38 protein-coding genes (2 of these 38 cut by a window edge) are annotated in these 57,671 nt (G+C 63.8%); 14 read left to right on the forward strand and 24 right to left on the reverse strand.

The features are described from left to right. Together FIV42_RS05530 and FIV42_RS05535 are read left to right on the forward strand one after the other, a co-directional pair. Window positions 1-1,008: the 3' portion of an ATP-binding protein gene (locus FIV42_RS05530; RefSeq protein ID WP_141196704.1), read on the forward strand. It extends 885 nt beyond the left edge of the window; only the last 1,008 of its 1,893 coding nucleotides appear in the window; its start codon lies beyond the left edge, outside the window; its stop codon occupies window positions 1,006-1,008. Window positions 1,009-1,010: 2 nt separating this feature from the next. Beyond that, a complete protein-coding gene (locus FIV42_RS05535) occupies window positions 1,011-3,977 on the forward strand; it encodes a type I restriction endonuclease subunit R (RefSeq protein WP_222615388.1) in 2,967 nt (988 codons plus the stop codon). 34 nt (window positions 3,978-4,011) lie between these two features. Here the strand turns inward: FIV42_RS05535 and FIV42_RS05540 are convergent, their stop codons facing one another. The 3 genes from FIV42_RS05540 to FIV42_RS05550 all read right to left on the reverse strand — a co-directional run bounded on the left by FIV42_RS05540 (window position 4,012) and on the right by FIV42_RS05550 (window position 6,024). Next, window positions 4,012-5,163, reverse strand: a complete 1,152-nt coding sequence (locus FIV42_RS05540; protein ID WP_141196705.1) for a hypothetical protein — start codon at window positions 5,161-5,163, stop codon at window positions 4,012-4,014. Further along, window positions 5,160-5,657, reverse strand: a complete 498-nt coding sequence (locus FIV42_RS05545) for a DUF4365 domain-containing protein (protein ID WP_141196706.1) — start codon at window positions 5,655-5,657, stop codon at window positions 5,160-5,162. Before FIV42_RS05545 ends, FIV42_RS05540 begins: the two co-directional genes overlap by 4 nt. Window positions 5,658-5,763: 106 nt before the next feature. Further along, window positions 5,764-6,024, reverse strand: a complete 261-nt coding sequence (locus FIV42_RS05550; RefSeq protein ID WP_141196707.1) for a restriction endonuclease — start codon at window positions 6,022-6,024, stop codon at window positions 5,764-5,766. Window positions 6,025-6,478: 454 nt separating this feature from the next. Here FIV42_RS05550 and FIV42_RS05555 point away from each other — a divergent pair, with 454 nt between their 5' ends. Continuing rightward, window positions 6,479-7,321, forward strand: a complete 843-nt coding sequence (locus FIV42_RS05555) for an alpha/beta fold hydrolase (protein ID WP_141196708.1) — start codon at window positions 6,479-6,481, stop codon at window positions 7,319-7,321. Here the strand turns inward: FIV42_RS05555 and FIV42_RS05560 are convergent. The 3 genes from FIV42_RS05560 to FIV42_RS05570 form a co-directional block, all read right to left on the reverse strand. After that, a complete protein-coding gene (locus tag FIV42_RS05560) occupies window positions 7,318-8,340 on the reverse strand; it encodes an NAD(P)H-dependent flavin oxidoreductase (protein WP_313788406.1) in 1,023 nt (340 codons plus the stop codon). The two genes, FIV42_RS05555 and FIV42_RS05560, sit on opposite strands and share 4 nt — an antisense overlap. Before the next feature lie 56 nt (window positions 8,341-8,396). Next, on the reverse strand, window positions 8,397-12,053 hold the full coding sequence (locus FIV42_RS05565; RefSeq protein ID WP_141196710.1) for a serine/threonine-protein kinase: 3,657 nt from the start codon (window positions 12,051-12,053) through the stop codon (window positions 8,397-8,399). A 107-nt stretch (window positions 12,054-12,160) separates the two neighbouring features. Beyond that, the gene (locus tag FIV42_RS05570) at window positions 12,161-12,829 is read right to left on the reverse strand and encodes a hypothetical protein (protein ID WP_141196711.1); all 669 of its coding nucleotides are present in this window, start codon (window positions 12,827-12,829) and stop codon (window positions 12,161-12,163) included. Between the two features lie 192 nt (window positions 12,830-13,021). Between FIV42_RS05570 and FIV42_RS05575 the strand changes: the two genes are divergently transcribed. Next, window positions 13,022-15,895, forward strand: coding sequence for an AAA family ATPase (locus FIV42_RS05575; RefSeq protein ID WP_141196712.1), 2,874 nt, complete (start codon window positions 13,022-13,024; stop codon window positions 15,893-15,895). Between the two features lie 31 nt (window positions 15,896-15,926). Here the strand turns inward: FIV42_RS05575 and FIV42_RS05580 are convergent, their stop codons facing one another. The 7 genes from FIV42_RS05580 to FIV42_RS05610 all read right to left on the reverse strand — a co-directional run bounded on the left by FIV42_RS05580 (window position 15,927) and on the right by FIV42_RS05610 (window position 26,241). After that, window positions 15,927-16,952: a hypothetical protein gene (locus FIV42_RS05580; protein WP_141196713.1), complete on the reverse strand. Its 1,026-nt coding sequence runs from the start codon at window positions 16,950-16,952 to the stop codon at window positions 15,927-15,929. Window positions 16,953-17,160: 208 nt separating this feature from the next. Continuing rightward, complete coding sequence (locus FIV42_RS05585) at window positions 17,161-18,369, reverse strand: alpha/beta hydrolase (protein ID WP_141196714.1); 1,209 nt, start codon at window positions 18,367-18,369, stop codon at window positions 17,161-17,163. A 156-nt stretch (window positions 18,370-18,525) separates the two neighbouring features. Then, window positions 18,526-19,836 carry an acetyl-CoA C-acyltransferase gene (locus FIV42_RS05590; RefSeq protein WP_141196715.1) on the reverse strand — a complete coding sequence of 437 codons (1,311 nt, stop codon included), beginning with the start codon at window positions 19,834-19,836 and terminating at the stop codon, window positions 18,526-18,528. Window positions 19,837-20,122: 286 nt separating this feature from the next. After that, window positions 20,123-21,550 (reverse strand): 3-oxoacyl-ACP reductase, encoded by a 1,428-nt coding sequence (locus FIV42_RS05595; RefSeq protein WP_141196716.1) that lies wholly within the window; start codon window positions 21,548-21,550, stop codon window positions 20,123-20,125. 232 nt (window positions 21,551-21,782) lie between these two features. Beyond that, window positions 21,783-22,697, reverse strand: a complete 915-nt coding sequence (locus FIV42_RS05600; protein WP_141196717.1) for a MaoC/PaaZ C-terminal domain-containing protein — start codon at window positions 22,695-22,697, stop codon at window positions 21,783-21,785. Between the two features lie 282 nt (window positions 22,698-22,979). Further along, window positions 22,980-23,549 carry a hypothetical protein gene (locus FIV42_RS05605; RefSeq protein WP_141196718.1) on the reverse strand — a complete coding sequence of 190 codons (570 nt, stop codon included), beginning with the start codon at window positions 23,547-23,549 and terminating at the stop codon, window positions 22,980-22,982. A 214-nt stretch (window positions 23,550-23,763) separates the two neighbouring features. Continuing rightward, a complete protein-coding gene (locus FIV42_RS05610; protein ID WP_168210440.1) occupies window positions 23,764-26,241 on the reverse strand; it encodes an N-acetylmuramoyl-L-alanine amidase in 2,478 nt (825 codons plus the stop codon). Window positions 26,242-26,782: 541 nt separating this feature from the next. Between FIV42_RS05610 and FIV42_RS05615 the strand changes: the two genes are divergently transcribed. Both FIV42_RS05615 and FIV42_RS05620 read left to right on the forward strand, forming a co-directional pair. After that, window positions 26,783-28,354 carry a hypothetical protein gene (locus FIV42_RS05615; RefSeq protein WP_141196720.1) on the forward strand — a complete coding sequence of 524 codons (1,572 nt, stop codon included), beginning with the start codon at window positions 26,783-26,785 and terminating at the stop codon, window positions 28,352-28,354. 116 nt (window positions 28,355-28,470) lie between these two features. Continuing rightward, on the forward strand, window positions 28,471-28,776 hold the full coding sequence (locus FIV42_RS05620; protein ID WP_141196721.1) for an isoamylase early set domain-containing protein: 306 nt from the start codon (window positions 28,471-28,473) through the stop codon (window positions 28,774-28,776). Window positions 28,777-28,862: 86 nt separating this feature from the next. On the opposite strand, the gene FIV42_RS05625 is transcribed toward FIV42_RS05620, so the two are convergent. The 3 genes from FIV42_RS05625 to FIV42_RS05635 form a co-directional block, all read right to left on the reverse strand. Continuing rightward, window positions 28,863-29,873, reverse strand: coding sequence for a YbgA family protein (locus tag FIV42_RS05625; protein WP_141196722.1), 1,011 nt, complete (start codon window positions 29,871-29,873; stop codon window positions 28,863-28,865). A 260-nt stretch (window positions 29,874-30,133) separates the two neighbouring features. Then, window positions 30,134-31,120: a queuosine salvage family protein gene (locus FIV42_RS05630; RefSeq protein WP_141196723.1), complete on the reverse strand. Its 987-nt coding sequence runs from the start codon at window positions 31,118-31,120 to the stop codon at window positions 30,134-30,136. 7 nt (window positions 31,121-31,127) lie between these two features. Further along, window positions 31,128-31,715, reverse strand: coding sequence for a hypothetical protein (locus FIV42_RS05635; protein WP_141196724.1), 588 nt, complete (start codon window positions 31,713-31,715; stop codon window positions 31,128-31,130). A 181-nt stretch (window positions 31,716-31,896) separates the two neighbouring features. On the opposite strand from FIV42_RS05635, the gene mnmD reads away from it, so the two are divergent. Continuing rightward, window positions 31,897-32,643 (forward strand): tRNA (5-methylaminomethyl-2-thiouridine)(34)-methyltransferase MnmD, encoded by a 747-nt coding sequence (mnmD, locus tag FIV42_RS05640; protein ID WP_141196725.1) that lies wholly within the window; start codon window positions 31,897-31,899, stop codon window positions 32,641-32,643. Further along, on the forward strand, window positions 32,636-33,760 hold the full coding sequence (locus FIV42_RS05645; RefSeq protein WP_141196726.1) for an NAD(P)/FAD-dependent oxidoreductase: 1,125 nt from the start codon (window positions 32,636-32,638) through the stop codon (window positions 33,758-33,760). Before mnmD ends, FIV42_RS05645 begins: the two co-directional genes overlap by 8 nt. Before the next feature lie 130 nt (window positions 33,761-33,890). Here FIV42_RS05645 and FIV42_RS05650 read toward each other — a convergent pair whose 3' ends face one another. The 4 genes from FIV42_RS05650 to FIV42_RS05665 form a co-directional block, all read right to left on the reverse strand. Next, complete coding sequence (locus FIV42_RS05650; protein WP_141196727.1) at window positions 33,891-37,649, reverse strand: proprotein convertase P-domain-containing protein; 3,759 nt, start codon at window positions 37,647-37,649, stop codon at window positions 33,891-33,893. A gap of 133 nt (window positions 37,650-37,782) precedes the next feature. Beyond that, a complete protein-coding gene (locus FIV42_RS05655) occupies window positions 37,783-40,554 on the reverse strand; it encodes a proprotein convertase P-domain-containing protein (RefSeq protein WP_141196728.1) in 2,772 nt (923 codons plus the stop codon). 456 nt (window positions 40,555-41,010) lie between these two features. Further along, entirely contained in the window at window positions 41,011-44,388 is a 3,378-nt protein-coding gene (locus FIV42_RS05660) for a proprotein convertase P-domain-containing protein (RefSeq protein ID WP_141196729.1), read from the reverse strand. Between the two features lie 82 nt (window positions 44,389-44,470). Beyond that, window positions 44,471-46,852: a proprotein convertase P-domain-containing protein gene (locus FIV42_RS05665; protein WP_168210441.1), complete on the reverse strand. Its 2,382-nt coding sequence runs from the start codon at window positions 46,850-46,852 to the stop codon at window positions 44,471-44,473. Window positions 46,853-47,077: 225 nt separating this feature from the next. On the opposite strand from FIV42_RS05665, the gene FIV42_RS05670 reads away from it, so the two are divergent. Further along, window positions 47,078-49,531, forward strand: a complete 2,454-nt coding sequence (locus FIV42_RS05670) for a serine/threonine protein kinase (protein ID WP_141196731.1) — start codon at window positions 47,078-47,080, stop codon at window positions 49,529-49,531. Window positions 49,532-49,658: 127 nt separating this feature from the next. Next, window positions 49,659-50,333 (forward strand): hypothetical protein, encoded by a 675-nt coding sequence (locus FIV42_RS05675; RefSeq protein ID WP_141196732.1) that lies wholly within the window; start codon window positions 49,659-49,661, stop codon window positions 50,331-50,333. A gap of 21 nt (window positions 50,334-50,354) precedes the next feature. Here FIV42_RS05675 and FIV42_RS05680 read toward each other — a convergent pair whose 3' ends face one another. The 3 genes from FIV42_RS05680 to FIV42_RS05690 all read right to left on the reverse strand — a co-directional run bounded on the left by FIV42_RS05680 (window position 50,355) and on the right by FIV42_RS05690 (window position 52,864). Further along, the gene (locus FIV42_RS05680; protein ID WP_141196733.1) at window positions 50,355-51,200 is read right to left on the reverse strand and encodes a response regulator; all 846 of its coding nucleotides are present in this window, start codon (window positions 51,198-51,200) and stop codon (window positions 50,355-50,357) included. Between the two features lie 149 nt (window positions 51,201-51,349). Beyond that, window positions 51,350-52,045, reverse strand: coding sequence for a response regulator (locus tag FIV42_RS05685; protein ID WP_174769490.1), 696 nt, complete (start codon window positions 52,043-52,045; stop codon window positions 51,350-51,352). 15 nt (window positions 52,046-52,060) lie between these two features. Further along, window positions 52,061-52,864: a sensor histidine kinase gene (locus FIV42_RS05690; protein WP_141196735.1), complete on the reverse strand. Its 804-nt coding sequence runs from the start codon at window positions 52,862-52,864 to the stop codon at window positions 52,061-52,063. A 154-nt stretch (window positions 52,865-53,018) separates the two neighbouring features. Between FIV42_RS05690 and FIV42_RS05695 the strand changes: the two genes are divergently transcribed. The 3 genes from FIV42_RS05695 to FIV42_RS05705 all read left to right on the forward strand — a co-directional run bounded on the left by FIV42_RS05695 (window position 53,019) and on the right by FIV42_RS05705 (window position 55,996). Next, window positions 53,019-53,321: a hypothetical protein gene (locus tag FIV42_RS05695; RefSeq protein WP_141196736.1), complete on the forward strand. Its 303-nt coding sequence runs from the start codon at window positions 53,019-53,021 to the stop codon at window positions 53,319-53,321. Beyond that, entirely contained in the window at window positions 53,318-54,196 is an 879-nt protein-coding gene (locus FIV42_RS05700; protein WP_141196737.1) for an alpha/beta fold hydrolase, read from the forward strand. The genes FIV42_RS05695 and FIV42_RS05700 overlap by 4 nt, the downstream gene beginning before the upstream one ends. 96 nt (window positions 54,197-54,292) lie before the next feature. Further along, window positions 54,293-55,996 carry a hypothetical protein gene (locus tag FIV42_RS05705; RefSeq protein ID WP_141196738.1) on the forward strand — a complete coding sequence of 568 codons (1,704 nt, stop codon included), beginning with the start codon at window positions 54,293-54,295 and terminating at the stop codon, window positions 55,994-55,996. Here FIV42_RS05705 and FIV42_RS05710 read toward each other — a convergent pair. Further along, the gene (locus FIV42_RS05710; RefSeq protein WP_141196739.1) at window positions 55,972-56,994 is read right to left on the reverse strand and encodes a dipeptidase; all 1,023 of its coding nucleotides are present in this window, start codon (window positions 56,992-56,994) and stop codon (window positions 55,972-55,974) included. The genes FIV42_RS05705 and FIV42_RS05710 overlap by 25 nt on opposite strands. 82 nt (window positions 56,995-57,076) lie before the next feature. Between FIV42_RS05710 and FIV42_RS05715 the strand changes: the two genes are divergently transcribed. Continuing rightward, on the forward strand, window positions 57,077-57,671 hold the 5' portion of the coding sequence (locus tag FIV42_RS05715; RefSeq protein ID WP_141196740.1) for a hypothetical protein. The gene runs 137 nt beyond the window's last position; 595 of the gene's 732 nt are visible here — the first part of the coding sequence; the start codon lies at window positions 57,077-57,079; its stop codon lies off the right edge, out of view.

A 57,671-nucleotide genomic window follows, 5' to 3' on the forward strand; every position in this document is an offset into this window, starting at 1 on the left:
GTCGCTCACCGCGACTACGCGGCGCAGGGCCGCTGTACGGAAGTGTGGCTGTATGATGACCGCATGGAGGTGCGCAATCCGGGTGCGCTGATGGAGACCGTGTCGCTCGAAGGCCTGCGACGCCAGGAGCGGTTTCACGCCAGCCGAAATCCTCGCTTGGTTCGGGTGCTCGTCGACCTCGGGTATATGCGCGACCACGGGGAGGGCATCCCGCGGATGTTCTACGAGATGGAAGGGAGCTTTTTGCCCGAGCCGGAGCTCGACGAGACGACCCACTCCTTTGCAGTCACGCTGCGCAACACGCCGGAGTTGAGCGAGGCTGACCGCCGTTTTATCGCGCGAGTCGATAGCGACGAATTGTCGAAGGAGGAGTTTCGCGCTCTGTTGGAGGCACACCGGCATGGGCGGGTTGATAACGCGCGGATGCGACGCCTTGTCGGCTTAGATACGCTGAAGGCGAGCCAGCTGTTGAGGCGGCTTCGCGATCAGGGATTGCTCGAGCTTCATGCAGCCGGATCTGCAAGTTATTACACGCTCGGTGAGTCTCTTTCGGTCGAACGAGAGACTTCGGAGGCCGAACAGAAGACTTCGGAGGTCGAACGAGAGACTTCGGAGGTCGAACGAGAGACTTCGGAGGCTGAACAGAAGACTTCGGAGGCCGAACAGAAGACTTCGGAGGCCGAACAGAAGACTTCGGAGGCCGAACAGAAGACTTTGCTCCGCGAGCAACTCTTGCGCATGCTTCCAGAAGAGTTACGAGTTCAGGTCGAGTCTGTGCGGTCACGCGCCCCGGTTGAGCAGATGCAATCGCTGGTCAGAGATCTGTGTGAGTTGCGGGCGCTGCGTCCGTTGGAGCTCGCGGCCCTCCTAGATCGCGGCACGAGTCGGGTAACCTCCGCATATTTGAGGCCTCTCGTTGACGCCGGCAAACTCGAACGCACGCATCCGGAAACACCGCACCACCCTGATCAAGCTTATGTCGCTGTAAATGAGAACTCTGGGGGATAGAAGTGAGTAAGGCCCACCTCGAAAAGAACTTCGAAGACGAAATCGAAGCGCATCTGCTCGCCCACGGCTATCGGTCGGGCAGCGCGACCGACTACGACCGCGAGCGGGCATTGATGCCCGATGAGGTCATCGCGTTCGTCGAGGCGACGCAACCCAAGCGGTGGGCGAAGCTCGGCCGGATGCTCGGCGAGGGCAAGCGGCGGAAGGTCTTCCTCGATGGATTGACGCGGGCGATGTCGAAGAAGGGGAGCCTCGAGGTGTTGCGGCATGGTTGTCGGGTGCGGGGCGTGCCGTTCAAGCTCGCCTACTTTCGGCCGGCGCACGGGCTCAATCCGGAGGTGCTCGAGCTGTACGAGAAGAACCGGCTGACGGTGGTGCGCCAGCTCTACTACGACCCGAAGAACAAGAATAGCATCGACCTGGTGCTCTTCTTGAACGGCGTGCCGGTGGTGACGGCCGAGCTCAAGATGGAGACGGCCGGGCAGAACTACAAGAACGCGATTGGGCAGTACAAGCACGACCGTGACGCGAAGGCGCCCATCTTCCGGTTCAAGGAGCGCGCGCTGGTGCACTTCGCCATCGACTCCGACGAAGCCCACATGACCACCCGGCTCGCCGGGCAGAGCACCTACTTCCTTCCGTTCAACAAGGGGTTTCGCAAGGGCGCGGGCAATCCGCCCGTGGATGGCAAGCACCGTACGCATTACGTGTGGGAGGAGGTCTGGCAGCGAGACAGCCTGCTGCAGATCATCGGCCGGTTCATGAACCTGCAGGTCGACCCGGAGAGCGGCAAAGAGACGATGATTTTCCCGCGCTACCACCAGCTCGATTGTGTGCGGAAGCTCGTCGCGGCGACGAAAGGCAATGGGCCTGGCAAGAACTACCTGGTGCAGCACTCGACCGGGTCGGGCAAGTCGATGTCCATCGCCTGGCTCACCCACCAGTTGCAGTCGCTGCACGACGACGCCGATAACAAGGTATTCGACTCGGTGGTGGTCGTGACCGACCGGCTGGTCTTGGACAAGCAGCTCCAGGAGACGATCTACCAGCTCGAGCACAAGTCGGGCGTGGTCGAGCAAATAGACCAAGACTCTACGCAGCTCGCGGAGGCGCTGGAAGCCGGCGCGCCAATCATTATTACGACGCTGCACAAGTTTCCCTACGTGACCGAGAAGATCGGCGAACTCCCCGGCAATAACTACGCGGTCGTGGTCGACGAGGCGCACAGCTCTCAGTCAGGCGAGATGGCCGCGGAGATGAAGAAAATCCTGTCGGGGAAGATCGACGACGACGTGCTCCGGGAGTTCGAAGATATTGAAGGAGATGCGAGCAACGCCGATGTCTACGCGGCCGCCTTCAAGGCCGCGCTGTACCGCGGGCCGCGGCCGAACCTGAGCTTCTATGCGTTCACGGCTACGCCCAAGTACAAGACTCTCAAGATGTTCGACCACAAACGTGAAGGGGCGCCGGAGCCGTTTCACCTGTACTCGATGAAGCAGGCCATCGAGGAGGGCTTCATCCTCGACACGCTGGAGAAGTACGTCACATACAAGACCTACTTCGGGCTGGTGAAGAAGATCGAGGACGACAAGCGCCTCGACAAACGGAAGGGCTCGAAGGCGTTGGCGCGCTTCTTGAGCCTGCACCCGCACAACGTCTCGCAGAAGACCGAGATCATCGTCGAGCACTTCCAGCGAAACACGCGCAAGAAGATCGACGGCCGCGCCAAGGCGATGGTCGTCTGCGGCTCGCGTCTGCACGCCGTACGCTACAAGCTCGCCTTCGACGCCTACATCAAAGAGCACGGCTACAAGGACCTGGGCGTGCTCGTCGCCTTCTCCGGCACCGTCGAAGACCCCGACACGGGTCAAAGCTACACCGAAGAGGGGATGAACGGCGGTATCAAAGAGGGCGAGCTCCCGCGCAAGTTCGACACCGACCGCTACCGCTTCCTCATCGTCGCCAACAAGTACCAGACCGGCTTCGACCAGCCGAAGCTGCACACGATGTACGTCGACAAGCGGCTCGCCCACATCCAGGCCGTCCAGACGCTGTCGCGCCTCAACCGCACCACGAGCGGCAAGGACGACACCTTCGTGCTCGACTTCGTCAACAAGCGCGAGGAGATCCTCGAGGCGTTCAAGCCGTTTTACGAGCGCACCACCATCGACGAGGACATCGACCCGCAGAAGCTCTACGACCTGCAACACGACCTGCAGGAGTTTCGCATCTTCGAGCAACAGGAGGTCGAGGCGTTCGCCAAGATCTTCTTCAAGGAGAAGGTCTCGAAGGCCGACAACGGCCGTCTCAACTCGAAGCTCGACCCGGCGGTCACGCGCTTCAAAAACCGCGAGGAAGAAGAGCAAGACGACTTCCGCGCCATGCTCAACAACTATCTGCGCCTCTACTCGTTCATGGCCCAGGTCGAAGAGTGGTCAGACGCCCAGCTCGAGATGCTGTACGTGTACGGGCGGTTGCTCGCGCGGAAGCTGCCCAGGCGCAACGAGCAGACCGAGGACGTCGATATCTCGGACGATGTGGCGCTCAAGTACTACCGGATTCAGCAGACCGGGGAGGGCGCTATCGCTTTGGAAGGCGGTGGGACGGTGTCAGGGCCGCTCGAGGTTGGGACCGGGGCGAAGACCGAAGAGGATGAGATCGAGCTGAGTCGGTTGATTGATGTGCTGAACGAGCGGTTCGGCACTGACTTCAGTGATTCCGACGAAGTTATCGGTGAACAATGGGCAGCTGCTCTTGCGAACCGCGAAAACGTACGTCGAGCGGCTCAGGCCAATACCAAAGAGAACTTCAAGTACCCCGCGTCTAAGGAACTCGACGATGTAGCGCTCGAGAGCCACGGCAACTACACCGAATTCGTCGACAAGTTCTTTTCGGAAGATGAGTTTCGTAAGGTGGTCCAAGAGTGGGTGTTGGACCGAGCGTTTGATATTGCTCGTGAGTCGGCGTGACTCCACCGGTCGCAAGGTGGCATGCGCGGCGATTCTACTCTTCGGGACTCAACTCGAAGTGCCGTGGACTGTTGAGCTGAAATCCTCTTCCGCTTCGGTCGAGTTCTCCCAGTACTCGGACTGGCGTGCGATGTTCAAATGCGCGAATCGCGGCTGCAAAGTCGTCTTCGGAGAGGGCTACTGCAACCTTACGTGACTTACCTTCGACAGCGCCCATGACGGTAACTGTACCCGGTCCAGAGCTTTGCTCGCGGTGAAGACGAATAACAACTCCTTCCAGTTCGAACTCTTCGCGTGGGCTTTTCTCTTTGAAGACCCGTGACACTTCCTCGAAGACGGGCAAGACATCGGGCGACATCGATACAGTCGTCGGGACACCCTGCGGGGCCTTGCGATTCGATGCCCAGGTTAGACGAACTTCAAATGGAGCGTCTGCGTCCGTGCCTGCGAGTCCTAGAAGCGCATCACATAAGTTTGCGCTTACTCCTGACGATACAGCACGATTGAAGGGGTCGATATCGCCTGTGGCCATGGCACGTTGAGCTGCAGAACGTGCTGACTGGAGTCCTGACATCAGCGTGCGAGTAACCTGTCGCTCGAAAGGCTCTTCGGTGGTGGCACCGTCTTCGAACAAGGCTGGCTGAGTGCGCAGGACCGGAGGAACTCGTGAGAGTACAGTGAGAATAAAACTGCCGGGCTCGGTCTGCCCCATCTTCAGACGGCGCACATACTCGATGGACTGATCGAATTTTCGTGCGTGATAGTACTCGCGAGGCTCGACCGCCGAGCAAGCTGCCGCCAGCATCATGGCTCGTGTGTTTGCGACGGCCGCGACGGCATCGTCGAAGCGAATCGAATCAGTTGACCCATTGTCGGTAAACAGACGGACGCGCACGGTATCGACGGCCGACGATTGCACATCTCGTAGCAGAGCTAGTTGGGAGCGCCCTTCGGCTCGAGCAAGGCTTTGAAAGAGATCAGCAGTCCGCAAGGCATAGTCACGAAGATTGCGATCAAGCGGAACAAGCAGCTCGACCTCTTGCCCGGAGTCGAGAGCGCTCGTCCAGATTGCGGCTTGTTCTCCTATTGTTTCCACTTGAGTCCAACCGCTGGCACGCAGATAGGACACTACTTCCAGCGGAGTGAGGGACTGAAATGTCTCTTTATCTCGGATGTCGACTTTCATGGGCGCTCTCCTTTGGAAATCAACTCCATTATAGTCGACAAGCTTTGGGTATCGAATTTTTGCTCGATCGGGACGTGCACCGTAACGCGTGATTCGTTTTCAACTTCCTCCATACCGCACAGCGACATCCAATAGGCGCAGTGTCGCATCACCAATTGCTCATCAGAAAGGTCGAGCCAGTCATTCACTTCTTCGGGAAGCAGCACGACGACAAGAATTCTGGGCACAAGGCAATTAGTGGCCCGCAAATCCTCGTAGTTCTTGAGCTTCAGCGGGAACGGGATGACCTCGTCCCGAATTTGGACACTCGAGCTGCTCTTCAACTGCAGGTCTAGGCGCGGAGATCGCACCGTTCCACCTCCCCCAGCTTGCGCGATAGTCCAGTCGACGCTGTCATCGTCCACCCACGGCTTGGCTAGCCCAAAGCCAGATGTAGCTGCAACGGCTTGTACGAATGCGTTGCTGAATTCCTCTTTTCGACGGTTAAGGTCCATCTCTGTAGCACGCGGCGCTTTGGTGTGGTGACAGGCAATGAAAAGCCATCACTTTTGGCTCAGAGAATAACTCGCCTTGAAGACGAGGCAAAGGGACGCGTTGAATTCACCCCAACCGCAACAAATTCAACTCATCCTTCTCCACCCCGAGCCCATGCTCCACAAGCAACTTCACCAGCTGCTCGCCGTCCATCAGACCCACCGGCACCGCATCAGGCCGCTCGACCTCCTTGCGGGCTCCTGCGCTGAAATCGCTCGTCGTGATGATCAGGCCCTGCTCGTGTGAGCCGAGGCTTCCGCGGACCTGTCGAACCCCGCTACGGGCAACACCCCAAGGGTACTCGGTCGCTGCGCTCCCAGCGCGCATGTCGGCTCCGCCTCCATGCTCGCCCGCAGCTACAAGCTCTCTTTCACCCACAAGGGGTTCCTAGGTCGTGGGTCCCGCCCAGACGGACGCTTCGAGTTGTTGTGGGTGTGGCTTCGAGTGGCTCGAGAGGTGGCTTTGTGCGGGGTCGACGGCCTCGAACCCCTTGCGGGTGTTACGGAACTTGTAGCTGCGGGCGAGGGAGGGGACCGGAGGGAGCCGGACGTTGCCCGTAGCGGGGGTCGATTGCGTAGCTGAGGTTGATCGTCGTGTGGTCCGGCCTCCTCGGCGGGCGATGCCCGCGCTCGTCGACCGAATGCGGCCAGGCTGGCCGCGCTCCTCGATCATAATTTCGCCTCTATCGCAGGCCGCGCGCTTGCCAAACGCGCCTTCGGTGTAAGTATCACGGTAGTTAGCCAGTACCTGCGCCTAGGGAGAGCCTTTGGATTACGGCGATTTGAAGTCAGTCTGCTACGAAGCAGACAAGTACGAGGGGAGTTTTCATTGTCGGGTGGGAGGTCCGGAAGACGCGCCCGCGTTGGTGATGCTGCACGGGCATATGGCGCACTCGATTGCGTACCGGCGGGTCTGGAGGCGGCTGGCGAAGTCGTTTCGGGTGATCGTGCCGGACCTGCCCGGCCACGGCTATGACGAGACCTTCCGCGGCCTGCAGATGCAGCCGCGTATCGAGACGTTGGCCGATTGGCTCTTCGACCTGATTGACAGGAGCGCCGAGGCGCCGGTCCACTTGGTGGGTCACTCGCTCGGGGCGAGCATCGCGTATGAGGCGGGCAAGGAGTCGCCGTCGCGGTTCTGCTCGCTGACGTTGGTCAGCCCCGGGTTTTGTATCAGCGTGCCGCCGGGGGCGGCGACCTTCTTCGACTATCTGCCTCCCAGCCTGGCGCGCATGGCGATGAACCGCACCGGCATGCGTATCATCGAGCCGTTTCGCTGGCAGGGGGAGCCGCTCGACGCCGAGGAGCGCGAGGCGTACGTCGAGCCGCTCAAAAACCTCGACCGCCTCGAGTTCACGCTGCGCCTGGGCGCCGAGATCGTGCGCGGGGCGTGCGACCTCGACGAGCTCGAGCCGCTGGGTGTGCCCACGCAGGTCATTTTTGGGGAGGGGGACGACTTCGTGCGCGTCGACGCCGCCGACGAGATCGGACAGCGCCTCCACGCGAGCAAGGTCGAGGTGTTTTCGGACTCGGGCCACTCTCCGCCCGAGGACTCGCCGCTGCAATTCGGCGACGCCCTGCTCGACTTCATCGAGACCGGGGCGCGCTGCGGCCAGCCGGCCTAAGCTGCCTCTTCGCGTGCCGCCGCGGCGAAGCGTCGGATGATGTCGCCGGCGGGCTCGATGCGGTCGATGCCCGCGACGCTGCGGCCTGCCTGGAAGTAGTCCTTGTAGTTCATGCCCTGCAGCGAGGCGTTCTTGAGCTGGAATAGCGACTTGAGCGAGTAGTAGGTGCGCATCAAGTGCTTGCCCTTGGGGTGCTTGAGCAGCTTCTTGGCGATGAAGCCCGCCTTGGTTCCCACTTTCTCGACGTACGGCGTCTTGATGACGGCCACGGGCACGCCCGAGATCTTCTCGGTGAGCACGATGTCCCTGGCGTCGGCCTCCAAGATGGCCTGCTTGTAGTCGTCGTGGGCCTGGCACTCGGTGGTGGCGATGAATCGCGTGCCCATCTGCACGCCGTCGAAGCCCATGTCGAGCGCTTCGATGAACTTGTCTTCGCTGCCGATGCCGCCGGCGCAGATCAAGGGCACGCCCAGGTCGCCGAGCTCGTCGTACAGCTCCTGGGGCGACTTCTTGCCGGCGTGGCCGCCCGCGCGATTGTTGACGCTGATGAGCCCGTCGACGCCCGCCTCGAGGGCGCGCTCGGCGTATTTGCGCTCGGTGACGTCGTGGTAGACGATGCCGCCGTAGGCGTGGACCTTCTCGACGACCCAGTCGGGCGCGCCCAGCGCGGAGATGAAGAAGCGCACGCCCTCTTCCAGCGCGATGTCGACCCAGTTCTTCATCCGGTTCATGTAGATCTCGGACGAGGCCTCGACCAGGGCGTTGAAGCCGATGGGCTTGTCGGTCAGCGTCTTGATGTAGCGGATGCCCTCGCGAAGCTTGTGGTCGTGCACGAACATCATCGAGATGGGCTGGATGATGCCGATGCCGCCGGCCTCGGAGGCCGCCGCGATCAGCTCGGGGTTCGAGCACGGGTACATCGCCCCGCAGATAAGAGGAACTTCGATTCCGACCTGCTCGGTAAACCGGGTCTGTAGCTTCGACATCGCTCGTCTCCTGAGGGCTGATTGAACGGGAATTCAGTTGCCTGAATACCACGGTATGACGCGTCGCGTCGAGACGCGCAAGCGTGTGCTCAACTGCCCTCGACGTGATGTGCGCGGGCGAGGCGGCGCATCTGGTCTGCGCGGTGCGGCCAGCCGGCTCTCTCGCAGGCGTCTGCAGCTCGGTTGGCGAGCCAGCCGATATCTTTGTCGGTGGCGTTGAGGTTGTCGACGAGCTTCGAGGCTCGCTGCCAAGCCGCGTCGAACGCGTCGGGGTCGCCCAAGCCGGCGGCGCTGGTGACCAACGCCACTTCGATGACGGGCAGCGCGAAGTGCATGTCGCGCTGCTCGAAGATCTGGCGCAACCCGAGCAGCTCGGCGTAGCTGTGGGCGAAGCGGCCGGTGGCGATGGCCACCAACACCAGGTTGAGCCGGTCCAGATGCTCGTTGCGCGCCCCGCGGGATCGCTCGATGCCCATCGCTCGCTCGTAATGCTCGCGCGCCTCGTCCCAGTTGCCCTCGAAGCGGGCAATCTCGCCCAGATGACGTGAGCACGACGAGATCGAGACCAGCGAACCGAGCCGCTCGGCGACCTCGAGCGCGTCGGCGAGCACCTGGCGGGCGCGCTCGTAGTTGTTCTCGGCGAACCACGAGTAGCCGACCTGACTCAAGATCTCGGCCACCCGCGGCTGGTCCTCGAGTTCGCGGGCGTAGGCCAGCGCCTCGTCGAAGAAGCTACGGGCGACGGCCAATTTGCCACGCCGCATGTGGATAAAGCCCTTGGCGAAGCAGACGAACAACAGCCCGATGGCGTCGTCGACGCGGGCCAACTCCTCGCCCGCCCGCTCCAACACGGCGAGCGCCGTGTCGTACTCGGCGCGGTCGCGCAGCACCCTGGCCTTGACGACCAGCGCGTGCCCCAGGTCGACATGCCAGCCGTGGCGCTCGGCGATCTCGGCGGCGCGCTCGGCGTATGCGAATGCTTTGGTCGAGTCTCCCATGGGGATTTCAATCTGAGCGCGCACCCACATACTCTCGACCCGACACCGATCCTCGTCGCCGAGCCCCAGCCGATCGGCCAACTCCTCGCGCTTTTCGAGCAACATCAAGGAGGCGCGGTAGTCACCGCGGTCGTTGCCGTAGTGAATCGCGTCTTTGAGCGGGTCGAGCGCCTCGTGGAGCCGTCCGGCGCCGATGAGATGCAACGCGCGACGCCGCGCGGTCTCCAGCGGGCTGTTCGGGTGCAGCGCCTCGATAGCCCGCACACACGCCAAGTGGTACTCCTCGGCGCGCCCGACGCGCTGTGCGGCTTCGCGCAGGCTCTCGGCGAGCATGCTGTGGACGAACGACGCCCCCGAGCGCTCCCGGCGGACCAAGCCCTGTTCGACCATGCGGCGCGCCAGCTCTTCGGAGGCCTCGACGCCTTGCTGACGACACACCTCACGCCATTCGGCCTCGTCGACGTATCGGCCGAGCATGGCCGCGAGCTCGAGGGCCACGCGCAGGTCGTGTCGGCGCTCGGGCTCGAAGTCATCCAACAACTTCTCGACGCGCTGAATCCACAAGTCGTGGATATCGCGCGGCAGGGTGCTCGCAGCGCCCTGGCGAAGCGAAAACCCGTCGCGGCCGACCTCCAAGATGCCCCGGCTCACCCAGTCGCCGATGAGCTGGACCGCAAAGAGAGGATTGCCGGCCGTGCGCTCTTTGACCTGCCGGCTGAGGGCGGCGTCGAGCCGAAGAGTGCGTCGAATCAACTCGGCGTGGTCGTCTTCGGCGAGGGGGTCGACGCGGACCACCTGGGCGCGCTCGTGCGCCTCGAGCCGGGTGATGTGTGCGGCGACCTCCTCACGCGCGTCGAGCATATCGTCGCGCGAGGTCAGCAACACCAGGACGGGCAGCGGCGTGTCGACGTCCAACAGGTGCGTCACCCAACTGAGCGTCTCGTCGCCCCAGGGGACATCGTCGGCCCACAAAATGACGGGTCGCTCCGAGGCGAGCACTTCCAGGAAGCGGGTCAGCCAGACGTGTCGCTCGCCGGGGCTCGTGAAAAGAAAGCGGGGCCCCTCTTCGCGGCTGCGCGCTTTGGATGACGGGCGCATCAGCTCGGTGAGTCCGCGCGCCTGATTCTCGAGCTCTTGCGCGTCGAGCGAGCTTCGTGAGTTGCCCCGCCGGCGCAGCACCGAGTAGACGCGCTCGTAGGTCTCGCTGCGACCGAGCGACCAGGCGGCGAAGAAGTTCTCGAGCATGCGCGGGATGCCCTCCAAGGGCCCGCCCTGGCGGCTGTGAGTCGCCTTGAGGACGGTGGCCACGCCCAGCTCGTGGGCGCGGCGCGACAACCACTCGGCCAACCGGCTCTTGCCGGTGCCCAGGCCGCCGCGAAGGCTGACCACGCGCAGCTTCGCGTCGTCGAATACCTCGCCGAGCGCACGCCAGATGGTGTCGCGCGGCGCGTCGCGGTCGACAAAGGGGATCGTTCGCAGCCCGAAGAGCCCCAGCCCCACGCCGACGAGTTGGTCCGACTGGGCTTCGTCGACGCCCGGCCGCCAACTGTCGGGGAACGGCGGGGGCGGGTCGAAGTCGACGGGCGCGAGCTCGATGGTCTCCGAGCCCACCTCACGCGGCACTTGTAGGCCTGAAGCCTCGGTCTGCGGGAGCGTCACCAGAGTGCGCGTGACGAAGGTCTCGGTCTGCAGGCTGCTGAGATCTTCCTGCTCAGCGAACGAAGAGGGGTCGTCGAATGAAGACGGGTCGAGCAGCGTCGGAGCCTGGTCGAGGTCGACGTCGCCAAGGGAGTTGGCCTGCGTGGGCGTGAGCGTCTCGGCGCCCACGTCGATGTCGTCGGGCAGCGGGGCCATGCCCACGCCGGTCGTCTCCTCGGGCACCGGCAACATGCCCAACGCACAGGCGGCGTCGGCCGCGCGTCCGAAGCGCTGGTGGGGCTTCTTGGCGACCAGCTTTCGAATGAAGCCGTCGAGCTCGTCGGGGACCACGAAGCGCGGCTCGAGCTCGGGGAACGGCATGTTCAGGTGCATGTTGGCCAAGCGGATGAAGTTGCTCTCCTCGTAGGGAGGGCGCCCGCAGACAAGCTCGTAGACGAGGCATCCCAGAGCATAGAGGTCGGTCCACGGGCCGAAATCTCGCCACTCCCCGGTGAGCTGCTCGGGGGGCATGTAGTACGGCGTGCCGGCCGAGGCTCCGTCATAGCTCTGGGTGTCGGTGTTCAGGCCGGTGTCGGCGGCGTGGGCGATGCCGAAGTCGCTGAGCTTGAAACGCAACTGGGCGCCGTCGATCTGACACAAGATATTCTCGGGCTTGATGTCGCGATGGATCACGTCGCGGGCGTGGGCGTAGGCCAACGCGTCGAGGATATCGAGGATGAAGAGGCGAAGAGACGGCCAATCGCGGATCAATGGACGCTCGCGCAGCGTGCCGCCGCGGGCGAACTCCATGGCCAGATAGGGGCTGTGGGCGGTCAGCTGCGGGTCGGCCTGGGCGGCCAACTCGCTGACGCGACCGTAGTCGAAGACGGTCACGATGCCGGGATGATCGAGGGCGGCCACCGCCTGGACCTCGCGCTCGAAGCGCTCGACGTATGCAGGATCGGTGGCCTTAGCGCCGGTGATGACCTTGACGGCGACCGGGACTTGCTGGCCTCGGTGGATCCCCCGCCACACCTGAGCCATCCCGCCGCGACCGATCGTCTCGATGAGGTCGAAGGGGCCACAGCTTACGGCAGAATTAGAACGCATGAACTCGGGCTCGAGGAAAAAGCTTTCGCGCCCTCTGTATTTACACGTTTTTCGCCGCTACATAAACCCTGTAGCCCCCGCAAAACCATCACCTTACGAGCCGGCGCTCAACGCTCACCTTGACAGTACTTCGATGACCCGTTGTTCGACTCGACGCAACTCCAGCCGAAGGGACACTCGTTTTCGGTGGTGCAATCCGCCGAGCAGAAGCCGGTCACGTCATCTTGGCTGTAGACCATGCAGCGGCCGTACAAGCAGGCGTCTGCGCCGTCGCAAGAATCGCCGAAGTCATTCTGGGCGCACTGGCCTTCGATGGCCTCGCCTGTGCGGCGGCAGTAGTTGCTGTTGCACTCCTCGTCGATGGCGCAGGTCGAGCCGATCTCGCCGTCGTTTCCGTTCGAGTTGTTGTTGCCGCCTCCGCCACCATCACCGCAGGCGTTGATCGCGGCGCAGCTCGAGGCAGTCGACATGCAGTTGAGCTCCGATTGGCTCAGTTGGGAGCATGCAGCTTCACAATCCGACTGCGTGCCGATCTGCGAGCAGACGCCGACGGCGTTGCTGCAGGCTTGTGAGCAAGTAGCGTCGGACGAGCTGTTGTTGGTGTTGTCGTTATTCGTGTTGTCGTTGTTCGAGTCGGTGCTCGCCCCATCCGAGCCACCATCGTCGGTGTCGCCGCATCCGACGGCGCCGAGCCCGGCGAAAACGGCGAGCAAGAGGGTCAAGAGGAAGATGCGTACAGCGGGCTTCGAGGGGGTCAATTGTTTCAGATTTGCCATGGTGATACCTTTTTGCGTTGTCGCCTTTGAAAAACGGTTCGTAGCGGCCCTACCGTGTCTTTTGGCATGGCGGGCGCCGGTATTTGCGTCGTTAAAGAGACAACTAACTAAGGCTTGCTCCCTTTGACACTTAATCCGAATTAATTCGAATTAGGCCCGCTTAACCGGCGGGCTTTCGCGCTCATCCAGCAGATGGAAAAACCAATCTCAAAGCATCAATCCAAGTGCGCCCCAGAGGCCCTCATTGGGCGCACAGAGGACCTGTGGAAGCTCGAACAACTCATCGACGCCCATCGACTTGTCAGTGTGCTCGGACCGCCGGGCGTGGGGAAATCTCGGTTGGTCGCGTCATTTGTGGAGAGCAGGTCGTCGGAGCCCCTGGAGACGGTCCACACGGATCTTGCCGGAGCGTCGAGCCTGGTCGACATGTGCGCCGAGATTGCGCGGCAGTTGCGTCTCGAGCAGCGCCCCGGCGAGCAGTTCGAGTCGACGCGCGACCAGCTCGGCCGAGCGCTGGCGGCCTTCGACGAGTTGCTGTTGGTGATCGACAACGCAGACCGGCTCGTCGAGCCGCTCGCTGCCGTGCTGCAACACTGGACGAGGCAGGCGCCCGACCTCAACATCGTAGTGACCTCGCGCCAGCCGCTGAGGATCGACGCCGAAGCGAGGCTGGAGTTGGCGCCGCTGCAGCCGCCTTCGCCGGACGCACCGGCAGCGGAGATAGCGAATAACGCGGCAGTTAGACTCTTCGCCGAGCGAGCCCGGCGCGTGTGCGGCTCGCTGGACCTCGACGAGGAAAACCTCGCCGTGATCGGCGAGCTGGTTCGCCGCCTCGACGGGCTGCCTCTGGCCATCGAGTTGGTGGCGCGGTGGAAGAGTCTGTTGTCGATCGAAGAGATTGTCGAGCGGTTGCGATTATCGCCCCAAGATCTCGCGCTCGCCGATTCGCGACAGACACGCTTTTCGACGCTGGAGGCGGCCATTGCCTGGTCGTGGGAATTGCTCGACGACGCCGAGCAAGCCGGGCTGGCGCAGTGCGCGGTATTCGCAGGCCCCTTCGATGTATCCATGGCCGAAGCCGTCCTCGATGTGGGCGAGAGCTCGGTGCTCGGCGTGCTCCTAGGCCTTCGGGAGCAAAGCCTTTTGGGGGTCGAGGGGTCCGGCGCCCCGCGGATGCGCCTTTTGACCAGCGTGCGTCGCTTCGCCCGCCGGCGTCTCGACGACATGGGCGGCGTCGAATCGCTGTGGGGCCGTTTGGTGGCCTACCTGGGACAAGAGAGTCGGCGTTGCCTTGTCGAGGCCGAACGCATGGGCCGTATCGGCGCGCTCGAGCGGCTGCAAGCTCTGCACTTGCAGCTTCGCGCCGTCGTCGAACGCTACGAGCGAACTCCCGACCTGGAGCAGAAGGAGGAGTTTCCGGCGTTTGTCGACTGCGCGTTGGCGCTGGCGTATATCGCCAGTCATATCGGCCAGATCGCCGGGCTTCGCGAGCTGCTCGAGCCGCTCGCTGCCAGTGCCGCCGCGGCCGGGTTGCCTACGCGCCACGTGCTGCTGCTCAACGCAATTGCCGTTGTCGATACGCTGGCCGGACGTCAACCCGACCTGGTCGAACGACTGGAGGATATTGCGCCGTTGGCAGCCGAGAGCGACCGGGACGGCGACTGGCTCTGGATCGAGCTTCGCCTCGCCTCCGAGTTGATCTGGACGGGGCGTCTCGACGAGGCGCGCCGCCACCTCGATGCGGTCGCCCCACGTTTCGCCCAGACGACCTGGTGCGAGAGTTGGTATTGGTATTTCCACGCTCAATGGTTGGCAGCGACGGGGGAGAACTCCGAGTCGATTGACGCATACGAACGTGCGCTCGAAGCGGCCGGGCGGACAGGGAACGAAGGCGTCGAGGTCCACGTCCTGTCGGGGTTGGCTATCGCACATATCAAGGACGGCTCGTCGGTGACCGCGCGGCAGCGCGTCTTGGAGCGGCTCGACAGCGGGTCCGCTTGGCTGGGGTCATATGGCGAAGCACATCTCTTGCAGACATTGGCCGTGAGCGCGTTCCTGGACGAATGCTACGACAAGGCGATCGAGCTGGGAGAAGCGTGCGTAACTCAATTTCGGCGCAGCGGCGCCCCGGCAGACTTGGCGCTCGGGCTCGCCAACCTGGCGTGGTACCACTTTGTGGTCGACCACCGAGACCAAGCGGCCCACTTCGCTCGTCAGGCAGAGAACCTGGTCGAGGCGGCTGACGCGGTCAGTGAATTCGTGGCGAGCGCGGCGCTCGTGTCGGCCTGCTCGCTTCGCTGGAAAATGGGAGACGAGGAGACAGCCGTCGCCGTCATCGAGCGCTCCGGGCGTGTTTCTCCGAGCGCCACGGCATCTGCCCACTGGAATACCGTCGTCAGCTTCTACGCAGGCCTGCTCGCCGCGCTCGGACGACTCGAGCGTGCCGAGGAGGTGCTCGAGGAACTCGAAAGTGCCGGCGGTGAGCTCGTCGAGCCGCTCTTGATCGAATTGGCGCGGGCGCAGCTCGATATTGGACATTGGCGTCGAGCCGGTGACGGGGAGCGGACGAGCGACCGGTTCGAAAACCTCTTCGCCAACCTCTCCAACAAGATCGATCACTGGGCCGAGCGGATCGCCACGACCGACTTTCCGTCGTGGACCCTCGAAGATCTGGTCGAGTTGACCATCGCCCAGATGCCCCAGCCCGAGGCGACCTTCGCCAATCTGCAATACGCGGCCGGCACACAGCCGGCGCTGCTGCTCGCCACACAGCATAAGGCGTTTCGGGCGCCCGAGGCGACGTGGGGCGATTTGAGTCGAAGTGAGATTCGCTGGCAACTGCTCGACCTACTGGCCCAGCGTCGCCTCGACGCTCCTGGCGAAGTTGTGCATATCGACGAGATCGCCGAGCGACTGTGGCCCGACGAGGTCCTGACCCCCTCGTCGCTCAAAAACCGGCTGTACGTCAACCTCTCGAAGCTTCGCGAGGCCAACCTCGACGGCCTGCTGCTGCGCGGCGAGGACGGCTATTTGCTCGATCCGGATGTGCGAGTGCTCCGTCAGTGACCTGTCTTCGTGTCTCAACTGACTCGCGCTCTCACTGATCGGCTTCGGCGAGAATCTCGACGCTTATGGTCTTTTCGAGGACCGTCTCCGTTTGCGGGTCCCGGAGCGACACGTCGAACTCGCAGCTTCCCGCCTCGTCGGCGACGACGAGCACGATATTAGTCGAAGACTCGTAGCGCTCGGTGATTTCCTCGCCGACTTCGTTGCCCAGCGTGCAGATCTCGGGGGTCTTCGGCTCGATGACCATCGGCACGCCGTAGCCACAAATCGGGGTCCCCTCGACGGAGGGGTGGATGCCGAGGCCGTCGACCGAGCCCACCCGGAACGGCTCGCCGTCTTCGACGGTGCCGAGGACGAGCGACCCGGTGGTCACCCCGTCGGCCTCGGCCATAGCGCGCACGCCCACCGTCAACTCGCTGCCGTTGACCGTCGAGCGCAACGTGGAGGTCGCGCCGGCGTCCTTGCTGCGCACCACCAATTCCCGGGTGGTCGAGCGCTCGGCGTCGACCTCCACCGCGTCGCCCTGCGCCTCGACGAGCGTCACCCGCTCGCCGGCCAGGCGCTTGTCTTGCGGGCCGAAGACTTTGACAGGCAACTCGTAGGTGCGATTCGGAAGGTAGTAGGCCATCGGCTCGCCGGTGCACTCGTGGGAGAGTTCATGGCGCGCCGGCTCGCGCACGTCGATGGTGAGGGTGTCGCCGATGGGAGCGCCGCCGAAGTCCTCAGCCTCGACCTCGAGCTCGGCTTGGCCTACGCCCGTGCCGCGCACGGTGATGTCGCTGTCGTCGATGGCGAGCACTTCGACCACCGAAGGGTCGGTCGAGGTGGCGGTGACGACCGAGACGCCGAAGTCGTTGTCGGGATCGGTCGCATCCAGCACCAACTCGCCGCCCAAGACGAGCCTGGGAGTGCTGAACGCGGTGCCCGTCTCGTGCTCGAAGTTGATGTCGCCGTTCTCCCCTTCGTAGGCCCCCGGCCCTTCGCAGCCGCTGGCGGCGGCGAGGGCGAGACATCCGGCGACGGCGAGCGAGGTGGCGTGCTTCATCGAGCGATTCATGGGTGCCTCCGATTCAGTTATCGATAGTCAAACGCATCCCGGCGCTGTGTCCGAGTGCGCTGGACCCGGATGCATCTGCAGACCCCATGCCAGCCTGTTCAGGTTGTCGAGGAAGGCGTTCGAAGTCGTCTGTTTGGAGGGCGCGTGCTCCGGAAGGCGGGTCGATTGGGAAGGGGCTTGCTCCAACTACAGCCTGCAGGTGAACAGATCACCGACCAAAGTCGAGTTCGCCCAGCCAGTCGACCACGGGATTCATGAAGTCGAGCATGTCGCTGCCCACGGCGCTGCCGGCGAGCCAGCGGAAGTGGCCCAGGTGGCTGCCGGCGAACCAGCGTAGCTCCGGCTCGCCCCAGTGGCTCCACAGCGACAGGCTCTGGGCGGGGCGCACGACCGCGTCGCCCGCGCCGGCGACGATGAGGACGCGCTCGGCCGGGATCTTCAGCTCGTAGCTCAGCGGGCAGTGGACCGCCCAGATGGCGCGCAGCATCTCGCGGTCGACGCCGGCGTCTTCGAACATCGCGCGCGCTTTGCGCTCTGTGCCGTGCCACCACAAGATGTCGGCGAACGAGGCGGGCGCGATGATCGGCGCGGCGAAGTCGTAGGTGTCGAAGAGGCTGATCATCAGCGAGGTGATATAGCCGCCAAGGCTGATGCCGAGCAGGCCCATGGGGCCATCGAAGCCCTCCTCTTTGAGCCAGCGGGTCAGCAGGCGCACGTCGCTGACGGCTTGACCGAACGCCTCGTTGGTGCGCCGCAGGTCGGGACTCGGAAAGAATTGGCCGGAGAAGATGGCGTCGGTCGGGGTCCGCTCGCCGTGAAACGGCAGCGTGACGACGACCACGTTGTAGCCCTCCTCGTAGAGGCGCTTGGCCGCGAAGACGCGCTCTTCGAGGCGCAGGTAGCCGCCACACCAGCAGTGCAGACACACCGCGGTGGGCCGACTGAGGTCGTGATGACGCCAGATTCTGGCGGTCACCTTCTCGTTGGACGAGTGGCACCCGAACTCGTCGCAGAACGTGTCGTCCCAGGTCTGATAGGTGCTGTCGAATTTGAGCTGGAAGCGCTCGCCGCCGTCGGGCAAGTCGTCGAGCTTGGTGAGCCGGAACCGGTTCGGGTCGGCCGGCTCGACGTAGTAGGCGTCGGGCTCGTCGAGCAGACTGTCGCCGCCGTAGAGCTCGCGCAGCCCGTCCACACCGCCGGGCACGGCGGCGTCCCAGTCGAGCGACTCGCCGAACAAGAACGCCTTCTCCATCACGTCGAGGGCGAACTGGTCGACGAATTTGCTGTGCCAGGCGAATAGCCGACGCGACCAGCTTGGCTTGTAGTCGTCGTGGCCGTCGAATGCGGGCGCGTGGGAGCCGTAGTCGTCGTCGAGCAGGCGGTAGGGTTGGTGGGGTTCGGTAGTGTCGGTTGCCATGGTGTGACCTCCTGCAACTTATAGTAAACACCACAAGCAGGGGCCGCCAATCGGTGGGAACCGCGAAGGACGCCGAGGCTCGAAGGCAGCGCATGGCGTGTTGTTCGGAGGCAGGGCTTCCAGCGCTGGAAGCCCTGCCTCCTAAGGCTATCGCGGTTAGACGCGCTCCATCACCGCGCCCACGCCAAGCCCACCGGCCGCGCAGATGCCCAAAAGCGCGGTCTCCTTGTCGGCTTTGTGCAGCTCGTTGGCCATCGTGGTGACCATGCGCGCGCCGGTGGCGGCGAACGGGTGGCCGATGGCGACCGAGCCGCCGTGGACGTTGAGCTTGGCGTCGTCGATCGACCCGGGGGCCTTCGTGCGGCCAAGGCGCGCCTCGGCGAAGGCGTCGCTCTCCATCATCTTGAGCACGGCCAAGACCTGGGCGGCGAAGGCCTCGTGCAGGTCGACAAGGTCGGCATCTGCCAGCTCCATGCCGGCGAGCTCGAGGGCCTGTGGCATGGCGATGGCGGGCGCCATCAAGAGCTGGTCGGCCGGGTCGACGCCGACGTATTTCCAGCTTCGGAAGGCGGCCAACGGCTTGTAGCCGAGCGCCTTGGCCTTCTCTTCGCTCATCAACAACACCGAGGCGGCGCCGTCGGTCAGCGGCGTGGAGTTGGCCGCGGTCAGCGTGCCGTCGCGCTTGAAGACGGGGCGCAAGCCCGAGATCTTGTCGACGCTGGTATCGCCACGCACGATGCCGTCGGTGTGCACCCACTTGCCCGAGGGCGTCTGCACCGGCACGACCTCCTCGTCGAAGCGCCCGCTGGCGATCGCCTCGGCGGCGCGGTGGTGCGAGCGCACCGCGAACTCGTCTTGCGCCTGGCGCGAGATGCCATTGCGGCCGGCCATCTCCTCGGCCGCCTCGCCCATGACTTGGCCGGTAGTGCGCTCGGCGATCTTGGGCCGGCGCGGCAGAATCTCGGTGATGGGGGTGAGCTGCGACAAAATCGCAAGCACGTCGGTCGGGTCGGCCTTGCCGAAGGCGAGCGGCGCGAGCGCGTGGACGAGCTTCTGGGGCATATTGATGGGCGCGTTGCTCGTAGAGTCCGAGCCGCCCGCGATCACCACGTCGGCCTCGCCGCGCTCGATGGCCGCGGCGGCGAGCGTCACTGCCTGCAGGCCGGTCGCGCAGGCCCGCGTGCAGGTCATCGCCTCGACCGAGGCGGGCAGGTTCAGGTCGAGCGCGATCTCACGGCCCACATTCGGCGCCACGCTCGGCAAGATCACCCCGCCCCAGATGATGCTGTCGACCTCGTTTCGAGGAAGCTCGGTGCGCTTCAAGAGTCCTTCGACCGCGGCGTCGCCCAGGTCGATGGTGTCCATTTTCATGAAGTCACCGAAGGCTTTGACGAACGGGGTTCGGCAGCCGGCGACGATGACGGCGCGTCGTTTTTTGGAGGATGATTTCTTTTTGCCTTTAGCCATTTGCTATTCCTTACGTAAGAGCAACATCTTCCTCCCCCGCGAAGCGAGGGGAGGACTGAGGAGGGGCGCCCTCCTCCGCGAGCGAAGCGAAGTGGAGGAGGATCCAGGAGGAGGAAAGTGGTTCAGGTGCGAATGGCCTCTCCCTCGGTCCCTTTTATGCCGCTTGACGGTGCTCCACTACGCTACGCTTCGTGGAAAGGGAGGCCTCTCCTTGGTCCTCTCCTTCCCTTCGCTTTGCTACGGGTGGAGAGGAAAATGTCGAGTATCGACAGTTGTTCCGGTGTCGTCACCGCCCCACCAAAGCCCCACCACACACACGCAGCACCTGGCCGGTCACGCCCTGGGCCTGCGGGGTGGCGAGGAAGGTGATCGCCTGGCCGACGTCGACCGGGCGGCCGCCCTGGCTCAGGTTGTTGAGCCGGCGGGCCGCCTCGCGGATGGCCACGGGCATCGCGTCGGTCAGACGCGTTTCGATGAAGCCGGGGGCGATGGCGTTGGCGGTGATGCCGCGGTCGGCGAGCGCCTTCGACCAGTGCTCGACGATGCCGATGATGCCGGCCTTGGAGGCGGCGTAGTTCGTCTGGCCCATATTGCCGGCGACGCCGGCGATGGACGACAGGCAGATGAGCCGGCCGCCGTCGTGGAGCACGTTGTCGTCGATGAGCTTGCCGGTGATGCGGGCGACCGCGGCCAGGTTGATGTCGACGGCGGAGTCCCACCAGTCGGATTTCATGCGCTTGATCGTCTTGTCGCGGGTGATGCCGGCGTTGTGGACGACGATGTCGACGCCGCCGTACTCCTCTTGGAGTTGCTCGGCGATGCGCGCGGGGGCGTCGTCGGCGCTGACGTCCTGGAGCAACACGCCGCCGTCGATCTCGCGGGCGAGCTTGGCGGTCGGGCCGTCGTCTTTGGGCAGGTCGAGGCAGACCACCTTGGCGCCCTCGCCGGCGAGCAGCTCGGCGGTCGCCCGGCCGATGCCGCGCGCCGCGCCGGTGACCATGGCGACCTTGCCGTCGAGCGGGCGGAGCCAATTGGCCTCGGGCACCGCGCCGGCGGTCTTGGTGACGTCGAGCGACTGGCCGTCGACGTAGGTCGAGCGGGCCGACAAGAAGAAGCGCAGCGGGCCGGCGACAGCTTCGTCGGCGCCCTCTTCGACGTAGAGCAGGTTGGCGGTGGCGCCCTTCTTTCCGATCTCTTTGGCGAGGCTTCGCATGAAGCCCTCGAGCGCGCCTTGAGCAGCGGCTGCTTCGGGAGTCTTTTGCGCCTCGTGGGGACGGCCGAGCACGACGATGCGCGCGTTGCGCGCCAGGCGGCCGATCTGCGGGTGGAAGAAGTCGTACAGCGCGCGCAGGCTCGCCGGGCTGTCGAGCGTGGTCGCGTCGAAGACGAACCCGTCGAGGCGCGCGTCGCCCTCGTCGAGCGTCGTCGCGGGGCGCCCGTAAGCCTCGCCCGGCCCTTCGAAGACTTCGCGAACGCCGGCGTCGTCGGGCACGTGCGGGTTGGCGCCGGCCTCGGCCAGCGTCTTGGCGAGCACGGGCGCCAGAGTGCTGTCGCTGCTCGTCCACACCGCGACGTCGCGGTTGGCGAGCGGGCGCTCCTCGCGCGGCATGGCGTTGCGCGCGAGGTCCTGGGGCATCGGGATGGGCAGCCCCAGAGTCTTGATGATGTTACGGGCGTTCGGGTTTTTGCTCAGTTCTAGTAGGAAGTCAGTCATAGAATTTTCTCCTTTGTAACTCCGTGATTTTCGTGGCCCCCCATCCGCCCTTCGCTTCACCCCAAGGGTACTCGGTCGCTTCGCTCCCAGCGCGCTTCGGGCACCTTCCCCACGGGGAAGGGATGACCCTGCGAAAAGCTACTCCTGTGGTGCTCGCAACAGCATCCCTTCCCCCGCGGGGAAGGTGCCGAGCGTGCCGTTTAGCGCGAGGCGGATGGGGGTCCTCAACTTGCTACGCCTTCAACTCATACCCACCGACCATATACGCCGGGCCGCCCGGCGCGTCGCCGACGTACACGCCGTTGTCATCGTCGACGTACAGGCCGACCTCGGCGGGGAGCACCAGCGGGCGGGTGAACTTGACCTCGAAGACTCGAATCTCTTCGAGTCCTTTGTAGAGTTCGCGGTTGATGCCCTCGAAGGCGCGGGCCATCGTCGAGAAGCCGTGCAAAATGACGTTCTTGAAGCCCATGGCGCGCGCATGCGGCGGAACCCAGTGCACCGGGTTGAAGTCGCCGGTGAGCTTGGCAAAGTCGAGCCCCGCGTCGGCCGGAATCCACCAGCGGGTCACTTCGCGCACGTCGTCGGGCACGCGTGGCTTTTCCTTCTTTTTCTTTGGCTTTTCGCTCTTTTGCGTCTTCGCTGCTTTGCCCCCACCGAGCGGTACGAAGGCGTAGAAGTAGCCCACAAGCGCCTCGGGATTGGAGGCGGTGCCGGTCACAATCTTCTGCTCGAGCACCGCGCGCCGGCCGTTGTCGTCGACGTCGGTGAGCTGAGCGCTGACCTCGAGCGGCTCGTTCGTGGGGAGCGGAGCGTTCACCTCCATGCGACACCCGCCGTTCATCACGCGCATGAGGGGGTAAGGCACGCCCTCGAGGGTGCGCGTCGACAGGGCGAAGCCCCACTGCGGAAAGAGATGCGGCGGCAAGTGGTCACGATACTCGCTCGTGCTGCCGCCGACGTGGCGCACGTAGTCGCGCACCAGGTCGCGCGGGCGCGGGTCGATGGTCTTGCGAAAGACCGGCCCGGGCGCGTGCGCCGTCCCCTTCGACTCGGAGAACTGCTGCTTGATCGCCGCCACGGCCGTCTTCGCCAGGCCGGCGATCACCGGCCCCTGCTGCAGAATATGCTTGCTCGATACCGCCATCGATCCACCTGCTGTGAAGGTGCCACGTCTAATTTCAACCGTTTGTTAGGCGGAAACCTACCATTCGGTAGGGAGTGGGAGCAAGTATGTCGAACGAGAAGGCCCTGCAGAGCAGAAGCGCCCGCTACATAAGCAATTAAGGACATAAGGGCTGCGAACCGGCGACCAACACCAACTCGCAACCCTTATGTCCTTAATTGCCTATCTAGCAGGCGTCACAACCCTGCAAGGCCAAGCTTTTCGCTCTTTTACTCCTTTACTCTTTTTTACTCCTTTACTCTTTCACTCTTCTCCCTGACTCAACCGACGCGTCACCTTCACCGGGATATCCATCTCGACGTTTCGCTTGGCGGTCACGTTGCCCTCGAGGGTGTCCTCGCTCGTCTTGGTCGCCTGCAACGTGAGGACTTCTTCCTGGTCGTTGGTCGGATTCCATTTGAGGGTCAGGGTGTTGCCGTCGAAGCTGCCCTCCTGGATATCACCCGACTCGCCGTCGAGGCGCTCGTAGATGCCGAGAGCCATGAGGTACTGTCCGGTGACGGTGGTGTCGCCTTTGTCCTGGAAGGTGTCGAAGTAGACCGCCGGGGTGTCTTGGTCGGTGGTGGCGACTCGCCACGAGCCGTTCATAAAGCCCGGCTCGACGAGCTCTTCCTCTTCGGGGCTGGTGCCGTGGCCTTCTTCGTCGACGCTGGGAGTGACTTCGGTGTTCTCGTTTTCCTCTTCTTCTTTTTGCGTCTGGTCGTTGTTCATGCCTCGAAGCTTGCTCTGCTGGCAGCCCGAGAGGACCAGGCCGAAGACGAGCACGACGAGGGCGAGCGGGAGGACGAGCCGGCGAGTCGACGGAGTATACATGGTTTCGCCTCTGAGATTCGTAGAATGCTTCATGAGTCTTTACCTTTGCTGAACCAGCGCTTGAAGCGCTGCCTCCAAAACCAGCGCTTGAAGCGCTGCCTCCAAAACCAGCGCTTGAAGCGCTGCCTCCAAAACCAGCGCTTGAAGCGCTGCCTCCAAAACCAGCGCTTGAAGCGCTGCCTCCAAAACCAGCGCTCGAAGCGCTGCCACCTAATCAGTTCGTCGGCACGTAGACGCTGGCGCAGCTGGCGTCGGCCTTGAGCTGCCCGCAGTAGTCGGAGCATCCGTATCCGTCGCCCTGGGCGATTTCGATGTGGCCGTAGCGCGAGTGGAAGCCGCGGCAGCCGGGCGCCCAGGCGATGACGGCGCCTTTGGGCGCGTCTTGGACGGACATGTCGACCTTACGCAAGCTCATCGTGTCGGCCAGGTCGGCCGCCGAGGCGCGGTCGGCGGCGCGCTTGAAGCCGGCCGCGGAGACCTGCACCGAGTAGCCGCTCATGCCGACGCGGGCGGCCAGCGCGTTGATGTCGGCGCGGGTGGCCAGGCCGGCGCGGATCATCGCCGCTTTGACGAAGGCCCAGCACTGGCCGGTGCTGTAGCCGCCGCGACCGTCGCTGCAACGCGGCCCGCCGGCGCCGTTGCCCACGCCCGAGCAGGTGCCGCCCTCGGTGCCGAGTTCGTCGGCCATCGCCGAGTTGGTGCCACCGCCCGAGCCCCCCTGGACCTCGATGGTGATCTGGTCGGTGGCCAGCACGTTGCCTCGGCTGTCGTAGCCGCGCACCTCGAGTTGGCGCACGCCCATATTCTGGAACTCGTACTCGTGGGGGAAATTCGGCCCCTGCGTGGCCACGCCCAGCGAATAGTCGTCGGCGAAGTACTCGACCTCGGCGATGTCCTGAGAGGACTCGACCTCGAACTGGACCAGCGGCTCGTGAGTGCTGTTGGGCTGCGGCTTGACGAAGCGCACGAACGAGGGGCTGACCTGCACGGCGGCGTTGCCGCTCACCCCGCTGCTGACCACCTGCCAGTTCGAGCCGTCGGTGGAGATGGCGATCTCGGCGGTGCCGCTGGGAGCGCAGTCATTGAGGCCCACGTTGTAGTTGGCTTGGACCACGTGCAGCGTGTCGCCGGGGCGAAGGCCCTCGGAGAACTGCACGATGATGTGGCCGCCGTCCTGGATGCCCGCCACGGTGCTCGAGCGGTTGTCACAGCTCGTGTTGTCGGGTTGGCCGACCGCAGCGCCCGTATTGGTCGCGCCGCTCGAGCCGCCTACGCCTGCGGCCATGTGGGTGGTGCCGGCGCCGGCTCGCTCGTAGAAGACGCTGTCGAGCTCGAAGCCTTCCACGGTGTCGTTGGCCCCCAGCGGGTCGGGGCTGACGGCTTTGACGCGCACATAGCGGAACTCGGGGGAGCCGGTGTTGCCGCCACCGCCGCCGGATTTCTCGTCGCACTCGGTCTCGGCCTCACCGTTGGCGTGGCGGATGATGCGCTCGATCTGGGCGTACAGGTGGTTGCCCGGGCACGCCGTCGAGCCCTGGTCGCGGTGGCCTTTGACGTTGCTCGCGCTGGGGCTGATGCCGTAGCGGTCCGACAGATGCCGGATGAGTTGGCCGGCCGAGGCGAGTTGCTCTTCGGTCGGCTGCAGCGACTGGTAGTTGCCCAAGAAGCTGATGCCAATATTGCCGGTGTTGTGCCCGCCGACGTGCGCGCCGCGCCTGTCGACCGGGTTGCCCTGGTAGATCCGCCCCTGCTGGTCGACCAAGTAGTGGTAGCCGATATCGGCCCAGCCGTTGGAGTCCATGTGATAGTTCTGGACCTGCTTGACGGTGCGCATGGGGTTGGTGTCGTTGTTCGACGTCACCGTGTGGTGAATCGTGAATCGATTGGGGCTGTGGCGCGGGCGGTTGTACCGAGGAGCGCGTGCGCCCCACTGGCTACGGGTGATGATGTCGGGCGCGGTCGTGGTGGTGTCGCAGGTCTGCGAGGCGCCGCCGCCGTCGTCTTCGTCGGGATCGAAGGTGCTGCCGCTATTGGACGGGTCGATGCTCGTCCCGGAGTCGACACACGAGCCCGGAAGCTGGGTGACACGGATATCGTCGCCGTAGAAGAAGCGCAGGATGCGCTCGGCGTTCCAGCCGTTGTTGGCCAAACACGCCGCGCCGTTTTGGGACATCGCGCCGCGGTTGGCCGGGCTGCCGCTCCAGCCCAAGGAGCTGGGGCGCACGCCCGAGCCGATGCGGCCTTCGTTGTAGGTGACGTAGCGCTGGGTGCCCGAGCTTCCCGAGGCCCTGCAACTGTTGGAGTCGACGTTCGTGGAGCCAGCGACGTAAAACGGCATGATCAGCTTGCCGTTGTGCGTCAGCACCATGCCCGAGGTCTCTCGGACCGCTTGCCGGGCGCGGTCGGTCGCCGGACGACCGCAGTTATAGGCCTGGTCGCGCACGGTCGGCGACACGGCGCGCTGCTCGACGTCGACCACGTACTTGGCATAGCCGCGAGCAGCGATGGCCTGCGCCTTGAGGGTCTCCATCGGAGCACCCTCGTGCTCACAAGTGACCACCTGAGCCAGGTATTCGTCTTCGACGCTCAGCGTACCGTAGCCCTCGACCGGGACCTGGCAAAACTCGGTCAACTCGCCACGACGGGTCTCATATTCGGGCCCGTAATCTTCGAGCGGCTGATCGTCGTACATTCCGCAGCCACTGAGGACTACACCGACGATTAACAAAACCAGACATCGCAACCGAGCAGTCATCCGAGCCATCATCATCATGCTCCCGGCAAGGGGTTTGCTGACATGGAGTCAAAGGGTCCGTGTGCGAGTGGCGAAGTCTCGCCCCACGGCGCATCTCCTGCGTCTTCTCGTCCATGAAGAACAGCAAACAGTATGCCACACCGGAAATCCGTCTATCCACCAAGAAGAAACCAATCAACTAAGACACTGATTTAATTAACCTTTTCAACGCAGACCAACCAACCCGTGCTCAACCAACACCTGTGACATCTTGTCACACCACGTGTGGTGATGGGGGTTTTTGTCCCCAATGCGCGCACACACACCTACACCCGACCACACACCCCATGGTTCGGGAGCATCGCAGATGCCCACTGACAGGCGTCGAGGAGCAAAAAAACCACAGAAACCATTGCTATTACTGGATTTTTCGTTTATTCGTGTCCCCCCTGGAAATGAAGTTCCACTCTCGCCCAGACAGGGCGCGCCTCAGAGCAGTATGAACCACACGGATCTTTGCCGTAGCCGTCGCATCCAGCGCTTCGTCGACTCTATCCCCGCGATGTTGGCCGGATGTGCTCACGCGCACCGCGAGTACACGGCGCGTCGCCCCTCGTTGGCCGATGGACTCGAAGACGCCGTCGAGTTGTGTGACGAGTCGGGGCGTGCGAGCGTCGAGCACTTGCGCAACCACTACGCCTACTGGGGACGAGACGAGCTGGCCGGTGATCGCAGCGAGTTTCGCGAGCGATTCAAGCGTGGCTTCGAGCGCACGGTGCTCGAAGTCTACGAAGCGTTTGCCGAGGCCCGGTTCGCCGCCTGGCGTTTCACCCCGGGTGGACTCGAGCACCCCGGCGTAGTCGAGGCGATGGACGGCCAATCGGAGGCGTCGCGCTTCGAAGTCGTGCACGCGACCACCAGCGAGTTGACGCCGCTACGCCACGAGGCATGCGTGGCCGGATGGCTGGTCGAGGTCGAGGGGGTGAATATGCTGCTCTTGGCCTGCGAGTTGGAAGACCGCGCCCAGCAAAAGCTCGCCGTGGCGTGCACGCGCTCGGCTTGGGACGACGGGCAGTACTTTCGAAGCTGCGACTATGAGGCCGACGTCCTCGCCCTGCTCCTCGAGCCGCTATGTGTCGACGTGGGCGGTCACGGGGTGTGCATCGACCCGGAGCCACACAGGCTCAACGGCGGACGAATTTTCTTGAGCCCGGTCATCAAAGGCTGGGGTTGGGGGCTGGCGTCGATGAATCTGCCCGACGCGGTCCAATCGCTGCTATGCGACGAGGGGTTGAGCCACCGCGGCGAGATGCTGCCATGGCACCTGGCGGTCGCGCGCGCCGAGACGACCCAGGACCTGCAAGATCTGACTCACCAGCTCGCCATCTTGCGCCAACACGCGCTCACACGCCGCCTCGAGCCGCGCCACCCCATCGGGGAGCACACGCTCGAGGCGTTGTTGTCGTCGTCGTTGCTCATGGAGACCGTCGGACTGACCTCCGACGGAGTGCTCGACGAACACGAGGCGTATCTCGAGTTGAGTCTGCGCCAAGTCGGCTTCGACTGCGAGGAGCTACATCAGTGCGGCGTCGACCGGGACGCGCCTCTCGACGAGGCGCTTCGGCACAGCGCCCGGTTGTCGCCCCGAGCGCTCGACCAACTTGGAGACGCGATCTATTTGGCGCGTGTGAGAGTGCGTTGGACCACCATCTTGCGCTGCTGGCTCGCCGCCGACTCGCCGTGGCGACGCTCCCCGTCGCTCATCGATCTTTTGGCCGGCATCGACAGCCTCTTTCGCACCGAGTTGTGGAATGTGCCTGTGAGTCGGCTGCCCGATCCGGGCCAAGGCACCTGGAGCCGGCTCGAAAAGGCGATCCTCGACGTCGGGTTCACCGGCATCCGAGTACGCGTGGGCGACTTGTTCGAGTTTGGCGATATCCTGGCCGAACTCGACGGCGTCGGCCCCAAGACCCTCGAGCATGCAGCGCTCGCCTTGGCGCAGATTCTGATCGACTGGCCGTCGGGGCCGTGCTGGCTGGAGCCGAACGCAGGGGTGTCACAGGCGTCCTGAGATGCCTGCGGAGCGAGGCGAGGGGGTCGGGTTGCTTTTGAGGTGTTGACGCTTACCGTTCTTAAACGCAGCTAAAAGAATCAGCTAACTCTCGCCCGCTGACATTGGGGAAAACGATGATCAAAAAGCAGCGTCTCAAGAGCCGTCCTGTGTGCAAGGTCACCTTTGAAATACCGGCCGGAGAAGTCGAGGCCGATGAGGTGGAGTTGATGGGGGACTTCACCGACTGGGATCCGGTCCCTTTCAAGCAGCTCAAGAGCGGCAAATGGAAGGTCCAACAGGATGTCGAGCAGGGTGGACGCTACGAGTTCCGTTACCGAATCAAACGAGACGGCGAAGTGATCTACGACAATGATCCCGACGCCGACGGGTTCGTGCCTAACGAGTTTGGCACTGAAAACGGCGTCCTCGAATGTAAGTAGCACCTCCCGCACTGACGAGCCTGGGGCCGACACCACGCCAAGCCCCAGGCTTCACGTCCCACGCCTGCATCGCAGGCGGCAGATCGCTAAAACTCCAATCCCTTCCCAGAATCGCGCATCGCGATCAGTTCGCGCGGGTATGGCTCCAAGTACGCCTGATCGGCCAAATAATCGTACTCGAAGCGCGCGCACCACGAGCGCAACACGGTCAGCAGCGCATTCAGAGGTAGGTGATGGTTGCGATATTCTTCGAGCATATCGAGAAACTCGTCACGCTCGGGGTCGGCCAACTTGTCTTTGAAATGACCGTACATGTGGGTGAGTGCGTTGACGTGCACGCCACGGCTAGGCTTCGACGACAGCGCGTTGCGGAAATGTGTGACGTACTTTTCGTACACCTCTTCGGGGCTCAACCCGTCTTCGTTCGCCACCAGCCGCCCGAGCACGCGCATCTCGGTCTCGTTATGGACGAGCAGGAGGTGCTTGTAGCGGCGCTGGAAGTCGATGAGCTTACCAAAGGTGGGCGAGTTACCGACCTCTCGAAGCTCGGCCAGCGAGAAGAGGCGCGTCAGGAAATGGTGGCGAATCGGGTAATTGCGAAGGCGTCCCTCGTCCTCGACGGCGAGCCCGTCGAATCGCTCGAGGACTTCACGTGCAAAGATGCCCGCCTCCCTGCGCACGCCCGGGGAGTTTTCGGGCGCAGCGTAGACCTTGACCTGACTGGTGCCACATGACGGCGAGCTATTCTTGAGCACGAACCCGTCGACCTCGCCGACCTGGTCGAGAAACTGAGCAGCGAAGCTCTCCATCTTGTCGGTCAGATCGCGCCCGGTCGCCGGTTGGATCAAGCGGGTGCCGCCATCGCCATCGTCGACCAGCCGAATCGTATCCCTGGGGATGCCCAACCCGATCGCAAATTCGGGACAAATCGGCACCACCTGCACGTAGCTGTAGAGCCGTCGAACGAACGAATCGGCGATGCGCTGCCCGTCATGGCGACACTTTTCGAGTTCTAAACACGCGCTCATGACCACCTTCGGGGTCACGAAGTGTCGGCCGACCGTCGAGCTCGTCTCTTTCTTCTTTGCGGTGCTCATCGATTCTCCGAATGGGGAAGCCTTCACCTACTAAGATGCAACACAACCCGCACAGATTCACGCAACAGAAGACGTTTTGGCGAAAGACCGAGGCCATCAACACCAACGATGACGAGCCATTTCATGCAATATGCTCTCCTCATCCGCTCCCACAAAAAAACCCGCCCGACGCGAACGCCGGGCGGGTGGCGGGTTCCCATGCAGCGCCTCTCGCGCTGCACTCGCAAACGTAACCAAGCAGCGGCGAGGTCAAGCTGGCGTCAGTAATACACGGTGCGCGTATGGTGGCGCGGCTTCGTCTCGAAACGCGGGTCTTGGCCGAGGTGCCACAGGTAATTGTCGAGTTCGAAGGCCGTTACCGCTCGTCCTAGCGCGGTCAGCCGTTCCACGAGGAGTTCGACCACGTGGACGCCACACGCGCGAATCTCGACCTCCTCGGGGGAATTGGCTTCGAGCCTGTCGCCGCGGTCGATACGCTCGGCGAGCGTCTCGTCGTAGCGCAAGAGACCGTCGAGGCGCAGCACGTGCGGGACGAGGTTGTCGGCAAAGAGCGTCAGACCATCCAAGTCTGAAAACGCGCCCGGCCCCTCGCCGTCGAAGGCGAGCCATAGATCTGCGGCAAGGATCTGCGCACGCTTGTAAAAGGGCACCGTTGTGTCGTGGTAATCGGCGACGTCGCGGAAGAGCGGCATCTTACTGACGATGTCGACCAACGCCGAGGCGCGACCTCCGGCCGCCTCGACCACCGAGGCAAAGCGCCCGCCGAAGTCAGCCAAGACAAACCGTCCCAGATCTTCGAGCGCCTGGCTGAACAATCCCATCAACTCGGCAACCGCCTCGTTCGAGAGATTCTGGCCAAAGATCTCGGCGCAATCCTCGGGCGTCAACGCGATCAGGTCGCCTGCCGACACAGGTGCATTGGCCTCGAAAAAATCCCCGAGCGCGTGGGCCACCATAAAATAGCCCACGAGCCCGTTACGCGGTTCGAGCTCGGGGAAATACCCCGATCCAAAGTTGATGGAGTCGAGCGCGAGCACATAGGCCACAGTTTGCTCACCGTGGCCCAGATAATGGTGCTCGGGCTCGATCACGGGGGAGTGCAGCTTGTCTACCGGCAGGCTGCGTGCGTATGCGTCGAGTTTGTCGCGTTCGATGTGCACACGCTCTGCGGCACCAGCCACACGCGCGCAGGCGGCGCGGATCTCCTCGAAGACCGCGCCGCCTGCCTCTCTGCGTTCGTCAGTCATTGCCAGGTCACACGATTCGCGAGGTGAAGGGGTTGGGATAGGAGCGCTTCTCGCGCACGTCGTTCCAGTGCTTGCCCTTCAGGATCGGCTTCTTACGCTTCTGACCCGACGCCGAGGCCTGCGACTCTTCGTAGCTCTCCCAGACGGCGCGCACCACGTCGTCGACGGTGTCGTACTCGAAACCGAAGTGGTGGCCCGTGGCGTAGAGCAGCGCATGCTCGTTCTCGTCGGTACCGTCTTCGGTCAGCACGATCGCCAGCAGGCGAAGCACCGCCAGTTTATTCTCTTCATCGACGAATTTCTCGGTCACGCTCTCGATAAAGCCTTCGAAGCGCTCCGGATCTTCGAGCAGCGCCTCGAGTTCGTCGTGGGTCTGCGCCAGCAGGTGCTCCAAGCTCTCGCCGCTGAGGGCCGGCTGCACGAAAGGCAGCTTCTGCCACGTCTCGGCCAGCGCCTGCAGTTCGCCGGAGGTCAGCTTGCCGTCCAAGAACACACCGGCCAACAGCAACTTGAGGGTGGCGCGGGCCTGCGGCTGGGATAGTGACGCAACTCGGTGCCAGTTCGGATGCACATCGCGGTACTTTTCCAGTTCCATTTCGTTACTCCATAGCTCGAGTCAACAACCAAGGGTGATTTGGGTCGTCGTTAAAATAAACAGATCTTGGAGATGTCTAGTCAGTCACACTGTTGCGAATCGAGATGCGGTTGCTTTATGGAGTCAGACCAACAAGATTAGCCGGGGGAGAGAAAGACTTATCAAGCATCACACACGACCCATGAGTGACCACATCGACATCGTCGAAACCGCCGACGGCTCCAAGACGCTGTACGACCGGCAAAAACAGGTCCACTACCGCAACATGGCTGGCGCGCAGACCGAGTCGCGTTACGTGTTTTTGGAGGGCTCCGGCCTCGTCCAGCGCCCTGCCCCGTGGCGGGTGCTCGAGCTGGGATTTGGCGCGGCGGTCAATTTCACCCAGACGGTCGCAGCCTTCGAAGCCCAACGCGCCGCCGGCGGCCGCCTCGAGTATCACGCCGTCGAGTACGCGCCGGTCTCCCCCGAGTTGCTCGACTTCCATGCAGGCGAAGCCGGTGACATGGCGCGCGCGGCGCTCGGCGAAGCTCGAGACACAGGCGAAGTCGCCACCGTCACCAGCACGGACGGCCTTCTGGAATTGCACGTGTACCCGGTAAAATGGGTCGACTTCGAGTCGCCCGGCCTCGACGCCCACGCCGTTTTCTACGACCCGTTCGGCCCGCGCAGCGAGCCGGACTCTTGGACGGTCGAGTGCTTCGAGAACGCGCGCCGCCACCTCGCGGCTGACGGAGTGTTGGCGACGTATAGCGCGGCGACTCACGTCAAGCGCAAGCTCTTCGAGGCCGGCTTTTGCGTCGCCTCGGCGCCCGGCCCCGGACGCAAGCGCGAGGTAACCTTCGCCTCGCCGACGCGCGAAACGCTCGAAGGTCGAGACGGCTTCGAGATGCTCTCACGAGACAAGTACCTGGAGCAGGATCATGACTGAGATTGCGATTATCGGCTCGGGCCTGGCCGGCCTGAGCCTCACCCAGAGCCTGCTCGATCGCGGCGTCGACGCCGAATCGATCACCGTCATCGACGCCGACGACGACGAGCGCGCCTCCGACGTGCCGGGCATCTTGATGCACCCGTTTCCCGGCCGCTCGATGAAGCCCAAGCCAGGCCACATGGCCATAGCCCAGAAAAGCGTGGCATACCTGCGCAGGCTCGCCGACGAGATGGCCGACGGGGCGATTCTCGAACTTCCGATGGCGCGCCCGTTGATCGGTGAGATGGGCGAGCGGCTCCAGGCGAGTTGGGAAGAGGCGCGCGCGGAGTATCCCGAGTGGTTCGAGAGCCGACTGGTCGCCGGCGACGAACTCGCCGAGGTCGATCCGAACCTGGCTGCGTTCGACGAAGCGATCGTCTACCGCCCGGCGTTCTCGGTCGACACCAACGCGCTTCGGCGCCACCTGCGCGCCAAATTCACCCAGGCGGGCGTGCACCTGGTCGACCGGACGCCGGTGGAGCGTCTCGAACGCGCGGGCGATCGATGGAGACTCGTCACCGACGCCGAGCCAATCGAAGCCGACAAGGTCATCTTGGCGCTCGGCTTCGGCATCGCCGAGTGGTTCCCCGGCCTTCCCATTCACGGCCGTGGCGGCGAGGTCATGATCGTACGGCCTCCCGACGACGGCGAGCTTCGCTGCATCATCAACGCATCGGGCCACGTGGCGCCCAAGGGTGACGGCACCTGGTCAGCCGGCTCGACCTACTGGTCGCCCGAGGAGTTCGATGGGCGCACCGACGAACTCGCAAAGACGCAACTCCTCGAGCGCTGCACGCGCCTCGTACCGGCGCTCGAAGGCGGCGAGCCGGTCTCCTACGGTCGCGGCATTCGCGCGATGTATCGCGGCGACAACCGCCCCCTGGTGGGTGATGTGCCCGGCCTCCCCGACGCGTTCGTCTTCGGCGCATTCGGCTCCAAAGGCCTGTTGCGCATCCCCGCGCTGGCCGACCAACTCGCCGCCCATCTGTGCGACGCCGGCGAGATTGGCGAGCGCGCGAGCACTGCACGCGTCAAAACCGACAAGTGGACACCTGCAGCCGGCAAGCTCGGCTAGTTTCTGGTTCGACTCCCCCTCAAACGCAAAAAAGCCCGCCGGCTCACACCGGCGGGCTTTTTTGTCGGTTCTTTGGGCTCGGCTGCGAGCGCGAACGCTCGCAGCCGAATCCGTCACCTTGTCGTCAGGTTTACTGACAGACCAGGGTCAAGCCCCACTCGTTCAACGTACCCTCGTCGTCTCCTTCGGAGCTGCTCGGGTAGGAGAACCAGTCGTACTCGTCGAAGATCGTCAGCGTCCAGGTGCCGTCGCCGGTCAGGCCGCTGAAGGTGGCCAGGTCGCCGACGGGCGTCTTCTCCGCCGGGTACCATCCCGTGACGAAGTCGTCGCTGTCGAGGCCGGTGTACTCCTCGAGGAGCACCGAGGTGGTGCCGTCGGGTGCCGTCAAGGTGATGGTGAGGTCACCGAGCTGGCTGTGGGTGATGTCGACGAACGCCTCTACGGAGCTGACCGTGGCGCAGTTGGTCACGCTGACGGTGTCCGAGACGCTGGTGGTCTCGTCGTTGGGGATGGCCAAGGCCGGCGTGCTGCCGAAGTCGGGCGGGGGCAGCGGCGTCTGAAGCTCGATCGTCAGGTCGAACGACGACGGGGTGTCATCGCCTTCGACGGCGACCAGATACTCGCCTGCCGAGGTGTACGGACGGAAGAGCGTGATACCGCCGGTGGCGGTCTCGTTGACCAGCGAGGTGTACGCCTTGTCGAAGATGCGAAGGTCGATGTCCTCGCTGTTGCCCGAGGTGCCCGTGATCGACAGGTTGCCGTCTTCGCTGAAGCTAGCCAGGTAGTACAGACGCTGGTTTTCGAGCAGAGCCGGACCGGTGACGGTCTGGCTGTTGCCCTGGGCGAAGGGGCCCAGCGCTTGCGGCGTGTAGAGGTTGATCGAGATCACCTCGTTGCTCACGCCGTCTTTGCCTTCGATCTCGAGTTCGAAGCTGCCACCCGCGTCGGTGTAGTAGTAGATGTACTCGGGGTTCGAGTACGACAGCGGGTAGAAGGACGACTCGTTGTCGAGCGAGGTGCCGTTGGCGTCGAACAGCTCGAAGTCGTGGTCATCGGAGCTATCGTTTTCATGATAGATCTCGATGATCTGACCCGCCGGCACCTGGAATTGCAGCGTCAGCGGCTGATTGTCTCCAAAGGTGGCCATGGAGTGCGTGGTGGTCTGGTCGGCCGGAAGCACGCCCAGGTCGACCACGCGCGGCGAGCCGTTGAGCGTGACGTCGTAGCCGGTGACCGCTTCGTCGGCTTCGATGCGCACCATGAAAGTTTCGGCCGTGGTGATGCCGCCACCAACGCTAACTGCGCCGCCCGAGCCGGTCTCACCGACAATCTGGCTGCTGCTGCTGTCGTAGATGTAGAAGTCGACGTCCTCGCCGGCGGCGGGGACGACCTGGCCGCTGAACACCGTCGGTCCGGTGGTCGTGAACGTGTGGAAGCCACTCTGGCCGTCGGCGATCGCGCCGCCGGTGATGCTCAGGCTGGCGGTCTCGTCGAGCGTGCCCATATCACTCGGCGTGATGCTGTGCAGCGTCACGGCCAAGTTGGTCATATCCGTGGTCGCGGCCACTTCGAGGGTGAAGGTGGTCTCAGTTTTGACCCAGTACCACTCGAAGTCGTAGTTGTCGTAACCGCTGTCGTTGGTCACGTCGACGAAGGTGTCGCTCATGACCTCGGTGCCCGTCGAGTCGATCAGATCGAAGTCGATCTCTTCGTCGGCGTCATTGGTCTGACTGATGGCGAACACCTCGCCGGCGGCGACCGTGAAGGTGTAGATGGCCTTCTGGTCTTCAGCCAGGGAGCTGACCGCGCTGGTGGGGGTCTGGGTGTTCGTGGGCAGCAGGCCGAGAGCTTCGTAGTTACGGCTGTTGGCGGTGATGACCTGGTCGGTCGCGTCGCCGTTGTCCGTCACGATGCGCGCCAGGAAGCTACTGCTGCTACCGGCGGTGCGAGCGTAGACGAACTCACCGCTGGTCGACGAGGCCGCGTAGAAGTACGTGTCGCTGTCGACCACCTCACCGGTGATGTCGAACAATTCGATCTCGACGGCGTCAGACTCGGCGTTGTCGTGGAGCACCTCGAGGAGTTCGTCGGCGTTGAGCGACATGCTGTAGTAGCGTACGTCGTCCTCGAGCATGTTGACGGGGGTCGACGAGACGCTGCCGCCGGTGGGAACCTGCCCCAGATCGGTCGGCGAGCTGATGTTGACGCCCAAGGTGGCGTCGACCGAGCTGCCCGAGTTGTTGGTCAGCGTGAGCACGTAATCGCCGCCGGTGTTGAAGGCGATGTGCTCGAAGAGCTCGCCGTCGTCGAGGGTGGTCGTGGCCACCTCGGTGCCGTTGGGATCGGTGATCGACAGGTCGAGCGATTCAGCAGCCGCGTTGGTCTGGTTGATCTCGAGCAGGTCGAACAGGCCGGCCGACACGGTCATCGTGCCGGTACCGCCGGCAGGAACCGTGACCGTCTGCTGGGCGCCAGTGACCTCGGCGCTGATGTCGAAGTCCACTCGCGGACCGTCGACCATCGTCCAATCGACCAGCGCCAGCATCGAGCCACTCTCGGGCACACCGACGGTGACCGACTGACCGGCCGAAATCGGCTGAGACTCGTGCAGCGTCGTCGCGTCGCCCCACACTTGCAGGACGCCCTGGGCGTCTTCGCCGATGCCGTCGACCGTAAAGGTGACCACATCGGTGGGCGCGATATTGGCCATGTTGAACAGGTTGTCGTGCAGGTCGGTCAGCTCACCGGTGAGCTGGACGCTGCCGCCGGAGATGTCCTGGTCGCTCGCGGTGCCGCCACTGACGGCTTTGAGCGTGCCCACATAACCCCAGTCGTCCGATCCACTCGGGCCGACTTCCTCGCTCGTCAGGTTGAGCGCCGGGAGCACGGTCACCGTGTAGGTGCCGTCTGCCGGGATGACCAGGTCACGCGCGGTCGCCGCGCCGCTGGTCACCGGACTCCAACGCATGTACTCGCCGTTGGGGCCTTCGACCACAAAGGCGGGCGCGGGCAGTCCGGTCGATTGGACCATCAGCTCGAACCAGTCGCCTGCGGTGGCGTCGAATTCGAAGACGTCGACGTCTTGGTCGACCTCGCCGTCGCCGTCCAGGTCGGTCGGCGCGCCGATGGTACCGGCGAAGACGAACGGGTCGCCGTCGACGGCGTTGACCGTCAGCGTACCGGCGGTGCCGCCGTCGAAAGCCGGGTCGTTGGGCTCGGTCTCGGTCAGATCCGCGTTGGCAGCGAGCTCCTCGGCGGGGCTCATGCACACGTTGTTGACCAAGACATCGCCTTCCCCACACGAATCGGGCAGGCAAAGACCGCTGTCGGCGTCGAACTTGGTGCCGGTGTCACAAACTTGGGCGGTCGGCACGCACGCGCCGGTGTCGCCGTCGAGGGCGGTGCCGTCACCACAGGCCGCGTCGGCCAGGGCGCAGTCGCCAGTGTTCGGGTCGAGCTCGGTGCCCGAGCCGCAGGCGGCCGCTTCGATGACGCACACGCCGTTTTCGAGCACCGTCTTGTCGGCACACGCCTCGGCGGCCGGCACGCAAATGCCCTCCGCGTTGGCCTCGGTGCCCTCACCGCAGACGATGTCGGTGTTGGGTACACACGTGCCCGAGCCCTGGTCGAAGGAGGTCCCTTCGGCACAGGAAGCTTCGGCCGGCACACAGTAGCCATTTTCGAGGACGGTGCCCTCGTCGCAGCCGGTCTCGTTGACCACGCACTGCTTGTTTTCGAGGAGCGTGTTCTCGCCGCAACCTTTCGCGACCAGGACGCACTGCCCGTCTTTTTCGGCCGTACCCGGCCCGCACTCGTTGCCGCAGCCATATAGTGGCGCGACCGAGGCGGCCAGAAGACCGGTCAGAATGAAGAGTCTTAACTTCGACATAATCTATATCCTCCGCAATTGCCTATCGGCGCCTGGCCGATGGCAGAACTTCGCAATTTCAGGCGGGAGATGACTCCCGCCACAGGCTGCCTCAGCCCGGAGCGTTGTCGCTCCGAGCCGAGAACTCACGCCATTACTGACACACCAACGACAGGCCCCACTCGTTGAAGGTGCCGCCGGTGTCATCCCAGTAGTCGTTGTCATCGTACACCGTCAGCGTCCAGTCGCCGTTACCCGTCTCGCCGCTATAGACGAGCATCGAGTTATCGGGGACCAGCGGCCTCGGGAGCCAGCCGACCACGTCGTCGGTGCTGCCACCGTTGTCGGAGTACACGTCCACGGTGGTGCCGTCGGGGCTCGTCAGATCGATCTCGACGTCAGCGCCGTACGGGTGAGTGATGTCGACGTACAGGTGGACTCGCTGCACCGTCGGGCATCCGGTCACCGTGATGGTGTCGGAGACGCCGGTGGTGGTGTCGTCGTCCGGGATGGCCGCCGCCGGTGCGCTGCTGAAGTCGGGCGATCCGGTGATCGGGCCGAGCAGCGTGGCGCTCAGGTCGTACGACGGAAGCGCCGCCCAGGCGTGCACGCCGATGTAGTAGGTGCCCGCTGTCAGCTCTTCGGACTGGAAGACCTCGTCAGTCGGCGAGGTGCTGTACTCGATGACGTCGAGCGTATCGTCGAACAGATAGACATCGACGTCTTCATCGGCCGGGGTGCTCACGTCGAACTCGACGAAACCGTCGGCGCTCAGCTCCAGCTTGTGGAACTCCATGGCGTTTCGGGCCATCGGAGCCGGCTGGCTGTAGGTTGCCGAAGCGTCGATCGTCAGCGCGCCCAGGTCATTGGGCACGCCGTAGTTGTCGACCAGGATGACCTGATCGGTCGTCGAGTAGTCGCTCCACGAGCTGACGTAAGTGGTCACTTCGACGATGTAGGTGCCACCGTTCGGGCTGATGAAGTACTCCCAATCGTAGTCGGGATTACTCGGCTCGGTGTCGTAGACGTAGGTGAAGTCGTCGACGACCGTGCCGCTCGGGTCGAGAAGCGCGTACTCGATATCATCGTCGCCGGCGTTGTCCTGGCCGATGCGGAACAGCTCGCCTGCTCCCACGGTGAACGTGACGTAGGTGATGTCGCCTTCGGGCAGATCGAACATCGGCGAGACGCCCGAGTCACCCGGGGCGAGGGTGCCGATATCGAACGGCGGGAGGACCTTGACGGTGAAGGTCGCGTCGACATTCGCGGAGGTCTCGTTGGTGAAGGTCACCGTGTAGGTGCCCTGGTTCTCCACCTTGGCCTTGAGCGACTCGTCGGAGCCGAGCGCTGCTTCGGAGGCAATCTCGGTGCCGCTGAGGTCTTCGACCACGCTGACTTTGAGATCTTCACTCTGGGTGTTGGTCTGTGCGGCGTAGATCTGGTCGTACGGCTCACCTGTGACCTGGAAGGTCTGGGTGCCGCCGGCCGGAATGGTGACCGTGGTCTCTTCGCCGGTGATCTCGGCGCTGACCTCGAAGCTGGCGTCGGGACCGCTGAGCTTGACCCAGTCCATGAGGACCGTAGCCGTGTTGCCGATGGCCACGAACTCGAAACTGGAGCCGGCGCCGGCCGACTCCGAGCGAGCCAAGATGCCGGTGGCGTCCCAGTGCTGCAGCAGACCTTCGACGTCGTCACCGCTGGCGTCGAGCGAGACGCGCACGATGTCGCCCATCTGCAGGCCAGTCAGGTTCAACACGTTGTCGCTCAGCGTCATGTACTCGCCGCTGAAGCTGGCGTTGCCGGTCGACAGATCGGCGTCGGTACCGGCCGGGGCCGAGATGGCCTTGAAGCTGCCCACATAACCCCAGTCGTCGCCGCCGACCAAGCTGACTTCGCCTTCGGTCTGGAGCACGAGAGAGGGAAGCACGGTCACCGTATAGGTGCCGTCCTCCGGAGCGATCATCTGACGGGCAGACGCGTCGGGCTGGCCGATGGCGCTCCAACGCACGTAGCCGTTGGGGCCTTCGATCACAAAGGCGGGCGCCTGCAGGCCAGTCGACTGGACCATGATCTCGAACCAGTCGCCCTGCACCGCGTCGAACTCGTAGACGTCGACGTCTTGATCGAGGCTTCCGTCACCGTCGATGTCGCTCGGGGCGTCGATATTGCCGAGGAAGACGAAGGGCTCGCCGTCGACGGCCGGAACCGTCAAAAGCTCAGTCTCGGCGCCGAACGCCGGATCGTTGGGCTCCATCTCCTCGAGGTCGAAGTCGAGCGCCAACTCTTCGGCCGGGCTCATGCAGAGGCCGTTGACGAGCACGTCACCTTCCTGACAAGCGTCGGGAAGGCACAGGCCGGTCTCCGAATCGAAGGCCGTGCCGGCGTCGCACACATCTGCGGTCGGCACACATACGCCGGTATCGCCGTCGAGCGCCAGGTTGGTGCCGCAGCCCGCTTCGGCGAGCACACAGTCGCCGGTGTTCGGGTCGAGCTCGGTGCCCTGACCGCACGCGGCCGCGGCCACTACACAGCGGCCGTTGGCGTCGAGTTGCGTCTTGTCGCTACAAGCGTCCGCGCTGGGCACACAGGAGCCTTCAGCCCCAGCTTCGGTGCCGTCACCACAGACAATATCGGTATTTGGAACACAGGTTTTGGTGTCTTGATCGAAGGTGGTTCCTTCTTCACAGACACCTTCGGCAGGAACGCACAGGCCGTTGTCGAACACAGTGCCATCGGAGCAGCCGCTGGTGTCGAGGACGCATTCTCCGTCCATCAACACCGTCCCCTCGGCGCAGCCTTTCGATGACACAATGCATTGGCCGTCTTTCTCGGTCGTACCGGGTGCGCACTCTGAGCCGCAACCGTATAGCGGCGTCAGCGCAGTGGCCAATAGGCCCACCCACGCAAGCAAACGTAACTTCGACATCTAGTTCTCCTCCTCGCTTCGCTAGCAAAAGCTCGAAACATGCATCTCGACATGCTTGACGCTGCGATGCTCGGAGGATCGGCCGAGCTGATACTGCAATTGTAAAAAAGCGTATCAATACGGCCAATTGCACCGAGCTTGCGCAACGATACGCGCCAGGCGCGCCTTCGAGCCGCTCATTACCGTCCTAATGGACGAACTTATGATGCAAATGACCCCCATGAGTGCGCGTAGAGTAACGAGAAGGTCACAAGATTACAACGAATTTTATCAGTTTTGCCGCGAAGTTAGATGTAGTCACAGTGCACACATCCCTTTTCGTTTGCAATTAAGACACTCGCAAACCGACTAGAACTCAGCCCAAGAAACGCAAAAAACCCTCCGGAAAAACCGGAGGGTCGAGAGGGCGTTGCGCCCGGCAGACGGAGGTCTGACCGGGCGCGCTCGCACACGTGTTTATTGGCACGTGAAGGTCAGGCCCCACTCGTTGAGCGTGCCGGAGACGTAGAGGCCCACATCGGCTACTTGGAGGCTCCAGTCGCCGTCACCGGTCAGGCCTGAAAAGTTCGCCAAGTTGCCTGCCGGCGTCAACTGGGTCGGATACCAACCCAGAATATCATCGTCCGAACCACCCGTTTCGTCGTGCAGCAGCACCGAGGTGCCATCGGGGGCCACCAACGACATGCTCAGGTCACCGCGATAGCCGTGGGAGATATCCACGTACACCTCGACCGAGCTGACCGTCGTGCACCCGCTGACCGTGAGGGTATCCGAGACACCTGCCGGATCGCCGTCGGGAATCGCCAGCGCCGGCGAGCTCACGTATTGGGGGGGAGGCGGCGGCGCCTGGACGGACACGTCGATGTCGAACGAGGGGACCGTTTCGTTGGCCTCGACGCCCACCAGATAGGTGCCTGCGCTGAGCGTCGCCGGACCGAGCGGCGACGACCCCGACCAAGCCAACTCCGTGAAGGAGCTGTCGTAGATGACCAGATCGACGTCTTCACCGTTGGGCGTGGTCACGTCGACGGTAACTTCGCCGTCTTGGCTGAGCGTGAACGTCTGCGCGCTAAGTTCACCGTTGTCCAGCCCCGGCAGGCCGGTCTGACTGACCGAGGTGTCCAGGGCGATAGTGCCCAAATCGCCGGGAACGAAGGTGCGCACCGTGACCACTTCGTTGGTGGTGCCGTTCGTCCAGCCTTCGAGGACGACTTCGTAGTCCGCAGCAGTATCGCTGTACCAGTACACGTAGGTCGGGTCAGTGTCCGACGCGGCGTAAAAGACATACGACGCATCCAAGACATTGCCGTTGCTGTCCAACAACTCCATCTCGTGGTCTTCCGACTGATCGTTATCGTGCGAGATTTCGATCATCTGGCCGGCGGGCACCGAGAAGCTCACCGTGTAGAGCTGGTTGCGGGAGAATGTAGCCAGCGGCGTGGTTGAGGCGGTGGTGTTGTCGATCGTCCCGAGATCCTCGCGGGTCCGGATGGCATCGCCGGTGATATTGTAGCCGGCGCATGCCTCATCACATTCGACGCGCAGCAGGTACGTGCCGGCGGCGTCGAGCCCGATTGTGAACGACACATCGCCGCCCGAACCGAACTCGCCACCGATGTAGGTTCCATCGAGCTCGTGCACGCGGAAGTTGACATCTTCGCCACCGAGCGGCGACAGCGTGCCGCCAAGAGCCATGGCTTCGTTGGCGTCGAGCAGGTGATAGCCCGCGTGACCCCGAGCGATACTGGCGTTGTTGCTGATGCTGAACGGGTCGCCTGCATCCAGCGTGGCGTCGACGGTCGGGGTAGCGCCGGTGAAGGTGAGCGTCTCACCGGTCCGCCCGGTGCCGGCTTCGACCTCGACCAGCACGGTCATGGCCATGGGAGCATAGCTCCAAGGCACGTCGAAGCGGCTGAATTCAGCCGACGAGCGCGCCTCGATACCTGTCGCCTCTTCGATCAGTTGGCCGGTGGCGTCCAATACGCGCACGTCGAGGGGGGCTGCTTCGTGGTTGTCGTGCTCGAGTTCGACGACCTGTCCAGCGGCCACGTCGAGGGTGTAGTAGACCTTGGCGCCGGCGGGCATGGCGATCGCCGGAGCGCTCACCGTGCCGTTGGCCGGCAGTTGGCCCAAGTCGACGGCCGGGATGATATTGACCCAGGTGGTCGCGTCGACGTCGCTCGAGGTGTTGTTGGTGAACACCACGTCGTAGTCGCCCGAGGCGTACGCGACGTGCTCGACGCTCGCGCCGCTGGCCAACGTGGCCGTGGCGACTTCGGTGCCGCTCGGATCGACGATCGACACGTCGAGGTCGGCCGAAGCCGGGTTCGACTGGGTGATCACCAGTCGATCGAACTGATCGATGCTGACCGTCTCGGTGTAGGCGCCCCCGGCGGTGATCGTCTGGCTATTCTGCACGCCCGAGACGTTCGCCGTGATGTCGAAGTCGTCTTGCGGGCCGTCGATGCCCGTCCAGTCGACGACCACGAACATGTCGCCCGTGCTCGGCACGCCGGTCACGACCGGCTCGCCGGGACGAATCATCTGACTGTGATGCAACGTGGTGGCGTCGGCCCAGATCTGGACGATCGCCTCACCGTCCTCGCCGATGGCGTTGGCCTCGAGAGTCACCAAGTCGTTGGCGCCCAAGTTGGTCACGCTGAAGAAGTTATCCTTCAGGTTGCTCAGCTCGCCGGTCAGGTCGGCGCTGCCGCTCGATGCGTCTTTGTCGGTGGCCGACGGCGCCGTCACACTCGCCAAGCTGCCCACGTAGTTCCAGGTATCGCCGCCACGAGAAACCTCGTAGTCGCTTGCGAGCACCAGTGAGGGGAGCACGGTGACCGTGTAGGTGCCGTCGGTCGGAATCACCAGGGTGCGCGCGGCGTCGCTAGAGGTTCCCAGCGCGCTCTGGCGCACGTAGCCGTCGGGGCCGGTGACCACAAAGGCAGGCGCCGGAAGCCCGGTCGACTGGACCATCACGTCGACCCAGTCGCCGGCGCTGGCGCTGAATTCGAACGCGTCGACGTCTTGATCGACCTCGCCGTCGCCGTCGATGTCACTCGGCGCCGAGATGGTACCGGCAAAGACGTACGGGTCGGCGTCGGGCGCCGGAAGCGTCATCGTCTCGGCGGTGCCTCCGAGGGCCGGATCGTTATTCTCCTGCTCGACCACGTCGGCGCCGGCGGCGAGCTCTTCGGCGTCGTTCATGCACACGCCGTCGATGAGCACGTCGCCCTCTTCACACGCGTCGGGCAGGCAGAGCCCCGAGTCGCTGTCGAAGGCGGTGCCCGTGTCGCATACTTCGTCGGTCGGCACGCAGGTGCTCGTGTCACCATCGAGCGCCAGGCCGTCGCCACAAGCTTCGTCGACGAGCAGACACTCGCCGGTGTTCGGGTCGAGCTCGCTTCCAGCCGTGCACGCGGCGCCTTCGACCACGCATCGGCCGTTGTCGCCCAAGGTCGTCTTGGGACCGCAGGCGTCGGCGCTGGGTACGCAGGTACCCTCCGAGTTCGGCTCGGTGCCTTCGCCGCAGACGATCTCGCTGTTGGGGATGCAGGTGCGCGAGGCGGCGTCGAAGGTCGTGCCCTCGGCGCAGTTGGCGTCGGTGGGCACACAGATGCCCTGCTCGAGCACCAAGCCCTCGCCGCAACCGTCCTCGGTCACGACACACTGCTTGTTCTCCAACACGGTGCCCGCGCCACAACCTTCGGCGACGAGTACGCATTGGCCGTCTTTCTCGGTGGTTCCCGGGCCGCACTCCGAGCCGCAGCCGTAGAGCGGCGCGACCGCAGCGGCCAGCAGGCCGGTCAACAAAATGAGTCTCAGTTTCGACATAAAATCTATCCTCCAAAAGGCGCCGGCGACCTCGCGCCGCCGGCGCTTCAACGTAGTCGTGTTCAACCTCGCAGCGACGACCTTATTGGCAGGTCAAGTCGAGCGCCCAATGCACCAACGATCCATCGTCGCCGCCGGCGTTGTCGGTGATCGACAGCGTCCAGTCGCCGTTAGCGTCCTCGCCGGCGAAGTCCGACAGCGCTCCCGGTCCATCGACGGTCAGATCGGTGGGATACCAACCGATGATGTCATCGTCGCCGTAACCGGTCTCATCGTGCAGCGTCACGCTCGTGCCCGACGGGCTCTCCAGCGTGACGAGCAGGTCGCCGATATAGGTGTGCGGAATCAGCACATACACGCGAAGGCTGGCGATATTGGCGCAGCCGCTGACGGTCATCGTGTCGGTGACCGTGTTGTTGCTCGTGACGGCGATACCCGGCGAACTGGCGTTGTCCGACGGCAGGTCGGGACGCGCGACGGTCACCTCGAAGGCGGTAAGCGCATCGAGCGCCTCCGCTTCGATGAAGTAGGTGCCCGGGCTGAGGCTGTGGTAGTAGGTGAACGCATCGTCGGTGTACGGACGAGCGTTGATCGCGGTCATCGTCGAGTCGTAGAGCCCGAAGTTCATGTCGCCGCTGTAGGGCCCGGAGAACTCGAGCACACTCGGCTCGTTCACGATCAGGCGCACGAGCGACGTTTGGTCGGCGGGCACAGTGCTGGGATGGGTGTAGGTGTCCGAGTCACCCGGAGCAAGCGGCCCGATCGTCGGCAACGGCTGCGCCTTGGCCACGAGGGTGGCGTCGACGTTCGACGAGGTGTTGTTGGTGAAGACGACCTCGTAGTCGCCGGCGCTCGTCACCAAGGGGTTGATTTGGCTGTCGGAAGCGAGCGTCTCGCTGGCCAACTCGGTTCCGGTGGCGACCTCGGTGATGGTCACGTCGAGGTCGGCGCTCGTCGGGTTGGTCTGGCTGGCGACGATCTGGTCGAACTCCTGAGCAGTGACCGTAAAGGTGTGCGTGCCGCCCGGCTGAATCGTCGCGATCGTGCTCGAACCGGTGATATCGGCGGTCAACTCGAAGTTGACGCTCGCCCCGCTGGTCTTCATCCAGTCGATGAGGATGAACTGCGAGGCGTCCGTGCCGTCGAGCTCGACGAGCGTGTTCGGCCCCAGAGGCTGCGACGAGACCAGCGTGGTCGCGTCACTCCAGACCTGGACGACGCCCTCGGCGTCGGTACCCAGAGCGTCGACGCTCACGGTGACGATGTCGCCGGCCTGCGCGCCGCTCAGCTCGAAGAAGTTATCTTCGACGTTGGGGAAATCACCGGCGAGTTGGCCGGCGCCGGTCGACAGATCGACAAGGGTGGCGCTCGGTGCCGACAACGTCTCGAACGTGCCTACGTAACTCCAGTCGTCACCGCCGATGCGGCTGATCTCGCCGTCGCTCTCCAACACCATCGCCGGCAGCACGGTCACCGTGTAGGTGCCGTCTTCCGGGATGACGACGTCGCGCACGGCGTCACCGCCGCCGAACGGGCTCCAGCGCACGTAGCCGTTGGGCCCCTCGACCTTGAAGGCCGGGTCGGGCATGCCCGTCGAGAGCACCGAAATCTCGAACCACTCGCCGGCGTTGGCGGTAAATTCGTAGACGTCGACGTCTTGGTCGACAGTCCCGTCGCCGTCGAGATCGGTCGCTTCGGAGATGGTGCCACTGAACACCTGCGGATCGTCGCCGGCCGTGGGAACGAACAGCGACTCGGCGGTACCGCCGAACGCCGGGTCGTTGGGCTCGGTCTCGGTCAGGTCCACGTCGCCGGCGAGGTCGTCGGCCGGCGAGGTGCACACTCCGTCGATGACCACGTCACCCGGACTGCAGCTGTCGGGCAGGCAGAGTCCGCTGTCGGCGTCGAATTTGGTGCCGGTGTCGCACACGTCGGCGGTCGGCACGCAAGCGCCGGTGTCGCCATCGAGCGCGGTTCCCTGACCGCAAGCCGCATCGGCGAGCATGCACTCACCGGTATTCGGGTCGAGCTCGGTGCCCGCTCCGCAGGCAGCCGCGCCGACTACGCAGCGACCGGCGTCGTCGAGCGTCGCCGTGCCGTCACAAGCCTCGGCGCTGGGCACGCACAGACCATCGTCGGCGACCTCCGTACCATCACCGCAGATGACGTCGGTATCCGGCACGCAAGTGTACGAGCCTTGGTCGAAGGTCGTGCCTGCTTCACAAACGGTGTCGATGGGCACGCAAAGCGCACCGTCGAGCATCGTTCCTTCGCCACAACCCGACTGGTCGAGCAAGCACTCGCCGTCTTTGAGGATGGTGCCCTCTGCACAACCCTTGGCGTCCACGATACATTGACCGTCCTTATCGACAGTCCCCGGGCCGCACTCCGATCCGCATCCATAAAGCGGCGCCAAGGACGCGGCCAACAGGCCGGCCAGCATCGCCGTTCGCAACTTCGACATAAAACTCTCCGTATCAGTCATGAAACTCGACTTGGTTCGCGTGTCAAATGACGCTGGTAGAAGCGCGAAAATCTCAGCTTTCACACCTTCTTGGAGCCGCCGCCACCAGCGTCGGTTAGACAAAGGATAGAAGTTAACTACCGACCCTGCCCTTCTTTTGCAAGCCGGTTGACCTGCCGTTCAAATTTGTCTGACGCGGTGGTATAAGCGAACTCTGGAGGAGCCATGAGCGATGACCAATCCGTAAGCGACTCGTTTTTCGACGTTTCCGGCCTCCCCGATGAGGACGTGGGCGACGATGACGATCTGCTGGTGGGGAGCGTGCTCGACGGGCGTTACCGTCTGGACCGCCTGCTGGGCGAAGGCGGGATGGGGCGAGTCTATGCCGGCACGCAGCTGTCGATCGAGCGCGAGGTCGCCATCAAGCTGTTGCGCGGCGAGGCGTTGGCCCAACGCGAGGTCAAGGAGCGCTTTTTGCGCGAGGCCAAGGTCATCTCGGGCTTCAGTCATCCCAATATCGTCCGCCTCATCGACTACGGCGAAGACCGCGAGCGTCGTCTGCCCTACCTGGTCATGGAGCTGGTGCGTGGGGTATCACTCGGCGAGTTGACTCGGCGCGGCCGGCTCGAGCTGCCGTTGGCCCTCGAGATTGCCTATCAGGTCTGTGGCGCTCTGGTGCAGGCACACGCTGCGGGCATCGTCCACCGTGACCTCAAGCCCGACAACTTGCAGCTGGTGCCGGTCGTCGGCGACTCGTTTCAGACCAAAGTCCTCGATTTTGGCATCGCCTTTCCTAGCGACGCCAACTCCCGGCTGACCTCCACCGGGATGATCTGCGGCACCTCGTATTATATCGCCCCCGAACAAGCTCGCGCACAGGAACTCGACGGACGCGCCGACCTGTATGCGCTGGGCATTATCCTTTACGAGATGCTCTCCGGGCAGCTCCCGTTCAGCGGCGACAGCGACTTCCAGATCTTGTTGATGCAGGTCCAACAGCCACCGCCGCCCCTGGCAGACTATCTGCCGCCCGAAGAAGTGCCGCCGGAGGTCATCAAGCTCGTCCATGACCTGCTGGCAAAGGCGCCCGACGAACGACCTCCCTCGGCGCGCGCGGTGCGCGAGCGCATCGAAGTCATTCGCAGACGCTGCGCCATTTCACCGCTGAAGCTCGACCTGGAGGATGCGTCGGCCGATGCGTTCGAACGCTGGATCCTCCCGCCGTCGGACAACGCACCGATCATCAACGCCGCCACCGAGTTCGACGTCTCGACTCCCGCCGAGGCGGTCGAGAAACTCGCCAGCCGACGCCACACGCTCGTCGAAGATGGCGGCCCGACCGAGCAAATGGCCGAGGTCGACGGGACCCCCGATGCGGATTCCGAGACGGCGCCCACTCAAGAGGCTTCTGCCGAAGCGTCCTCGGGTGGCGCAGGCTCCGCGTGGCTGATAGCTGCCCTCGTCGCGTGCATCGCCGTCGCTGGGGGCGTCGCGGCCTATCTGGCGACGGCAGACGAGTCGGACGATCCCGACGAGGCTGCGACGGCCGTCGCTCGAAAAGCCGACGACGCGCCGGACGTCCCCCACGACGACTCTCGCCAAGACGAGCGCCCACGCCCCGTACCCGACAATGTGCCGATCACCGCCTTCGCCGGCCGCTGCATGGTTATCGGCGAGAGCGACACTTGGTTTCACAGCGTCTTTTTGTATCCGGAGGTCGGCGAGTTGATGCTCCAAGGCGACGAGCGACTCCTGTGGTCGCGCGTCGACATGGGCGAGCGACAGGGAAAGACGGCCACCTTCAGCTACGAGGTTCCGGTCGACGATAAGCCGGAGAGCAGCAAGAAAAAGTCACAAACGCTCGAGGCACGTGCGAGCGCCGACAAGCTCATCTTCAAGCTTCCCGAGAAAAAGTCGAAGTTCGTCTGCCGCAAACACGACGTCCAGAAGTACTACGACACCCTCGACCTGACGGGGACCTTCGTCGACGCGGACGATAAAGAACGCACCCTGGTGGTGCCCTCCTCCGGCCAACGACTCGAGATCGGCGGCGCCGAATACGCCTACCGTATTTTGGACGGCCGCACGCCGGCCGACGGGCACCTGCTCGCGCTCAGAGAGGCCGACGCTGACAAAGCCAAATGGCAGCCCACGCGGCTGAGCTACGATGCGGACGCGGGCGCCCTGACTCTGGGCGAGGGCGAGCGTGCGCAGCGTTTTGTCTCCGAGGCGGCGCTCGAAGAGGCTGCTCGGGCCGAGAAGAAGCGTCGGCGCAAGAAGAAGCGCTCGCCGAAGCCTGCTTCCAAGCCGACGCCGACCCAACCCGCACCGCAGCAGGCTCCTGCAGCAGCCCAGCCGGGTTGGCAGCGCGGACCGGCCTCCCAAGAGGTGGTCGACAAGTACCGCAAGGAGCTGCGGGCGGTCGTCCAGCGCTTCTGCGATGCGCAAGACGATCACAAACAGCGGATCGAGCACTACCAATCGCTGTTGAGGCAAGGCCGCAAAGAAGACGCCAAAGCCTACCACGAGGCGCATATCAAGGATGGCGGCAAGCTGCGCGACGAAATGACCACCATCAGCCACACCTACAGCAATATCCTGCAACGCGCGATTTACTCGGGCGTCACGAGCCTGCAAATCCAGCAAATGCCCAGCCTGAGCAACGACGCGTGCAAGTGAACGCCGACCTCGGTGGACGTATTTGCGCGCTCCCGTCTCGTGCGTAACTTGGCAGCCGTGACCCGAATCGACGACGGTCGAGCACACACGTGCTTCTCCGCCCTCTTTCGCACGACAGGAGCTCGATATGACTGCCGGAACGCCCCGTTCTCCCGAGTCCGCTCTTCCAGATCTGTCGGTCGACGTGGTGACGCGTCTGGTCGCCGGCCGCTGCTACTTCACCGACTTGAGCTCAGGCAATTTTCGCGCGGTGCTCGCGTTTGCCCAGCGGCGCGGCCTGACGGTCGTCCCTGCAGGATGTGAGGCGGACTTGAGCTACGAAGACGACGACATGCTCATCCAGGGCCCCTTCGTCATCGGTCGTCAGGTGGTGTGGACGACCGCCGACGCCGGGCCATCCCAGCCTTTCGGCCTCGACGATGTCCAGCAGGCCCAAGAGCTTAGCAGCGCCGGGCTCGACGCCGAATTCGAACAGGTATTTACCGAGCACAGCGGTCCGTCGTCGGCCATCGAAGAGGGGATCTTCTTGTGCAATACCGGCCCGATGGCGACCGGCACGCTGGTCTTTGGCACCGCAGGCACGCGCGAGGAGGCCGAGCTGACCGGCGGCGAATACGTGTGGGGTCATGACATGGAAAAGCTGCCCCACGATGAAGGTGTGATTGGAGAGGTCATCGCCAGTGTCGAGTACGACGAGGTCGAAAAGGTCGACTTTAGCGCCGACGCGGACCAGATTCGTCGTGAGCAGGCAGTTCCGTACGCCGACGAGCCCGTCTACTTTCTCGTCTCGCAATACGACTGAGCACCGACAGAAGGCGAGGCCTTATTCGCCGGTGGTTGCAGGCGCCGATGCGGTATGTTCGAGCAGGTCTTCGACGGCGTGCTGGAAGGCGTCGAGGGAGTATGGCTTGGCCAGGAAGCCGAAGGACCGGGGATGGTCTGCGACGATCTCGGGTTGCTCGCCGTTGGCGGATACGAGCAGCGTAACCAGGGCCGGGAATTCTTTTTGGAGATGGTGGCTCAAGCGCGCGCCGTCCATGCCGGCCGCGTGAACTTCGCACACCAGCATATCGAGTTGAGTGGCGCCCTGGACCCAGACCAGCGCTTTCTGTGGTGAACTGAGGACTTCGACGGTATGGCCTTGGCGAGTCAAATTACGCCGAAGCAAGCGCTGAACCCAGGGGTCTTCCTCGACGACCAAGATCTTGGCAGTGGGTTTGGCTACGCTGGTTGGCTCGGGTTCGTCGACCTCGGGAGCCTTCGCGCGGCGGCGTTCGATGGCATCTAGCACGCGCAGCCCGAGGATCGACGGGTCGAGATCGGACAACGGCACAAAATCGTCGGCGCCGGCGTCCACGGCCTGCTGACCCATCGCCAGGTCACGCCCCACGACCAGCACGGGGGTGTCGGGCGACTGCTCGCGCAACTCCGAGAGCGCTTCCAGACCTTCACTGTCGGGGAGTTCGAGGCCAAGGAGCACCGCGTCGATGGCCATGCCCGCCAAGATTTGACAGGCGGACCACAACTGACGCGCCGGTGAGACGACAAAATTCGGCGTGGAGGCTTTCAGCGAGTTTCGTACGGCAGCGGCATCCTTGGCATTGCCTTCCACCACCAACACCCGAATCCCTTCGGTCGTTGGGTTGGTATGTTCGGCGCTGCGCTCCATGAATACGAAACTCCTGTTCGAGTCGTTGAAATCGAATCCTTACCGCTTGTCTTCGAGATGCCACCAACGTTGACACGCCGGGCAAATGCGTCAAGCGATGATTTTCGAAATCGCCCCACCAGCGCCGTTTGTGCCCGTCCAAAGGGTGCTCAGATATTCCTCAACCGATAGCCAACCCCGGTCTCAGTGACGATGTACTCCGGCTGGGCCGGATCCTCTTCGAGCTTGCGACGCAGATGCGCCATGTAGACGCGCACGTAGTGGTCGCGGCCGACACAGTCGGGCCCCCACACTTCCTCGAGAATCTGGCGGTGGGTGAGCACGCGGCCCACATTTTTGACCAACGTGAGCAACAAGCGATACTCGGTCGGGGTCAGATCGATCTCGTTTTCGCCCATAAACACTCGCCGTGCGACGCGATCGACGCGCAACTCACCGTTTTCGAACACGGCGTCTTCGTCGTCGGGGGCAACCTGCTCGGCGTGCCGCAGGCCCACACGGATGCGCGCGAGCAACTCCTGGGCGCCAAAGGGCTTGGTCAGATAGTCGTCGGCGCCTGCGTCCAAAATGGTGACCTTCGAGTCCTCCGAGTCGAGTCCGGAGACGACGACCACCGGGGTGTGCGTCCACTCGCGCAGACGAGACAAAACTTCCTCGCCGCGGATATCGGGAAGACGCACATCGAGCAGGATGAGATCCGGATTGTGCTCCGCCGCGCGCTGGATGCCCTCCTCGCCCGTTTCGGCCTCGAGAGGCTGATAATCATTCGACTCCAGCAAGGTTCGCAAGAACCTGCGCATTTTCGGATCATCCTCGATGATCAGAATTACAGCATTCGGGTCCATAATGGATGATACCTTCTACTCAGTTGCGTCTTTACCCGTTTCAGGGTCGACGAGATCATGAGGCGGTGTGCGTCCACCATACCCCAAGACAAATGCGAATACAGCACCGGTTTGATCTTGTCTATTGTGAGCCCAGATCTCCCCGTCGTGCGCGTCGACAATCCTTCGGCTGACAACCAGTCCCAGCGCCCCGCCGGGAGTGCTTGTTTGCCCGCTCCGGGCACTTGAACGCGCGTCGACCAATACATCTTCCTCGTTATCGAATCGAGGACCGCCGTCGAGCACTTCGACACGACACTGCTGGTCGTCGGCACAAACACGTACTTCGACGGGACCACCTGCGGGCGTACAATGAGCGGCGTTATCGAGCAAGTTGATCAACACCGTCTCGATGAGCACCTCGTCGCCACGTACAAACGCCAGGTCAGGCTCAATGGTGACAACTACTTGGTGGTCGTCAAGCAACGATCCGAGCCGGCGGATCGCCGAGCCGACCAGATCTTCGACCAAATGCCACTCCCAGCGCAACTCGCGCTTGCCCGTCTCGAATCGACTCCACTCGATGAGCGTATCGATCATGCGTCGGATGCGGTCGGCTTCCGTCGAGATATTCTCGCCCAAGTCGACGAGCTTGTCGCTCGACAGCCGGCCTTCGGCTGACGTGAGCACTTCGGCGGCCAACTTGATATTGGCCAGCGGAGTGGAAAAGTCGTGAGAAAACGCGCGCAGCAACGCGGCCGCATCGTCGTCGGCGGATGAAGTGTCGGCGGATGAAGATGCGTCGTTATGAACACCAGGTTCATCTTGCTGTTCTCGCATGACCAGTCCTCCTCCAAGGTCCGAGTGGATGCGCTTGAGCGCGCAGACACGCGCATGATACCAAAGCCCTCACATTCGTGGCGTAAAAAGACGGACGTCATATATTAAAAGCTCGTCAAAACACACGCCTTTCACACCTTCCCCCGGAGCTTCCATGCAGCAGCTCGCCAATTATATCGTCACTCACGCGCGTTCGGGCTCGCGCCCGGGTCAGCTTGCCGAATTTCGACTCCTCGAGCGCCAAGGCGACCAATTCGAGGACCGCGGCCTGCTCACACGTGCCGAGGTCATCGAACTCCTCGACTCCGGCGAACGCATCTTCGCCTGGGACTACGAGGGCGAAGACCTGGGCGACGAGGTCGAGCTTGTGCGCGTGCAGGGAGACCAATTCGTGCGCATCGACGGCCAACGCCTTCGCGCCGACCACCTCGGAGACCTCCCGGAGCCAGGCGAATGAACACTGACGTCCCGTTCAAGCATCGGCGCGTGCGCGCCAGCGGTGTCGAGCTGCATTGTGTCGAGTTGGGCGCGCGTGACGACGCGCCGCTGATGCTCTTTCTGCACGGGTTTCCCGAGTTCTGGTACTCGTGGCGCCACCAGATGCGCGAGTTCGCCGACGACTTTCATGTCGTCGCCCCCGACCTTCGCGGCTACAACACGAGCGACAAACCCGCGGGCCGCGGCGCCTACAGCCTCGACAAGCTCGTTGACGACGTACGCGCCCTCATCGTGAACCTGGGTTACGACAAATGCGTGCTCGTGGGACACGACTGGGGTGGCGCCATCGCCTGGCAATTCGCCCACACTCACCCCGAGATGCTCGACAAGCTGGTGGTCATGAACCTGCCCCACCCGGTTCGCTTCTACGAGGGACTTGCCACCGCCGCCCAACTTCGGCGCAGCTGGTATATCTTCTTTTTCCAGCTGCCCTGGCTTCCCGAAAAGCTGTTGAGCCGCGACCGCTACCGCACCATCGCCGAGCTCTTCGAGAAGGAGTCGAAAAACCCCGGCGCTTTCTCGGACGAAGACCTCGAAGCCTACCGTCAGGCCGCCAGCCAACCCGGCGCGCTGACTGCCATGCTCAACTACTACCGCAATATCCTGCTCCAAGCATTCAGCTTCGACCCCGACGACTACACGCCGCTCGAGGTGCCCACGCTGCTGATCTGGGGCGAGGACGATAGCGCGCTGGGAAAGGAGCTGACCTACGGCACCGAGCGCTTCGTGCGCGACCTGCAAATTGCCTACATCCCGGAGTGCAGCCACTGGGTCCAGCAGGACCGTCCTGCCATCGTCAATCGACACATGCGCAGCTTCGTCGACGCCGGATAATTCCGGCGCCTCAAGTTGAACCGCCCGCGCGATTGTGGTCTTCTAACAACAGGGCGACCAACTTATCTCAGACTGTGATCGACGATGTCCTCTAAAATGAGTCCACTTCTGCGTAGCGTTGTAACCGCAGCGACCCTGGCGATGGTGGCGCCCGGGTGCATTTTGAGCCAAGACTTCGGCGAAACCGCCAACCCGTCGACCCGTGACACGGGCACCGATACTCAGGGCGATGACGTATCGGGCGACGACGTCGGCGGCGATGTGGACGACCCCGCAGACGCTTCGGACACCGGCCAAGACACCAGCCAAGACACCGGTCGCGACGTCGAAGCCGACGTCAGCCCGGGCAACCGCTTCGCTCCCCTGGCCGTCCAGCAAGCTCAATGTGGCCCCACGCCCACGGTATTCGAGCTCGACCCGAGCAACTTTGGCAGCGCCCGCGACGCGCTGTCGGCCGACGGCGCCGCTCCGGTCTTCGACCTCGGACCGGCGTCGCGCGACGTGTTCGCCGACGACTGGGCAGTCCACGGCGTGGCAGTCGCCGCGCCGACGGCTGACAACAAGCTCGCCGTGGGTTGGGCATCGATCGACGTGCGTGACTTCCAACAGACGCCCCCCGAAGAGTCCGTCGCAACTGCCCCCTTGCAGCTCTCCGGGGGCAGTGTCGCCGATCTTCCCACCGGTCAGTCGAACACTCCCCTTCGCATCCACGACGTCGAGGTCTTCACCCCGCGTGTGGGGGCGTCGTGGGGCAGATTCCAGATCTACAACATCATGGTGTTCACCAACGTGGGCACATATGCCTGCGACGTCGACGCCACCCGCGACGACGATGGATGGACCGATCTCTCCGGCGACTGCTCGTATCAGGCCCTGCTCGACGGCGGCGCCTTCGGCCCCAACGAGGTACGTCCCGCCCGCCGCATGAACTGGATGCCGGTCCGCGGCACCGACGACAAACAATTCGTCAGCGCCGTCACCGGCGGCGCGCCTTCGACGAACACCGCGCTGTTCCACTACAACCCCGATGAAGGCTGGTTGAGCGCACTCACGGCACTCGAAGCCGATAACACGGTCAAGTGGTCGGGGGAGTCGAGCGGACCGTTCACCGCGCTTCGTTTCGCGTGGGGTTGGCCCGACTACGCCAACGACTATCCGCTCATCTACATGCTCGACCATAGCGGCGAGGAGCCCATTGCGGCCGAGCTCGCCTATGCCAATGGAAGCGGCGGCGCGGACTACCGTGCCCGACGCGCCGCCATGGACTTGCCTCTCCCCCCTTCGTTGGAGCTGACCGAGGGCGCCTTCTCGTTCACCTACCGCCTCTTCGGCGCGGCGCCCCAGCAAAACGAAGCCATCACGGCCGGTTTCATCGGCCTCGACGGCGATGACCGAGGGGTTGTCTTCGGCAGCACCGCCGGCTTCGACGATGCCGACTGGCTCACTTACGAGGCTAGCGATATCACCAAGTTGTGGGCGTTCCCCACCGGCGGTCCGACCCTCTTGGGATTTGCGCGCGGCAACAATCGAAACGCACTCGAGCTCGCCAGCTGGGACTTCGCGACCGACCTGCGCACCTTCGGTCCGGCCGTCAGCCTGAGTAATCATGCCCTGGGCCACATCGACGACGTAATCCTGCACTCGAACTGGGCGCGCTACGCCACCGCCTTCGACAACTTGTCACCCTACCGCGGCCTGCTCGGCTTCTCGGCACGCGCTCAAGCCGAGACCTCGCGCGGGATCTACCTGCTCGACGTCGAGGATATCTACGACGCTTACTCGCTCTGCCCGGCGCCCTGACCGGTCTCGTCGGAGGCGGCTGACTCGCGCGCCCCGCAGAGCAACTCGAAGGCGTTGCCCGCCATGATGCGGGCGACGTCCTCGTCGCTATGTCCCCGCCGAAGCAACTCGTCACTCACCAGATGAATGTCTCGGCAGTCGTGGTGATCGCTCATGATCGTGGGCAGCCACCCGTCGTAATCGCTGCCGATGGCCACGTGGCGCACGCCCACCCGATCGATGACGTGCTCGATATGGTCGGCGATCCAGGTGGTGTCGGCGCGCAATTTCCCCGCAAGAAAAGTCGGCGCGAACATGATCCCGATGACCCCGTCGGTCTCGGCGATGGCGTCGATCTCTTCGTCGGTGATGTTGCGGGCGTGGTCGTTGACTGCCTTGACGCCTGTGTGGGTGCAAAAGACCGGCCGCGTGGCCACCGCGCATGCATCGAGCACCCCGGGGGTGTTGACGTGCGCCAAATCGATGGTGATGCCACTCTCGTCGAGCGCGGCAATGAGCTCACATCCGAACTCGCTCAACCCGTCGGTCTCGTTGGCCCCGCGCCCCATCGACGGCGTAGCGGCCGAGTTTTTCGAGAAGTGGCACAGCGTCAAATAGGCCACGCGCCGCTCGGCGAGCACTTCGACGCGCTCGAGCTTGCCGTTGAGCATATGCGCGCCCTCGACCCCCGGCGCCACGCCCAGCAGACCCCGCTCTCGGGCCACCTGCCAGTCGCCGGGCGCCGCCACCCGAAACACCCGCTCGTCCAAACCGATCACCTCGTCGAGATAATCGATCTGGCGGTTCATCTCGCGCCAGCCGCGCTCGGACTCCCACGGAAAATAGTGGATGCCCAGACACGCCCCCAGATAGTCGGCCTCGACCATGCGAGGGATGTCGGCGTGCCAGAACAACGGCTGGCCGCCCAGGCCGCGCCGGTGACGTCGGGTGACGTTGTAGCGAAACAGACGCTGCTGGATGATGCTGTCGACGTGGAGATCGAGCGTGGGATAGGTCATGGATGCCAACCGATGGTTGATGCTGGTGACGACAACGGTCTATCTTGAACCAAAGTATGTCCCCCAACCTACGTGCCGAACCATGAATCGAACAAGCCTCTGTCTCATCTTGGCCGCCACCCTCCTGACCACCGCTGCCTGCGAGACGCCCGAGGAAGGTTTGGTCGGCGAGCCGCCCGCCGAGGAGATGCAAGTTGCCAATCGCCCGGCCGGACCGCGGCGCATCAAGCTGCCCAACAGTGACGACAAGAGGCAGCCCGACAAGAAGTACCCCGAGCCCGTCTTCGGCGCGGCCGTCTGGCCCTATATCGAGGAGGGGACGACGTTCGAGCTGACCTGGGGCGGTCCAACGGCGACCCTGGCGGTCCACGAAGGCCCGAACCCGAACAGCGCGATCGTCGGCGAGTACAAAATTCAGAAAGGCGCCAAAATTCCGTGGCGAAACTCCTGGGTCGGCGTCTACAAGCCGGCGCTCTTCGTCGCCAAGACCAAAGTCGAGATGTCGGGTACGCGCTACTCCCCCGACAACCGCGACCTGCACGACGCCCCGGTCAACGCCACGGTCCACCCGGGCCAGACGATCGCGGTGTACCACTACGCCGGCGCGGCGACCTGCTTTGTGGGGGTGGGCCAGTCGCTGATGCAGGCCCCCTGCCCGTCGCCTACGGACTTCAACG

This window comes from Persicimonas caeni, from assembly GCF_006517175.1.
Classification (GTDB): domain Bacteria; phylum Myxococcota_A; class Bradymonadia; order Bradymonadales; family Bradymonadaceae; genus Persicimonas; species Persicimonas caeni.

Bases quoted from the DNA above. Each gene is read 5' to 3' on its own strand.
- FIV42_RS05675 (WP_141196732.1), top strand. From the start codon at position 49,659: ATGACTGCCGGAACGCCCCGTTCTCCCGAGTCCGCTCTTCCAGATCTG.
- FIV42_RS05650 (WP_141196727.1), bottom strand. From the start codon at position 37,649: ATGTCGAAGTTAAGACTCTTCATTCTGACCGGTCTTCTGGCCGCCTCG.
- FIV42_RS05645 (WP_141196726.1), top strand. From the start codon at position 32,636: ATGACTGAGATTGCGATTATCGGCTCGGGCCTGGCCGGCCTGAGCCTC.
- FIV42_RS05550 (WP_141196707.1), bottom strand. From the start codon at position 6,024: ATGCGCGCTGGGAGCGCAGCGACCGAGTACCCTTGGGGTGTTGCCCGT.
- FIV42_RS05540 (WP_141196705.1), bottom strand. From the start codon at position 5,163: ATGAAAGTCGACATCCGAGATAAAGAGACATTTCAGTCCCTCACTCCG.
- FIV42_RS05625 (WP_141196722.1), bottom strand. From the start codon at position 29,873: ATGAGCACCGCAAAGAAGAAAGAGACGAGCTCGACGGTCGGCCGACAC.
- FIV42_RS05660 (WP_141196729.1), bottom strand. From the start codon at position 44,388: ATGTCGAAACTGAGACTCATTTTGTTGACCGGCCTGCTGGCCGCTGCG.
- FIV42_RS05595 (WP_141196716.1), bottom strand. From the start codon at position 21,550: ATGACTGACTTCCTACTAGAACTGAGCAAAAACCCGAACGCCCGTAAC.
- FIV42_RS05690 (WP_141196735.1), bottom strand. From the start codon at position 52,864: ATGCGAGAACAGCAAGATGAACCTGGTGTTCATAACGACGCATCTTCA.
- FIV42_RS05605 (WP_141196718.1), bottom strand. From the start codon at position 23,549: ATGTATACTCCGTCGACTCGCCGGCTCGTCCTCCCGCTCGCCCTCGTC.
- FIV42_RS05565 (WP_141196710.1), bottom strand. From the start codon at position 12,053: ATGCGTTCTAATTCTGCCGTAAGCTGTGGCCCCTTCGACCTCATCGAG.
- FIV42_RS05670 (WP_141196731.1), top strand. From the start codon at position 47,078: ATGAGCGATGACCAATCCGTAAGCGACTCGTTTTTCGACGTTTCCGGC.
- FIV42_RS05590 (WP_141196715.1), bottom strand. From the start codon at position 19,836: ATGGCTAAAGGCAAAAAGAAATCATCCTCCAAAAAACGACGCGCCGTC.
- FIV42_RS05585 (WP_141196714.1), bottom strand. From the start codon at position 18,369: ATGGCAACCGACACTACCGAACCCCACCAACCCTACCGCCTGCTCGAC.
- FIV42_RS05570 (WP_141196711.1), bottom strand. From the start codon at position 12,829: ATGGCAAATCTGAAACAATTGACCCCCTCGAAGCCCGCTGTACGCATC.
- FIV42_RS05685 (WP_174769490.1), bottom strand. From the start codon at position 52,045: ATGGACCCGAATGCTGTAATTCTGATCATCGAGGATGATCCGAAAATG.
- FIV42_RS05665 (WP_168210441.1), bottom strand. From the start codon at position 46,852: ATGTCGAAGTTGCGAACGGCGATGCTGGCCGGCCTGTTGGCCGCGTCC.
- FIV42_RS05600 (WP_141196717.1), bottom strand. From the start codon at position 22,697: ATGGCGGTATCGAGCAAGCATATTCTGCAGCAGGGGCCGGTGATCGCC.
- FIV42_RS05695 (WP_141196736.1), top strand. From the start codon at position 53,019: ATGCAGCAGCTCGCCAATTATATCGTCACTCACGCGCGTTCGGGCTCG.
- FIV42_RS05710 (WP_141196739.1), bottom strand. From the start codon at position 56,994: ATGACCTATCCCACGCTCGATCTCCACGTCGACAGCATCATCCAGCAG.
- FIV42_RS05655 (WP_141196728.1), bottom strand. From the start codon at position 40,554: ATGTCGAAGTTACGTTTGCTTGCGTGGGTGGGCCTATTGGCCACTGCG.
- FIV42_RS05575 (WP_141196712.1), top strand. From the start codon at position 13,022: ATGGAAAAACCAATCTCAAAGCATCAATCCAAGTGCGCCCCAGAGGCC.
- FIV42_RS05615 (WP_141196720.1), top strand. From the start codon at position 26,783: ATGAACCACACGGATCTTTGCCGTAGCCGTCGCATCCAGCGCTTCGTC.
- FIV42_RS05580 (WP_141196713.1), bottom strand. From the start codon at position 16,952: ATGAATCGCTCGATGAAGCACGCCACCTCGCTCGCCGTCGCCGGATGT.
- FIV42_RS05610 (WP_168210440.1), bottom strand. From the start codon at position 26,241: ATGTACGACGATCAGCCGCTCGAAGATTACGGGCCCGAATATGAGACC.
- FIV42_RS05620 (WP_141196721.1), top strand. From the start codon at position 28,471: ATGATCAAAAAGCAGCGTCTCAAGAGCCGTCCTGTGTGCAAGGTCACC.
- FIV42_RS05635 (WP_141196724.1), bottom strand. From the start codon at position 31,715: ATGGAACTGGAAAAGTACCGCGATGTGCATCCGAACTGGCACCGAGTT.
- FIV42_RS05545 (WP_141196706.1), bottom strand. From the start codon at position 5,657: ATGGACCTTAACCGTCGAAAAGAGGAATTCAGCAACGCATTCGTACAA.
- FIV42_RS05700 (WP_141196737.1), top strand. From the start codon at position 53,318: ATGAACACTGACGTCCCGTTCAAGCATCGGCGCGTGCGCGCCAGCGGT.
- mnmD (WP_141196725.1), top strand. From the start codon at position 31,897: ATGAGTGACCACATCGACATCGTCGAAACCGCCGACGGCTCCAAGACG.
- FIV42_RS05630 (WP_141196723.1), bottom strand. From the start codon at position 31,120: ATGACTGACGAACGCAGAGAGGCAGGCGGCGCGGTCTTCGAGGAGATC.
- FIV42_RS05705 (WP_141196738.1), top strand. From the start codon at position 54,293: ATGAGTCCACTTCTGCGTAGCGTTGTAACCGCAGCGACCCTGGCGATG.
- FIV42_RS05680 (WP_141196733.1), bottom strand. From the start codon at position 51,200: ATGGAGCGCAGCGCCGAACATACCAACCCAACGACCGAAGGGATTCGG.